The organism is Chryseobacterium sp. 14P4.3.2 (genome assembly GCF_057799275.1).
The window spans coordinates 288,357-346,027 of record NZ_JBYOKO010000001.1 but is presented as its reverse complement, the minus strand read 5'-3'; the positions used below and the strand labels follow the sequence as shown (position 1 = coordinate 346,027).

Annotated in this window: 57 protein-coding genes and 1 pseudogene (1 of these 58 only partly in view); 36 read left to right on the top strand and 22 right to left on the bottom strand. The window is 35.6% G+C overall.

The window, feature by feature from the left end; translation table 11 throughout:
- The 15 genes from AC27VX_RS01635 to AC27VX_RS01565 all read left to right on the top strand — a co-directional run.
- Positions 1-2,677 carry the 3' portion of a TAT-variant-translocated molybdopterin oxidoreductase gene (locus tag AC27VX_RS01635; RefSeq protein ID WP_488693540.1) on the top strand. It extends 386 nt beyond the left edge of the window, so only the last 2,677 of its 3,063 coding nucleotides appear in the window; its start codon lies off the left edge, out of view; it ends in the stop codon at positions 2,675-2,677.
- Between the two features lie 25 nt (positions 2,678-2,702).
- Entirely contained in the window at positions 2,703-4,100 is a 1,398-nt protein-coding gene (gene nrfD, locus AC27VX_RS01630; protein ID WP_236856859.1) for an NrfD/PsrC family molybdoenzyme membrane anchor subunit, read from the top strand.
- The gene (locus AC27VX_RS01625; protein ID WP_236856858.1) at positions 4,087-4,608 is read left to right on the top strand and encodes a DUF3341 domain-containing protein; all 522 of its coding nucleotides are present in this window, start codon (positions 4,087-4,089) and stop codon (positions 4,606-4,608) included. Before nrfD ends, AC27VX_RS01625 begins: the two co-directional genes overlap by 14 nt.
- Positions 4,601-5,293, top strand: coding sequence for a c-type cytochrome (locus tag AC27VX_RS01620; RefSeq protein ID WP_236856857.1), 693 nt, complete (start codon positions 4,601-4,603; stop codon positions 5,291-5,293). Before AC27VX_RS01625 ends, AC27VX_RS01620 begins: the two co-directional genes overlap by 8 nt.
- 8 nt (positions 5,294-5,301) lie before the next feature.
- The gene (locus AC27VX_RS01615) at positions 5,302-6,633 is read left to right on the top strand and encodes a quinol:cytochrome C oxidoreductase (RefSeq protein ID WP_236856856.1); all 1,332 of its coding nucleotides are present in this window, start codon (positions 5,302-5,304) and stop codon (positions 6,631-6,633) included.
- A gap of 143 nt (positions 6,634-6,776) precedes the next feature.
- On the top strand, positions 6,777-7,793 hold the full coding sequence (locus AC27VX_RS01610) for a hypothetical protein (RefSeq protein ID WP_488693537.1): 1,017 nt from the start codon (positions 6,777-6,779) through the stop codon (positions 7,791-7,793).
- Positions 7,794-7,843: 50 nt separating this feature from the next.
- Positions 7,844-9,046, top strand: a complete 1,203-nt coding sequence (locus tag AC27VX_RS01605) for a hypothetical protein (protein ID WP_236856854.1) — start codon at positions 7,844-7,846, stop codon at positions 9,044-9,046.
- Complete coding sequence (locus AC27VX_RS01600) at positions 9,047-9,583, top strand: adenine phosphoribosyltransferase (protein ID WP_236856853.1); 537 nt, start codon at positions 9,047-9,049, stop codon at positions 9,581-9,583. It begins immediately after the preceding gene.
- Between the two features lie 204 nt (positions 9,584-9,787).
- Positions 9,788-10,495 (top strand): tetratricopeptide repeat protein, encoded by a 708-nt coding sequence (locus AC27VX_RS01595; protein WP_236856852.1) that lies wholly within the window; start codon positions 9,788-9,790, stop codon positions 10,493-10,495.
- A 3-nt stretch (positions 10,496-10,498) separates the two neighbouring features.
- Positions 10,499-11,017, top strand: a complete 519-nt coding sequence (gene ribH / locus AC27VX_RS01590; RefSeq protein WP_034734563.1) for a 6,7-dimethyl-8-ribityllumazine synthase — start codon at positions 10,499-10,501, stop codon at positions 11,015-11,017.
- A gap of 303 nt (positions 11,018-11,320) precedes the next feature.
- On the top strand, positions 11,321-13,399 hold the full coding sequence (locus AC27VX_RS01585) for an LTA synthase family protein (RefSeq protein ID WP_236859544.1): 2,079 nt from the start codon (positions 11,321-11,323) through the stop codon (positions 13,397-13,399).
- Between the two features lie 78 nt (positions 13,400-13,477).
- Entirely contained in the window at positions 13,478-14,341 is an 864-nt protein-coding gene (gene ypfJ, locus AC27VX_RS01580) for a KPN_02809 family neutral zinc metallopeptidase (RefSeq protein WP_300684912.1), read from the top strand.
- A gap of 438 nt (positions 14,342-14,779) precedes the next feature.
- Positions 14,780-14,929, top strand: a complete 150-nt coding sequence (locus tag AC27VX_RS01575; protein WP_236856851.1) for a hypothetical protein — start codon at positions 14,780-14,782, stop codon at positions 14,927-14,929.
- Between the two features lie 591 nt (positions 14,930-15,520).
- The gene (locus AC27VX_RS01570; protein ID WP_488693532.1) at positions 15,521-16,090 is read left to right on the top strand and encodes a GNAT family N-acetyltransferase; all 570 of its coding nucleotides are present in this window, start codon (positions 15,521-15,523) and stop codon (positions 16,088-16,090) included.
- The gene (locus AC27VX_RS01565; protein WP_488693530.1) at positions 16,083-16,979 is read left to right on the top strand and encodes a helix-turn-helix transcriptional regulator; all 897 of its coding nucleotides are present in this window, start codon (positions 16,083-16,085) and stop codon (positions 16,977-16,979) included. Before AC27VX_RS01570 ends, AC27VX_RS01565 begins: the two co-directional genes overlap by 8 nt.
- A 179-nt stretch (positions 16,980-17,158) precedes the next feature.
- On the opposite strand, the gene AC27VX_RS01560 is transcribed toward AC27VX_RS01565, so the two are convergent.
- Genes AC27VX_RS01560 through AC27VX_RS01550 form a run of 3 tightly spaced genes read right to left on the bottom strand, consistent with a single transcriptional unit; the run spans position 17,159 to position 18,604 of the window.
- A complete protein-coding gene (locus AC27VX_RS01560) occupies positions 17,159-18,025 on the bottom strand; it encodes a response regulator transcription factor (protein ID WP_236856848.1) in 867 nt (288 codons plus the stop codon).
- 1 nt (position 18,026) lies between these two features.
- Positions 18,027-18,218: a hypothetical protein gene (locus AC27VX_RS01555; protein WP_488693528.1), complete on the bottom strand. Its 192-nt coding sequence runs from the start codon at positions 18,216-18,218 to the stop codon at positions 18,027-18,029.
- Positions 18,219-18,232: 14 nt separating this feature from the next.
- Complete coding sequence (locus tag AC27VX_RS01550; protein ID WP_488693526.1) at positions 18,233-18,604, bottom strand: hypothetical protein; 372 nt, start codon at positions 18,602-18,604, stop codon at positions 18,233-18,235.
- A 352-nt stretch (positions 18,605-18,956) separates the two neighbouring features.
- Here AC27VX_RS01550 and AC27VX_RS01545 point away from each other — a divergent pair, with 352 nt between their 5' ends.
- The 6 genes from AC27VX_RS01545 (at position 18,957) to AC27VX_RS01520 (ending at position 24,550) form a co-directional block, all read left to right on the top strand.
- Positions 18,957-19,217, top strand: a complete 261-nt coding sequence (locus AC27VX_RS01545) for a hypothetical protein (RefSeq protein WP_300684922.1) — start codon at positions 18,957-18,959, stop codon at positions 19,215-19,217.
- A gap of 15 nt (positions 19,218-19,232) precedes the next feature.
- Positions 19,233-19,376 (top strand): hypothetical protein, encoded by a 144-nt coding sequence (locus AC27VX_RS01540; RefSeq protein ID WP_488693524.1) that lies wholly within the window; start codon positions 19,233-19,235, stop codon positions 19,374-19,376.
- Between the two features lie 1,044 nt (positions 19,377-20,420).
- Positions 20,421-20,582 (top strand): hypothetical protein, encoded by a 162-nt coding sequence (locus AC27VX_RS01535; RefSeq protein WP_488693522.1) that lies wholly within the window; start codon positions 20,421-20,423, stop codon positions 20,580-20,582.
- A gap of 690 nt (positions 20,583-21,272) precedes the next feature.
- Positions 21,273-21,920 (top strand): hypothetical protein, encoded by a 648-nt coding sequence (locus AC27VX_RS01530; RefSeq protein ID WP_488693520.1) that lies wholly within the window; start codon positions 21,273-21,275, stop codon positions 21,918-21,920.
- A gap of 4 nt (positions 21,921-21,924) precedes the next feature.
- Complete coding sequence (locus AC27VX_RS01525) at positions 21,925-22,452, top strand: TlpA family protein disulfide reductase (RefSeq protein WP_488693518.1); 528 nt, start codon at positions 21,925-21,927, stop codon at positions 22,450-22,452.
- Positions 22,439-24,550 carry a peptidase domain-containing ABC transporter gene (locus tag AC27VX_RS01520; protein ID WP_488693516.1) on the top strand — a complete coding sequence of 704 codons (2,112 nt, stop codon included), beginning with the start codon at positions 22,439-22,441 and terminating at the stop codon, positions 24,548-24,550. The genes AC27VX_RS01525 and AC27VX_RS01520 overlap by 14 nt, the downstream gene beginning before the upstream one ends.
- 69 nt (positions 24,551-24,619) lie before the next feature.
- Here the strand turns inward: AC27VX_RS01520 and AC27VX_RS01515 are convergent, their stop codons facing one another.
- Both AC27VX_RS01515 and AC27VX_RS01510 read right to left on the bottom strand, forming a co-directional pair.
- Entirely contained in the window at positions 24,620-25,468 is an 849-nt protein-coding gene (locus AC27VX_RS01515) for a GLPGLI family protein (protein WP_488693514.1), read from the bottom strand.
- Between the two features lie 17 nt (positions 25,469-25,485).
- Positions 25,486-26,427: a GLPGLI family protein gene (locus AC27VX_RS01510; protein ID WP_488693512.1), complete on the bottom strand. Its 942-nt coding sequence runs from the start codon at positions 26,425-26,427 to the stop codon at positions 25,486-25,488.
- A gap of 214 nt (positions 26,428-26,641) precedes the next feature.
- Between AC27VX_RS01510 and AC27VX_RS01505 the strand changes: the two genes are divergently transcribed.
- The 5 genes from AC27VX_RS01505 to sufD all read left to right on the top strand — a co-directional run bounded on the left by AC27VX_RS01505 (position 26,642) and on the right by sufD (position 31,182).
- Positions 26,642-26,971, top strand: a complete 330-nt coding sequence (locus AC27VX_RS01505) for a HesB/IscA family protein (protein WP_027372006.1) — start codon at positions 26,642-26,644, stop codon at positions 26,969-26,971.
- Between the two features lie 84 nt (positions 26,972-27,055).
- The gene (gene sufB / locus AC27VX_RS01500; protein ID WP_236856838.1) at positions 27,056-28,504 is read left to right on the top strand and encodes a Fe-S cluster assembly protein SufB; all 1,449 of its coding nucleotides are present in this window, start codon (positions 27,056-27,058) and stop codon (positions 28,502-28,504) included.
- Between the two features lie 21 nt (positions 28,505-28,525).
- Positions 28,526-28,936, top strand: a complete 411-nt coding sequence (uraH, locus tag AC27VX_RS01495; RefSeq protein ID WP_236856837.1) for a hydroxyisourate hydrolase — start codon at positions 28,526-28,528, stop codon at positions 28,934-28,936.
- A gap of 29 nt (positions 28,937-28,965) precedes the next feature.
- Positions 28,966-29,709, top strand: a complete 744-nt coding sequence (sufC, locus tag AC27VX_RS01490; RefSeq protein ID WP_236856836.1) for a Fe-S cluster assembly ATPase SufC — start codon at positions 28,966-28,968, stop codon at positions 29,707-29,709.
- A gap of 165 nt (positions 29,710-29,874) precedes the next feature.
- On the top strand, positions 29,875-31,182 hold the full coding sequence (sufD, locus tag AC27VX_RS01485) for a Fe-S cluster assembly protein SufD (RefSeq protein WP_488693868.1): 1,308 nt from the start codon (positions 29,875-29,877) through the stop codon (positions 31,180-31,182).
- 70 nt (positions 31,183-31,252) lie between these two features.
- Here the strand turns inward: sufD and AC27VX_RS01480 are convergent, their stop codons facing one another.
- Both AC27VX_RS01480 and AC27VX_RS01475 read right to left on the bottom strand, forming a co-directional pair.
- Positions 31,253-32,161, bottom strand: coding sequence for a DUF3078 domain-containing protein (locus tag AC27VX_RS01480; RefSeq protein ID WP_236856835.1), 909 nt, complete (start codon positions 32,159-32,161; stop codon positions 31,253-31,255).
- 225 nt (positions 32,162-32,386) lie between these two features.
- On the bottom strand, positions 32,387-33,313 hold the full coding sequence (locus tag AC27VX_RS01475) for a DUF3078 domain-containing protein (protein ID WP_236856834.1): 927 nt from the start codon (positions 33,311-33,313) through the stop codon (positions 32,387-32,389).
- Between the two features lie 249 nt (positions 33,314-33,562).
- Between AC27VX_RS01475 and AC27VX_RS01470 the strand changes: the two genes are divergently transcribed.
- From AC27VX_RS01470 to AC27VX_RS01455, 4 genes are all read left to right on the top strand, one after another.
- Positions 33,563-34,330, top strand: a complete 768-nt coding sequence (locus AC27VX_RS01470) for a rhomboid family intramembrane serine protease (RefSeq protein WP_236856833.1) — start codon at positions 33,563-33,565, stop codon at positions 34,328-34,330.
- 34 nt (positions 34,331-34,364) lie between these two features.
- Positions 34,365-35,474 carry a DNA-processing protein DprA gene (dprA, locus tag AC27VX_RS01465; RefSeq protein ID WP_236856832.1) on the top strand — a complete coding sequence of 370 codons (1,110 nt, stop codon included), beginning with the start codon at positions 34,365-34,367 and terminating at the stop codon, positions 35,472-35,474.
- 190 nt (positions 35,475-35,664) lie between these two features.
- A complete protein-coding gene (gene gdhA / locus AC27VX_RS01460) occupies positions 35,665-37,023 on the top strand; it encodes an NADP-specific glutamate dehydrogenase (protein ID WP_300687920.1) in 1,359 nt (452 codons plus the stop codon).
- A 130-nt stretch (positions 37,024-37,153) separates the two neighbouring features.
- Positions 37,154-37,522: an iron chaperone gene (locus AC27VX_RS01455; RefSeq protein WP_236856830.1), complete on the top strand. Its 369-nt coding sequence runs from the start codon at positions 37,154-37,156 to the stop codon at positions 37,520-37,522.
- A gap of 44 nt (positions 37,523-37,566) precedes the next feature.
- On the opposite strand, the gene AC27VX_RS01450 is transcribed toward AC27VX_RS01455, so the two are convergent.
- The 3 genes from AC27VX_RS01450 to AC27VX_RS01440 all read right to left on the bottom strand — a co-directional run bounded on the left by AC27VX_RS01450 (position 37,567) and on the right by AC27VX_RS01440 (position 39,501).
- Complete coding sequence (locus tag AC27VX_RS01450; protein WP_236856829.1) at positions 37,567-37,845, bottom strand: hypothetical protein; 279 nt, start codon at positions 37,843-37,845, stop codon at positions 37,567-37,569.
- A gap of 195 nt (positions 37,846-38,040) precedes the next feature.
- Positions 38,041-38,529 (bottom strand): YkgJ family cysteine cluster protein, encoded by a 489-nt coding sequence (locus tag AC27VX_RS01445; protein WP_236856828.1) that lies wholly within the window; start codon positions 38,527-38,529, stop codon positions 38,041-38,043.
- Positions 38,530-39,501, bottom strand: coding sequence for an ion channel (locus AC27VX_RS01440; protein WP_488693506.1), 972 nt, complete (start codon positions 39,499-39,501; stop codon positions 38,530-38,532).
- 163 nt (positions 39,502-39,664) lie between these two features.
- On the opposite strand from AC27VX_RS01440, the gene AC27VX_RS01435 reads away from it, so the two are divergent.
- Positions 39,665-40,045 (top strand): group III truncated hemoglobin, encoded by a 381-nt coding sequence (locus AC27VX_RS01435; RefSeq protein ID WP_236856826.1) that lies wholly within the window; start codon positions 39,665-39,667, stop codon positions 40,043-40,045.
- A gap of 49 nt (positions 40,046-40,094) precedes the next feature.
- On the opposite strand, the gene AC27VX_RS01430 is transcribed toward AC27VX_RS01435, so the two are convergent.
- The 9 genes from AC27VX_RS01430 to hflX form a co-directional block, all read right to left on the bottom strand.
- A complete protein-coding gene (locus tag AC27VX_RS01430) occupies positions 40,095-41,165 on the bottom strand; it encodes a calcium:cation antiporter (RefSeq protein WP_236856825.1) in 1,071 nt (356 codons plus the stop codon).
- Positions 41,166-41,231: 66 nt separating this feature from the next.
- The gene (locus AC27VX_RS01425; protein WP_236856824.1) at positions 41,232-41,570 is read right to left on the bottom strand and encodes a DUF6122 family protein; all 339 of its coding nucleotides are present in this window, start codon (positions 41,568-41,570) and stop codon (positions 41,232-41,234) included.
- Between the two features lie 34 nt (positions 41,571-41,604).
- Entirely contained in the window at positions 41,605-42,846 is a 1,242-nt protein-coding gene (locus AC27VX_RS01420; RefSeq protein ID WP_488693503.1) for a hypothetical protein, read from the bottom strand.
- Positions 42,847-44,862, bottom strand: a complete 2,016-nt coding sequence (locus AC27VX_RS01415) for a hypothetical protein (protein ID WP_488693501.1) — start codon at positions 44,860-44,862, stop codon at positions 42,847-42,849. It lies immediately after the preceding gene.
- Positions 44,863-44,880: 18 nt separating this feature from the next.
- Complete coding sequence (locus AC27VX_RS01410; RefSeq protein ID WP_236856821.1) at positions 44,881-45,549, bottom strand: hypothetical protein; 669 nt, start codon at positions 45,547-45,549, stop codon at positions 44,881-44,883.
- A 135-nt stretch (positions 45,550-45,684) separates the two neighbouring features.
- A complete protein-coding gene (locus tag AC27VX_RS01405) occupies positions 45,685-46,404 on the bottom strand; it encodes a DNA alkylation repair protein (RefSeq protein WP_488693499.1) in 720 nt (239 codons plus the stop codon).
- Positions 46,405-46,428: 24 nt separating this feature from the next.
- On the bottom strand, positions 46,429-47,715 hold the full coding sequence (locus AC27VX_RS01400) for a cation:proton antiporter (RefSeq protein ID WP_236856819.1): 1,287 nt from the start codon (positions 47,713-47,715) through the stop codon (positions 46,429-46,431).
- A 28-nt stretch (positions 47,716-47,743) separates the two neighbouring features.
- Positions 47,744-48,370, bottom strand: a complete 627-nt coding sequence (locus AC27VX_RS01395) for a DUF4919 domain-containing protein (protein ID WP_488693497.1) — start codon at positions 48,368-48,370, stop codon at positions 47,744-47,746.
- Positions 48,370-49,593 carry a GTPase HflX gene (gene hflX, locus AC27VX_RS01390; RefSeq protein ID WP_236856817.1) on the bottom strand — a complete coding sequence of 408 codons (1,224 nt, stop codon included), beginning with the start codon at positions 49,591-49,593 and terminating at the stop codon, positions 48,370-48,372. The genes AC27VX_RS01395 and hflX overlap by 1 nt, the downstream gene beginning before the upstream one ends.
- Before the next feature lie 194 nt (positions 49,594-49,787).
- Between hflX and AC27VX_RS01385 the strand changes: the two genes are divergently transcribed.
- Together AC27VX_RS01385 and AC27VX_RS01380 are read left to right on the top strand one after the other, a co-directional pair.
- Positions 49,788-50,495 (top strand): LytR/AlgR family response regulator transcription factor, encoded by a 708-nt coding sequence (locus AC27VX_RS01385; protein ID WP_236856816.1) that lies wholly within the window; start codon positions 49,788-49,790, stop codon positions 50,493-50,495.
- Between the two features lie 158 nt (positions 50,496-50,653).
- Positions 50,654-50,842 carry a hypothetical protein gene (locus AC27VX_RS01380; RefSeq protein WP_236856815.1) on the top strand — a complete coding sequence of 63 codons (189 nt, stop codon included), beginning with the start codon at positions 50,654-50,656 and terminating at the stop codon, positions 50,840-50,842.
- A gap of 205 nt (positions 50,843-51,047) precedes the next feature.
- On the opposite strand, the gene AC27VX_RS01375 is transcribed toward AC27VX_RS01380, so the two are convergent.
- Positions 51,048-51,482: an META domain-containing protein gene (locus AC27VX_RS01375; protein ID WP_488693494.1), complete on the bottom strand. Its 435-nt coding sequence runs from the start codon at positions 51,480-51,482 to the stop codon at positions 51,048-51,050.
- A gap of 86 nt (positions 51,483-51,568) precedes the next feature.
- Between AC27VX_RS01375 and AC27VX_RS01370 the strand changes: the two genes are divergently transcribed.
- Positions 51,569-53,776, top strand: coding sequence for a S46 family peptidase (locus AC27VX_RS01370; RefSeq protein ID WP_236856813.1), 2,208 nt, complete (start codon positions 51,569-51,571; stop codon positions 53,774-53,776).
- A gap of 115 nt (positions 53,777-53,891) precedes the next feature.
- Here AC27VX_RS01370 and AC27VX_RS01365 read toward each other — a convergent pair whose 3' ends face one another.
- Positions 53,892-54,185 (bottom strand): hypothetical protein, encoded by a 294-nt coding sequence (locus AC27VX_RS01365; protein WP_488693492.1) that lies wholly within the window; start codon positions 54,183-54,185, stop codon positions 53,892-53,894.
- Positions 54,186-54,388: 203 nt separating this feature from the next.
- On the opposite strand from AC27VX_RS01365, the gene AC27VX_RS01360 reads away from it, so the two are divergent.
- Both AC27VX_RS01360 and AC27VX_RS01355 read left to right on the top strand, forming a co-directional pair.
- Positions 54,389-55,612: a spondin domain-containing protein gene (locus AC27VX_RS01360; RefSeq protein ID WP_488693490.1), complete on the top strand. Its 1,224-nt coding sequence runs from the start codon at positions 54,389-54,391 to the stop codon at positions 55,610-55,612.
- A 228-nt stretch (positions 55,613-55,840) separates the two neighbouring features.
- Positions 55,841-56,770 (top strand): MBL fold metallo-hydrolase, encoded by a 930-nt coding sequence (locus tag AC27VX_RS01355; protein ID WP_488693488.1) that lies wholly within the window; start codon positions 55,841-55,843, stop codon positions 56,768-56,770.
- Positions 56,771-56,810: 40 nt separating this feature from the next.
- Here AC27VX_RS01355 and AC27VX_RS01350 read toward each other — a convergent pair.
- Positions 56,811-57,488: pseudogene (locus tag AC27VX_RS01350) on the bottom strand (YifB family Mg chelatase-like AAA ATPase); the annotation flags it as partial.
- Between the last annotated feature and the right edge of the window lie 183 nt (positions 57,489-57,671).

Below are 57,671 nucleotides of genomic sequence, written 5' to 3'. Positions count from 1 at the left end.
TAAAACTAATGCAAGAGCCCAGGCAAGTGTACTTTCTCTTTACGACAATGATAAAGTAAAGCAGCCTAAACTGGACGGTAAAGACGAAACTTTCGACAAAGTAGACAGCTTCGTTCTTAAAGGTTTGGAAGAAGCTAAAGCGTCAGGCAAAAAGATTGTGGTTTTATCACACTCTTTTGCTTCACCAACTTTCAAGAAATTATTTGCTGAATTCAAAGCTAAATATCCTACAGCTGAATTAGTAACTTATGATGCTTTCCCTTATTCTGCAGGATTAGATGCTGCACAGGAGGTATTTGGACAAAGAGCACTCCCTGTTTATGACCTTAAAGGTTCTGAGCTTGTAGTGGCTTTCCACGCTGACTTCTTAGGAGATTATAACGCTTCAAGCTTAGAGTCTTCTTATGCATCAGCTAGAAAGCCGGGTCCAAACATGCTAAGACACATCCAGGTGGAGTCTAACATGTCATTAACAGGTGCTAACTCTGATACAAGACATCTATTAAAGCCAAGTGCTGTAAACAAAACTTTAGTTGAAGTTTATAATGTAGTTGTAGGAGGAGGAAATACTAACGATAAGATTGCTGCTGAAATAGCTAAAGAGCTTACCGCAAAAGGAAGCAAAGCTGTTGTTTTTGCTGATGGTTCTAAAGGAGCTCAGGTTTTAGCACACTTAATCAACAAGAAATTAGCTTCTGTTGCTTTCACAGGAAAAGCAAACTTCCTTAAAGAATTTGACAAGGCAAGATATCAGGAATTCTTAGGATGGGTAAATGGCGGACAGGTTGGCGTATTGATCGCAAACAATGTAGACCCTATCTACTCTCATCCAAAAGGTGAAGATTTCAAAAAATCTTTATCAAAGGTTCCTTATGTAATTGCTGTTGCTGATAAGAAAAATGAAATGTACAAAGCAGCGAAAGCTGTAATTCCGGTAGCAAACTGGTTAGAGTCTTGGGGAGATATCGAACCACAGACAGGAGTATATTCATTGATGCAGCCTACGATCCAGAAGATCTACAAATCAAGACAGATTGAAGAATCTCTATTAGTTTGGAAAAATGGTAAGAATAATGCTGCAAACAATTACTATGATTATTTAAAATCTAGTGCAGGTTCTATCTTAGGAGCTACTTCTTTCAACAAAGCATTATATAATGGTATCAATACATCCAATAATGCAACAACATTAGCGTATGCAGGTGGAGACGCAGGCCAGGCTATTGCTGAACTAGGAAACTTTAAAGCTTCTGAATTAGAATTAGTATTATACACTAAGACTTCAATGGGAGACGGAACTCAGGCAAACAACCCTTGGTTACAAGAGTTACCTGATCCATTGACAAGAATGTCTTGGGATAACTATTTAACGATTTCTCCTAAAGATGCAGAGAAGTTTGCAATTGATAACGATCTTAATGCAAGAATGCAGTTAGATGGTTCTATTGTAAACCTTACTGTAAACGGAGTAACAATAAAAGATGTTCCTGTATTCGTACAACCAGGTCAGGCAGAAGGATCAGTAGGTCTAGCGCTTGGTTATGGTAAGAAAGATTCAGGAGCTACTGCAGATACAGGGGTAAATGCTTATCCTTTATTTGATGGTTCTAACCTTGCTGTTTCAGGGGTGAAAATCGAGAAAACAGGAGAAGATCACGAATTTGCAGGTATCCAGCTTCAAAATACATTGATGGGCCGTTATGAGATTGCTAAGGAAGTTCCTTTAGCAGAATTCATCAACGTTGCTTTCGATGACGAACACAAAGGATGGAATAAGCCTTTGGAATACCACACAATCAGCGGAGCGCTTCCAGCAAGAAAAATTGACCTTTGGGACGCTTTCGATGATACAGATGGACCTCACTTCAACTTATCTATCGACTTGAACTCTTGTACAGGATGTGGAGCATGTATTATTGCTTGTCAGGCTGAGAACAACGTTCCTGTAGTAGGTAAAGAAGAGGTAAGAATGTCTAGAGATATGTATTGGTTAAGAATAGACCGTTATTATTCTTCAAGACAAAAGGTAGAAGTATACGAAGGATTGAAAGAAGGAATGGCTGTACCAGAATTATACGGTACTGCTTTCGGAGACGGAGGTGCATTAAACCACCCTGCAGATAATCCTGACGTTATCTTCCAACCGGTAATGTGTCAGCACTGTAACCATGCTCCTTGTGAAACTGTATGTCCGGTAGCGGCTACTTCACACGGTAAGCAAGGTCAAAACCATATGGCTTACAACAGATGTATCGGTACAAGATATTGTGCAAACAACTGTCCGTACAAAGTAAGACGTTTCAACTGGTTTACTTATAACCTAAATGACAAGTTCGATTTCAACATGAACAATGATTTAGGAAGAATGGTACTTAACCCAGATGTAGTTGTAAGAACTAGAGGGGTAATGGAGAAATGTTCAATGTGTATCCAAATGACTCAGAATACTATTCTTGAGGCTAAGAAAGAGGGAAGAAAAGTGAAGGATGGTGAATTCCAGACTGCTTGTTCTAAAGCTTGTTCTACCGGAGCAATGACATTTGGAGACATGAATGATAAAGAGTCTGAAATTAGAGAGCACTATGCTTCTAACAGAAGATATTATTTACTAGAGGAGATCGGAACAAAACCAAACGTGTTCTATCACACTAAAGTAAGAAACAGAGTAGAAAAATAAAGTTTAAATAATAAATAGGTAAAAAATGTCAGGACATTACGAAGCTCCGATAAGGGAACCTCTAATTATTGGTCACAAAACTTATCACGATATCACAGAAGATATTGCACGACCTATCGAAGAAAGAGCAGGTAAATTATGGTGGATCTCATTATATGCAGCCTTAATTCTTTTCATCTATGGATTCGGCTGTATCGCTTATACTATCGGGACAGGTATTGGAGCATGGGGGCTTAACAGAACTATTAACTGGGGTTGGGATATTACCAACTTCGTATGGTGGGTAGGTATCGGTCACGCCGGAACCTTAATCTCAGCAGTATTATTATTATTTAGACAGAGATGGAGAATGTCTGTAAACAGATCTGCAGAGGCGATGACGATCTTTGCGGTTGTACAGGCAGCAATCTTCCCTGTAATCCACATGGGTAGAGTTTGGGTTGGATACTGGGTATTCCCATTACCAAACCAATTCGGTTCTCTTTGGGGGAACTTCAACTCTCCTCTACTTTGGGACGTATTTGCAATCTCTACGTATTTCTCAGTATCAACTGTATTCTGGTTTATGGGATTAATCCCTGACTTTGCAATGATCAGAGATAGAGCGAAAACTCCTTGGACAAAGAAAATTTATACATTCCTTGCTTTCGGTTGGGGTGGTAAAGCAAAACACTGGCAAAGATTCGAAGAACTTTCTTTGGTTCTTGCAGGTTTAGCAACTCCACTTGTATTCTCGGTACACACTACCGTATCTTTTGACTTCGCGACTTCAGTAATTAAAGGATGGCACTCTACGATCTATCCTCCTTACTTCGTTGCTGGTGCAATCTTCTCAGGATTTGCAATGGTACAGACGCTATTGTTAGTTGCAAGAAAGGTATGTCACTTAGAAGAATACATTACAATGTATCATATCGAAATTATGAACATCGTAATCATCTTAACTGGTGGTATGGTAACTGTAGCTTATGCTACTGAATATTTCATCGGATGGTACTCAGGATCTAGATTTGAAGACTTTACATATCTTTCTCCAGGTGCTGCAGTAGGACCTTACTGGTGGGCTTTCTGGGCGTTGATTACTTGTAACTTGATTATTCCGGCTTCTTTCTGGTTCAAAAGACTTAGAACGAACATTATCTGGACTTTCATCGTTGCTTTGATCATCAACATCGGTATGTGGTTTGAGCGTTTTGATATCATCGTTATCAACCTTTCTAGAGACTACTTACCAGGATCATGGACAATGTTTAAGCCAACGATCATTGATGTGGGTGTATATTTAGGAACTATCGGATTCTTCTCTGTATTATTCTTATTATACGCAAGAACGTTCCCTGTAATTGCACAGGCTGAATTAAAATCGATTTTGAAAATCTCAGGTGAAACTTATAAAGCAAAAGAAGGAGATGAGCACCACTAAAATTGTATACGGACTTTATGCTGACGACGACGATTTAATGAACGGCGTTAAGGCATTCAACGATAAAGGAATCAAAATAAACGAAGTTTATACTCCGTTTCCGGTTCACGGGCTAGATAAAGCTTTAGGGTTAAAGAAAACCAGAATCTCTGATGCTGCTTTTCTATACGCTCTTTATGGTGTTACTATCGGTGCTACTTTAACCTGGTATGTAATGAACCATGACTGGCCTCAGAATATCGGTGGTAAACCAGCTTTTGACTGGGGACACAATATGCCGGCATTCGTAGTTCCAATGTTCGAATTAATGGTATTCTGTGCTGCTCACATGATGTCTTTAACTTTCCTAGTTAGAAACAAAATGTATCCAGGAGCTCCGGCTCAGAATCCAGATCCAAGAACTACTGATGATAAATTCATGATGGAATTTGTAACTGAAGATGTAGAATCTGTAAAGCAGTTGCTTATTGAAACTGGAGTTGAAGAAATAACTGTTAAAGATGCTTAAAATGAAAAAGAATGTATTAAAAATTACAGCAGTTTTAGGTTTAACTACAGTTTTGCTTAACTCTTGCGGACCAAAAGAAAATACACCGTTGGTATATTTCCCGGATATGTATTTTCCGGTAGCTTACGATCCATTGATGAAAGCTCAGGATGCTTATTCAGATCATGAAAATGAAATCCCGGCTTTCGTGAAAAATAATGGTGCAACAGGTCTTTCTCCGGTAGAAGGATCGGTTGCTCAGAATAAAGACGGAGTTTTTGAAGAAAGCTTATTACCTAAGAATGTTGACGAGTACAATGCAGGGTATGATGCTTCTAAAAAGATGACTGCTTCTCCTTTGAACCCAGCTAATGCAGCTAAGGATCTTGAAAGAGGAAAAGTATTGTTTGATCACACTTGTGCTGCATGTCACGGAACAGGAGGTGATGGACAAGGACCTATCGTACAAAGTGGAGCATTCTCTGGGGTACCTAATTATGCTGACAGAGAAATTACTGTAGGATCTGTTCATTATGTATTAACAAACGGTAGAAATGCAATGGGATCTTATGCGGGACAATTGAACGCAGGAGATAGATGGAGAGTAGCAATGTATGTGATGAGTGCCTTCAAAAAAGGAGCAGCACCGGCAGCAGCTACAGCGGCGGCACCAGCAACTGAAACGACTACCGAAACTAAAAAATAAGAAAAGAAATGTATAGTTTTTCACCAAAATTAAAATCAACTTCTATAATACTTCTTGTTGTAGGTTTAGTTCTGTTTGGTATTGGCTTCTTTATGAATAAAGGACTTTCTACTGAGAAAATAGAACAAATGATGGAAGCTGTTCATGCTTCTGGTCATACTGCTCCTACACACTCAAGTGAAATGGTTGGGCCACAGGATCACGCTGCTCACCTAGAGCATACTGAACTTCAGGTTCACAACCAGCCGTTGGCATCACTACACTTTGTGGCTGTCTTTTTCTTTGGAGTAAGTTGTGCTGTACTGTTTTTCTACTGTATTCAGCACGCAGCTCACGCAGGGTGGCCAATTATCATTACAAGAGTAATGGAAGCTATTGCTTCATTTATTCCTTATGGAGGAGCTATCTTGATTATCATGATGATCTTGAATATCACTCACAATGGTCACTTATTCCACTGGATGGACCCCGAGTTGACAAACCCGGATTCTCCTCATTTTGATGTGATCTTATTCGAAAAGAAAAAATTCTTAAATATTCCTTTCTATGCAATAAGAACTTTAATCTATGTGATTGGTGCTTCTTTCTTTGCTTGGAAATTAAAGGCTCAGTCTAAAAAAGTAGACGAAACTAAATCTAAAGTTGAGTATCAAATGCTTTACAGATGGGCAGTGGGATATATTGCATTCTTCGGATTTGCTTCTGCTGCTTGGGCTTGGGACTGGTTGATGTCTATTGACCCTCACTGGTATTCTACAATGTATATCTGGTATTCAATGGTTAGCTGTCTTTCAAGTGGTATTGCTGTTATTATTTTATTAAGTGTTTATCTTAAGAAAAATGGTTTCTTACCACAGTTCAATGATAATCACTTACACGATTTAGGAGTATTCCTTTTCGCTACAAGTATGCTTTGGACATATACATGGTTTGCTCAGTTCATGCTTTACTGGTATGCAAACGTTCCTGAAGAGGTTAATTACTTCTTCGGAAGATTCCAGCACTACTCTCCTACTTTCTTACCAATGCTGATCGTAAACTTCTTATTACCACTATTGGTATTAGTAAGCAGCAGCATCAAGAGAAACTATAAAGTAGTAACAGTAATGGCGGTTGTAGTTATCTTAGGACACCTTTTAGACTACTTCAACATGGTAATGCCGGGAACGGTAGGACCATACTGGAAAACTCCTGAAGTATTCTTGTTAGTATTAGGTTCTGTTCTATTCGTAGCTGGATTGTTTATGTTTACTGTACTTTCAGCTCTATCTAAACTGAAGCTGATTCCTACAGGAAACCCATTCTTACACGAATCTGAAATTTATGAGTATCCTTTCTAAGGACTTGTAACAAAATAAAACTATAAAAGACTGATTGTTAAACAATCAGTCTTTTTTTATGCCCAAAAGCGATTGATTCATACTTTTTCATTTATTAAGTGTAACAGAAAGCTGGTCAATATTACCCAAAAACCAATACTATTATGAAAAAATTTCATCTGCTCTACTTACTATTTACCCTGCTTTCTATTTTTACCCATGCTCAGACCATTACTTTTGTTTCTGAAAAAACGGGTACTCCACTTCCTAAAGTTTCTGTATTGGGAAAAAATGGAAATATACTTGCCTTCTCTGACATTAATGGTAAAATAGACAAGCAAACTTTAACTCCTGACCAGGAAAAATTTCAGCTGGTCTATAATAATTTTCCGGTTGCCACACTCTCCTATTCAGACCTGGATCAACCAGTAATTAAAATTAATGATCAGGTAAAAGAAATTGAAACGGTAGTCATCAAAAATAACAAGCTTGCAAAATATATTTTTATAAAAGGTAATTTCAATTCTTATGTTACCGTAAACAATAAGCTGAATGCTTATGCTGACGGAATAATTACGTACGTTTTTGATAATAAGACTAAAAAACTGAAAAGCAGTTATGTGGAACAATACCGGGCCTACAGACTAACAGATCCCCAAAAAGAAAAAAAGCAGGTTGCAAGTTGGGACTATGGCAATTCATTGGATATTCCAAATATGAAAAAAGTGGGAAATCCAGATGAATATAGAAAGAAAAACATAAAGATCAGAGAACTTAAAGGAGCTTCTAAAGATGAAATTGAAGTTACCGGAGAATATCTGCAGCAAAAAGAATTTGCAATTTTTGGATTCCGGTTTTTTGATTTGAAAGGAATTCAGAATATCGCTTTTGAAAAAAATTCACAAAAAACACTTAAAGACTTGCTAGAATTCAATGAGCTGCTTTATCTTAAACTAAAACATAAAAGCGAAGAAAAATTCAATCAAATTATTAATTATCAGAACTTTTATACGACAGAAATCAGCTTTGGTAATGAGAATAATCTTGACGGAGTAAAATTCAATAAAGATTACAGCAATTACACAACTCACTATTGGAAAGAGCCATCCTTCCCAAATATGCAGACTATTTTCAGCAGCTTTTTCAAGGATGATCTTAAAGAACAACAAAACAAAAAATAAAATCCACTATTAATAAAGGTTTTATTAAATTTGCAACAAACCAAATAAAAATGAAAAAGTTTTCTTTTCTACTTGTTTTCAGTCTGTTGCTTTTTATGGCATGTAAGAAAGATCATGTAGATGCTACGAATACTAAAACACTACAGTCTAGTATCAATGATATGACTGCCAGTTTATCAACCATTAAGCAGATTAAGTTTAATGAAGCTCTTTATATCCTTAAGACATTTGGTGTAGAAGCTGACGGTGATGTGAATGAGCTAAAAGCACTGGGACAGCTGATCAATGGAAAAAAAGTTCCTGAGATTTTGGCCCTGGCTGACGAAGTTGCACAGAAAAACGGAATAGAATGGGCCAGTACTGCCCCACCATCACTCGGAGAAATGAATATCTTTGGGGATGATAAAGCTAAAGAAAGCGATCCTAACGATGTAAAAGCAGGCTCATTGAGCATTGTAACAACACCTACAGGTAATGATGGTGCAGGAGCTCCTACCGCCATTCAGGTTGTTCCAAGACTTGTAGATGCGGCAGGAAACCCAGTATCCTTTACCGGAGCAGGTCTGGAAGCTACATTGGAGGTTTTCAGCAACGGAGTTCGACTTGCTACTGCTAAAAATCTAATGCAGGATAATAACTTTAAAGGATTCAACTTAAAGTTCTCTTCCATCCCTGCATCAAAAGTAGTAGATAACAAAATTGATATCACAGTTTCTGTAAAGACAACTGCCAAAACTTTCAAAATGTCAAAAATAGGACTTGATGTTAACGCAGCTGCCCTGAAAGTTCCTGCAGTCCCTAAAACGGATACTACAGCTATAGATCAGCAGCCAAGTGCCGTTATAGACCCTAATAACCCTACAGCAACTCCCCCAACAACTACTGATCCTGCTACAGCGGCCCCGGCAGCTCCCGCAGCGCCAAAACAACCGACTGCAGATCCTAAAAATACAGTCAGTAAGTTTTTGAACAGCGTAAGCTCTCAAAATCTGAAAGCAGCCTATGAAACATCCAACAATCCAAGCTGGGGAAGCTATGAGTCTTTCTCAAATCCAACGTCAGGATTTGGATCAGTAAAAAATGTTAGCGTAAAAAATATTACTACCAATGGAACCAATCCTAATGGAGCAAGTGTAAATGCTACTTATGACGTAACTGATAAAAGTGGTAAAACAACCTCTTTAAAGGTAACATTCGGGCTTAAAAACGTAAACGGAGACTGGAAAATTTCCAGCTATAAAATCAATCCATAAATGGCTTCAGCAGAACTGATCAAAAAACTAGAAAGCACAATAGAAAATGTTCCTGATTTTCCTATTCCGGGTATACAATTCAAGGATATTTCACCTATATTTCTAGATCCTAAACTCTACGAAGAAGTCATTGCAGATCTTGTAACCTTCAGTAAGGGAAAAGTAGATGCTGTCTGCGGGATAGAAAGCCGCGGATATCTTTTCGGAATTGCCATTGCTGTAGCTTTGGAAGTTCCTTTCATTTTAATTAGAAAGGCCGGAAAACTTCCTCCCCCAATAATTTCTGAAAGCTATGATCTGGAATATGGAAGTGCCGTTATAGAAACCCGCGAAGGACAGATAAAGCCCGGACAAAGGATTCTTATCCACGATGATCTTCTTGCAACAGGAGGAACTACAGAAGCAGCCGCCAAATTGGTAGAAAAACAAGGAGCTACAGTTTCCCAATTCAGTTTCCTGATTGGATTAACGGGCCTAAATGGAGATGAGAAGCTGAAGAAATTTGAGGCAGAAGTCTATCATATTTTAGAATATTAAGAAATACACCAATATATTCTCCGGCTCCGCTCAGCGTGACAGTCACTGCGAAACAACCCGTTTCAGAAATGTCATACTAAGCAGAGCCGAAGTCTTTTTAGTATAAAAAAAAGCAAATTCTCAACATTTACATAATAATACCAATAAAGTATTTTGTAAATCATTCAGAAACAATTAAATTTGCATTTCAATTTTTAAAAACTTATGGCAAAATTGGGAAAGAGTGCTCAGAATGAGCAAGAAGGTAAAGAAACAGTTGAGTTCTTTAAAGACCTTGACAGAGAAGCTTTAAACACTGAGAGATTCATTGAAAAATATTCAAAACCGTTAGGTCTTGTATTTGGAGTTTTACTTTTAGGAGTTTTAGGATTTTTCGCTTACAAACAATTTGTAGTGGCTCCTCAAAACACTGAAGCTGTAAAAAGTTTCCTTGCTGCTCAAAAAAACCTTGCAGAAGGCAAAGATAAAGAAGCATTGGGCGGTAAATCAGCTGCTAACCCAGGTTTTGTAGGAACATATAACGAATATTCTTCTACCGAAATAGGTAAACTTTCTTCTTACAATGCTGGTTTATTGAAATTCAAAGAAGGAAAATTTCAGGAAGCTTACGATCTTTTAGATAAGTTTTCTTCAAAAAACAAAACTTTAATGGCAATGAAGTATGGTGCTATGGCAGATGCAAAGTCAGGACTTAATAAGAATGACGAAGCTCTTTCTTTATTAGACCAGGCATCTACAGCTTCTGATGATCCTTATACTACTTATTTTTTCACTAGAAAAGCAGGTATTGTAGCTTTAGGATTAAACAAGAAAACAGACGCTAAAAAATACTTCTCTGCAATTGACGAGAAATATCAGGACTACGACAACGGAATGTCTGATTCTTACATTGAAATGACTAAATATTATTAAAAAATGGCAACAGTTAATCTTTCCGATTACAAGCCACTTCATATAACTAATGCCGAAGATTTTTCTATCGGCATTGTTTTTTCTGAGTGGAATGACTTTGTAACGTACAATCTTCGTGATGCAGCCTTGGAAATCCTTGAAAAAGAAGGTGTAAAACCTGAAAACATCAAGCTTTTCCCTGTTCCCGGAGCTTTTGAATTGAACTATGCAAGCATGCAGCTTTGCAAAGAGAGAAAATATGATGCAGTAATCTCTATAGGCTGTGTAATCCGTGGAGAAACTCCTCATTTTGACTATGTATGTTCTGCAGTAGCACAGGGAATAAAAGACTGCAATATCATGACAGATACTCCCACAATCTTCTGTGTTTTAACAGATGATACCAAAGAGCAGTCTATTGCAAGAAGCGGAGGTGACCTTGGAAACAAAGGTGTTGAAGCTGCGGTAACAGCTTTAAGAATGATTGATTTCAAAAAGAAATTATCTGATAAAAAAGGGAATATCGGTTTCGGTCACTCTTAATTTTTGATCAATCCAAACAATCATATATAGGCTGTCTCACAAATGAGATAGCTTTTTTATTTTAGCTACCACTACATTCATCCTTTTTTACAGTCTTTATAGCCAGAAAAGAAGTAACTTTATTCTTCATTTTACTTTTTATCACAGTGTTTTTAAAATTTCAATTCATTAAATAAGTTCCAGTTTCCATTTAACTTTTAAAGATTCATAAAATCTTATAACAAAGCTTATGTTTTCATTTTTTTATGTAAAAAGTTGTACACAAAAACTATCTTTGTGAAAACCAATATAGACAGTAAATACATGTTTTTAAGAAAAATAAAACCTTTCCTATATTTAGGAGTTTTCTATCTTGTTATTTCGTTGATAATAAGAACAGTATTCTTTTTTCATCCTATTACTACCGCTAGTTTTGGATTTTTTGAGGTCGTAAAGGTACTGTTGGTAGGTCTTGTGAATGATATTTTCGTTTTCATACTTGCCAGCTCTATTCTCGCCCTGTACTTCCTGTTCCTTTCCAATTCAAAATATAAAAATCCTTATGGATACATTATTTTTGGAGCTTTAGCACTATTCTTTCTCTATATATGGCTTATTCCTAATAATATTTTCAAACAATACGGTGGCTCTGTAACGGAAGTAGCCCTCGCTTTTGTAGGAATAAAAACACTTTTCTTCGGACTGATGCTTTTCCTGCCCACCCAAAGACTCAAAATCCGTAATGTACTATATTTTACTACCTTGCTATTATACGTCCTTGTGATTATTTTCAATGGCGTGAGTGAATATTTCTTTTATAATGAATTCGGGGTACGCTATAATTTCATTGCCGTAGATTATCTGATCTATACCAATGAAGTAATAGGGAATATCATGGAAAGCTACCCTGTTATTCCTTTATTTTCAGGAATAATGATTGTAACGCTTACTATTACCTGGTTTATTTATAAGAAAACAAAAGATGAATTGCTGGAATTACCTGATTTTAAGCAAAAGATGGTGCTGCTGGTATCATTTGTTGTTCTTTGCTTTATCAGTACACTGACCTTGCCATCGTTAATGCAAATTAAATCTGACAATGTTTTTGCTGATGAAATTGAAGCCAATGGGCTCCCTAAATTTTATTGGGCTTTCACTCATAATGAACTGGATTATTTTCAGTTTTATTCACAGCTTAATCAGCAGCAGGCTGAAAAGAACTTCCTAAGCCAATATCCACAGCATACATTATCAAGAAATATTGTTGCTGAACAGCCGGAAGTAAAGAAAAATGTAGTATTGATCTCTATTGAAAGTCTTTCAGCAGACTTTATGGAACATTATGGAAATACCCAGAAGATTACTCCGTTCCTGGATAGTTTAGCAGATAAATCATTACTATTTACCAACCTTTATGCTACAGGAAACAGAACTGTACGCGGACTGGAAGCATTAACGCTGTGTATTCCTCCTACAGCCGGAGAAAGTATTATCAAAAGAAATGACAATAAAAATAAATTCACAACAGGAAATGTCTTCAAATCCAAAGGATATGATGTAAAATTCCTGTATGGCGGATACAGTTATTTTGACAATATGCAGGACTTTTTCGCAGGCAATGGTTATGGAATTGTAGACAGAAACAACTTTAAACCTGAAGAAATTACGTTTGCCAATGTATGGGGAGTTGCTGACGAAGATATGGCAAGAAAGGCTATTCAGGTGATGAATGCTGAAGCAAAATCGGGGAAACCTTTCTTCAATCACTGGATGACTGTTTCCAATCACAGACCGTTCACCTATCCGGATGGAAGAATTGATATCCCGGGAACATCAAAATCACGTGAAGGAGGGGTAAAGTATACAGACTACTCTCTTAAGCTGTTCTTTGAAATGGCTAAAAAACAGGAGTGGTATAAAAATACAGTCTTTGTAATCATTGCAGACCACTGTGCATCCAGCGCCGGAAAAACAGAACTTCCGATGGATAAATACAGAATTCCTGCTTTAGTTTTTTCAGAAGGTTTTATTCAGCCTCAGAAGTTTGATAAACTTATGTCTCAGATAGACCTTATGCCTACTGTTTTCGGATTATTGAATTTCAGCTATCAGTCTAAATTTTTAGGTCAGGATGTCTTTACAAAAGAATTCCAGCCTAAAGCTTATATTGCAACTTATCAGGATCTTGGTTTTGTAAAGGATAACCGTCTTACGATCATCTCGCCGGTAAAAAAGACAAAACAGTATTCTCTGGAGCTGGAAAAAAGCACTCTTGCCCCTGAATTTAAATTGTATTACAACGAGAAGCTATTAAAAAATACAGATCAAAAGCTGGTAGATGATGCTATTTCAGCCTATCAGTCAACATCATACTGGCTGAAAACAAAACAACTTAACAAATAAAGATTTAAATATTTTAAAATGAAGATATACATAAATTTTCACTTAAAATATTTAAATTAACCAATAAAAATAATTGATATGAAATGGACAGACGACAGAGGCGGAAACGTTGATGACCGCCGTGGTTCAGGTGGTGGCAGCGGTGGTATGATTGTAGGTGGGGGGCTCGGCACTTTGATTATAGCCGCAATAGTCTTCTTTTTGGGAGGTGATCCTTCCGGTATTCTGAACTCGGGGAGTATGCCAGCTTCCGGAAATTCCGCTGAAACCAGAGAACTTACTGTAGAAGAAAAAAATATAGGGGAAATGGTCAAAATGATGGCAGCATGGAATACCCAGACCTGGAACCAGATCTTTACAGAAAATGGAATGAAATATAGCGACCCTGAAATCGTTCTTTTTAAAAGCACAACAAATTCTGCATGTGGTACTGCCCAGGCAGCCATGGGCCCATTCTACTGTCCTGCTGATCAAAAGATATATATGGATATGAGCTTCTTCAATGAGCTTCAGCAAAGATTTGGCGCCAAAGTCACTGAATTTACGGTAGCATATGTTCTTGCTCATGAAATGGGACATCACATACAGACCCTGCTCGGTACCACTCAAAAAGTGGATGCCTTAAGGAGAAGCGGCAGATATTCCGAAGCACAAATGAATCAGGTATCAGTAGCTACAGAGCTTCAGGCAGATTTTTATGCGGGAGTGTGGGCCAAAAGAACAGATGATACCAAACATATTCTGGAACCAGGAGATATTCAGTCTGCAATAGATGCAGCACAAGCTGTAGGAGACGATAATATTCAGAAAAGATCACAAGGATATGTTAATCAGGAAAGCTTTACTCATGGATCCTCAGCACAACGTAAGGAGTGGTTTATGAAAGGGTATAACACCGGAGACATCAGACAAGGAGATACTTTCAATCAGCTTTTGAAATAAATAAATATCATCAAAATAGAAAACCCCTGAGGAATATTCCTCAGGGGTTTTCTATTAATTTGCTGTCATCAGTAAACAATTTTTTATGTACAACAATGTGTACACTAGAAAATAGTACAATATATTAAAGTATTTTGGGTCCTAATTTTTTAAATTTAGTTATAATCAGTATATTTTTTTTCGAATTTTCCAATTTTCACAAAAAAAACATTCCTTGACTTTTACCTGAAAATTACCATAAAAATGCACATTTTCATGCAAAATTCAAATATTTTTATTTATAATTTTGAAATATTCAACGTTGAAAAGTATTGATAATATTGAACTTATGATTGCAACATAGGCTCGATAACAATACGAAAGTCTATGCCAGTTGAACTGGTAAAAAATTTATTAACTAAAAATTTCAAAACAATGAAAACATTAAATGTTACGCAAATGGAAAATTTGCATGGTAATGGCCGTTGGTCAGATTGTATGGTCGCAGGCTATAGTTCGGTTGGAGGAATTGCCCTGAATGTTGTAGGGTCCTTTTTCACAGGAGGGGCTGCTGCTATATTTGTTGGTGCTTCTCTTGGATGCCTTTAAATTCAGTAAAAATTAATCGAATTATGAAAAAGAAAATATTTTGGTGTACATTACTTATTATAGGGTTTTTAATAACTTTTTATCTGGAAAGAAAATTTCAATCTAAATACTCCTTTGGTTATTATTATATCTATATTTTTCTTGTACTTACTCCAGTAATACAAAGCCTTTTCCCAAATTTAAGAAAATATGGGCTGGGACGTTTTTTCAATAATAAATAAAATTTGATTAATAATAGAGAGGTGTAAAAGCCTCTCTTATCTAAATATTTTCAATTCTTTTTTATCGTACAATAATTAAAAGCTTGCGATAATTAGTATGAGAAGCGAGAAGGAAAACCTCAGTAAAACCCGGGATTATTAGCTCTAAGGATAATGCAAATGTATAATTTCATTTGAAAGAAACATTTTTTATAAAGCAAAAACTTTCACATCAGGATTTTCATTCGCTTAATATTACCAAAAATTGAAATAAGTGATGCTAAACTTAACCTGAGTCTAATTTTATTCAAAAAAAATATAAACAACTGAATAACAGTTATTAACGATTTTTCAGTTCCATTTTATTTCATATTTTAGGGAAAACAAACAAATGAGAAAAGCTACTTATCTTGACCGGAAACATATCGTTGATATATTGTGTCAATCATTCATCGATGTCCTCATTCCTAATTCCATCAACTTTGTAGTTAAAAAATCCGGTAACCGATCAAAAAGGCTGAAAGCCCTTATGGAATTTCAATTTGATTTGTCTATGATGGATGGTAATGCATTCTTAAGTGATGATGGCAAAGGATGTATTCTTTATCTTGACAAAACAAAGTTTAGTTTTAGAAAACTGCTGCTCGAAATTAAATTATTATTTACCTGTATAGGCTTAGAAAATATGTTTAAAGTCCTAAAGAGAGAGAAACTTTTAAAAAATTTTCATCCTGAAGAAGAATTTATCCATCTCTGGCTTATGGCTGTCATTCCACAAGAACAGGGAAAAGGAATCGGAAGCCAGCTTTTAAAAGAATCACTTGAAATTTATAATAACCAGCTTATTTATATAGAAACAACAACTCCTGAAAACCGAGCCTTCTATACACGAAACGGCTTTATTATCTTCCATGAAACATTTGAATTAGATTATCCTCTTTATTTTTTAAAATATGTTTAATACTGAAATTTGTTTTAGCACATTTATTTATATCATCATATTCATATTGATGATCATTGTGGTGTGCATCCAACTGATTTTCAAATGGAATACTCGGGATGTAAATTACTATCTTAAATTTTTAGGAATCCTTTTATCAGGGTTGCTTTATAATATCGTTGAAGGGCTTCTTCCTGATAAGAATTTTGAAATTAATCTTGTCTCACAGAATATCTTCGCATGGATTGTCGGATTGGCTGTAGTGTTTCACTATTTTGTTTTTATAAAAAATGAGTATAATTTAACTTTTAAAGGCAAGCTATCTTTACAATTAATTGGAATATTTACTCTGCTGTCTTTTATCATCTTATTTATCCTTCCCTATACCATTACTGGCTCATTAGAAACTTCGAGAACTTATTTTCTAGGTTTCTTTTTGGCATTATTGTCATTTGCTGCTATACTCGTAATACACAAACAATATATAAAAATAATAAACCGGAAAAACATCCTATTCAAGATCTATGATTTTAATGGAATACTAGCCTTCTTAGCATTATTATCTCTTCCTGTTACGATATTAATATTTGGTGATAACCAATGGATAGAACAGACTTTTTTCAGTCTCGGGTTTTTTGTTTTAACCGTTGACCACTTCTTTTACGGTTTACGTAGGAAAGAAATGAAAAAAGATATCTCTTTTGAAACCCTTACTATAAGAGAAACCCAAATACTAAATATACTTCTCAAAGATCCTAATTTGAAATATGCTGAATTAAGTAAAGCATTGAACATTTCTGAAGGAGCCCTTTCGTCTCACCTGTCTAATATTTATAAGAAGCTAGGTATAAAAAGTAAAGATGAAATTAGAAAAATAAGCGAGTTCTATAAAAACACACTGGATGTCTAACAGAACCTTTAATTTGCAAAAATCTAATAATCAAATCTTAAAACCCTTAGGGATTACCTTTAGAAATTTAAGGATAAAATCTTTTGAAACTTTTCCTCATCAATATAAGTTAAAAAACACATTTTTATCTTTTGTATGTGCAAGCTATAAAAAATAAATGCCAGTGATCAGCTAAAGCCCTAAAGATTCTTTTCATTAATTCTTTTTATTAGTTCTTTTTTACTTTTAACATCTACTTTCTTATATATATTGGATAAATGAGTTGATACAGTTTTCTCTGAAATATTAAGTTTAGTACTTATCTCTGCATATTTAATTTTCTCATCATTTATAATCAAGTTCAAAATTTCTGATTCCCTATCAGTAAGATCATATGAATAAACTTGTTGTATAGAATTTTTGTATAAAAAATATTCTATACAGATAAAAAAATACCCCAAAGTAAATAGAGTTTGTTCAACTGTCTGATCATCTCCTAATAATAGCATAGTAATAGGCACTGAAACAACACTAATAATACCGGTTAATCCCGCTAAAGAATGAAATTCCTCATACTTATTTTTAAATCCAAAATAGTAACTAAATTGACTTTTGTAAATAATATATAATAGCAAAAAAATCAATAAAACTGGGAATACTAGAAATATTCTACGTGAAATCTGTAGGTTATCAGTAATAGTATATGGAATTATAAAACCTACTACCAGATTTACTGATAGAAAAATAATTATATAATTAAACTTTAAATAACTCCTGAATGTCAAATTATAATATAAGGAAAGATAATAGGCATAATATGCAATTGTTACTAAACCAATCGTATACGCAATAATATTTTGGGAAAGAATATTTATTTTAAGGTTTTTATCAGGAAATAATCCTGAACTAATATTATTCAATAAAACAGACAATGTTAAAAGGAAAAACTTATAATTAAAATTTTTATTGCCTTTAGTCTTTAAAATCCCTACGAATACAATCACCAAAATAAATAGCAACGTACATATATATATAAATGTGACAAATTTTATCTCTGAGCCAAACATCTTATTTCAAGTATTTTATTAAAAAATAGAAGTCAAACCCAAAATCTTCAACATGATAAATCTCAAAGCCTAGTTTCTCATAAAAAGGGATATTAATTAATGTAGAAGTTTCTAAACAAATAGCATCTGTCTTACCTATATAATAACTTATTATTTGTTTTAAAAAATCGCTTCCCAATCCCTGCCCTTGCACTGTACATTCAACTCCTATAAACCAAAGATGTAAAAATCTATATTCTTGGGAAGATACTTATTTGTTAGATTCTCTTTTTTAAATACTTTGCCAACATTGTTTACACCAACAACAGTAAAAACTAATTTGATATCTAAACATATAGAGTAGAGAGTCATTTTCTTTGCTTTTAAAGGATCTAAAATGATACAACACGCATTATTTTGATCATTTACCCAGACCCATCCATATCTTTTAGCCTTATTGATAGAATAATCCATAAGTCGTAATATTAATGACATGTCATGCTTCCTCTTAAGAATATAATTAACAGATTTATTATTGATAAAAGCCCTGGCTAAAATTGATTTTAGGTGAAACCTCTCTGTCTCATTTAAATTTTTCATATTCTAGTGATGTATAAAGTAAAAAATTACATATTTAGTATCTTTCAAGAAAAAAAATACAAATACAAAATACTGACTAACAATATATTATACGCCATTATTTAAAGTTCTAAATTACATATATATTCTAATAATCTAAAAGAAAATCTAATCTTTTTTTCTCACTCTTGGACATTATCAGAATTTAAGAATGATTGCTAAAATGTAATAAATTACTGATTATCAAATGTTGAAAAAACCTGAGATAAACCCTGAGATAATCTAAGTGCTTTTTAAGTGCTTTTTTTTCCACAAAACTTGATTCAACCTCTTATGTTTGCTTCAGGTAAAAACACAAATGTTTATTTTTTGTATGTGCACAATACAAAGTATAAATATCGCTGATCAGCAAAAAACCCATGCCAGGGATTGTATGGCAAATAATTATTTATTAACTTATAAATTCAAAAAGATGAAAACATTAAATGTTTCGCAAATGGAAAATTTGCAAGGTGGCAGCATCCATCAGTGTAATATAACAGCTATTGTTGCTGGCGGAGTTGGTGCACTTATTCCTGCTATTGGTGTGGGTGCAGCAATTTGGGGTCTCGGTTGCTATCTTTATTCAATGTAATAATATATATATATTATGAAAAAGTTAGAGAATAAAAATATGGAGATCATCAAAGGAGGAAAACCGAAAGATTGTTGGAATACAGCAGTTGTTACAACTTTAATCAATCCTATTTTCGGTTATAACCTAGCGTGGTCGTGCTGGGTAGCATCTTGGTAATGTAAATTTTAATATTATGGCAGTTTCATTAATTAAAGAAAAAAGGAATTTAATAATTCTTGTATACATTCCTATTTTATACATGGCATATAACATGTCAGTATTATCTTTCAAGGCTTATACATTTTTTTTTATTGTAGGAATGTCATGTGTTTTAGCTATACATGTTAGTAAGAATACCAAATTTAAAGACATTCTGTTTTCACTTATTTGTGGGATTTCATTGTTTTTGGTTGGTTTTTTACTGTATGAAATGTAATTTTCATATTATATTTCTAGATTTTTATCGCCCTTTTAAACGGAAATAAAGTTTTACTTTTTAAATTAATATGATATTAACCAGAGAGGTGTAAAAACCTCTCTCTTAATATCAAAATACTCTGATTTACAGCACAACTTGGCTCTTCGCAATTCCGAAAAAATTACATTTTAAACTTTTTAATAAAAACACAAAAATAAAATTCATATTATATATGAGAAAGAATATTCATATCCTATAACTCGCATTTTGCTCAATTATGAGCATTTATTTATTATTTATCAGGAAACCTATTGAAACAGACAGGATTATCAGTTATTCTCTTTTTTTGCTTGTAGAGATATTAGGGTATAACAAATAACTGAAAAATAAGTTTTATTCCGAAAATTTATTTTTTAATATATCATTTTTAAACATTTTTGCCTGCTGAATTAACAGTTTGAAAAACTTTAAAATAAAAGAGCGTTCCAATTCTTTTTTTATAGTTTATGCTGCATCACGAATGTATACTTCATATACAAAACACACATAATCAACAACTTAAAAATCCTTATTTCCTACCCTTAGTAATTTAAGGATCAATTTAAGGGTAAAATCTTTTGAAACTTTTATCCGGCAACATAAGTTTGCTACAGATAAAACACAAATGTTTATTTTTTGTATGTGTACAGTACAAAGTATAAATAGGCTGATCAGCAAAAAGCCCATGTCAGGGTATGTATGACAAACAAATTATTTAACAACTACAAAAATTCAAAAAAATGAAAAAGTTAAACGTTTCGCAAATGGAAAATTTGCAAGGTAATGGAAAAGGAAGAGACTGCGCACTCATGAGTGCAGCAACACTTGTTGCTGGCGGGATAGGTGCTTTTATGGGCCCAGCAGGTGCTGCAATGGGATTGTGGACAGGAGCTATCGGTGCTATTTCAATGGGTTGTTTTTCATAATAACTTAAAATATACAAAATGAATAAGAAGGTATTAAGATATATTATATTTACTTTAATGGTTATTATTTCATTAGTGGTAGTAGTAAACTATTTTTATCCCTTTATAGATGAAGCAAAAAATAAGTATATCACAGTACTGGTTATATTTACAGGTATGCTTTTAACATTCTTAAATTACAAAAAAAATGACCAAACTAAATTTTGAACAATTAGAAAACATTCATGGACATGGAGTCGGAACCCCGTGTTACTTCTCATCAATGATGGCCGTAGGAGGTCTAATGACAATGAATTTTGCGCTCGCACATATAGGTTCCGCCCTATTTTATGGTTGTGTACGATATTTATAAGAAGAGTATTTTTCATCTAAAAAAGAAACTCAGATTGATATTTTTTTAGAGATCATAGAGCTCAACAGTATAAAAGAATCTGTTCAAAGTGATCTTTGAAAGAGATTGAATGTCATGCAATTGAAAAGTTTGCAAGGTTTCACAATTCGTTAAAAAAAATTGGACATTCATATTACCGGAAATATGATCGTAAATAAATAGATGAGCTGTTAAATAGAAGGTGTAAAAGCCTCTCTTTTTAAGTTAAGATCATATTGTTTACAAAACGTTCCATCTCTTCGCAATTATGCTGAATTAAATTTTTAATAAAAACACAGAAAATAAAATTTCTATTATTTATGATGAAAAATTTCTTCCTTTTCATAGGGATTGTCGTGTGCTATTGTTTGCTCACCTATCTCGATAAAACTTACATTACCACCAGCTCCAAAATATTTGACTTTCTCGCTAAGGACTATCCCAATGAGATGGTGCAGGACTATATGGATAATCAGAAAAAATGGTGGTGGCTTAGCTACACATTACTCCCATTTCTTATTGGAATAAAAGTTTTATTGGTGGCTTTCTGCCTCAATTTCATTAAGGTTCTGGATTTACCAGGTTTAGAGAACATACAATTTTCACAATTAATAAGTCTCGTTTTAATAGCAGAATATGTTTTTATTATAGCAGGAATCTACAAGTTTGTCAATTTCTATTGGATTGATACAGAATATACCATGGAAACCCTTCAAACCTACTATCCGATCTCTTTATTAAACATTAAAGAATATATTTCTACAGAAAAGTGGCTTGCTTATCCTTTACAATTGGCCAATCTGTTTGAGCTATTTTACTGGGGAATTCTTGCGTGGGGAATTTGGGAGCTTTCAGAACAAAAAATCAGTTTCCTAAAATCTTTAGCCTTAACAAGTCTAACCTATGGTATGGCTCTCCTGTTCTGGGCAGGGGTCGTTTCGTTTTTTATTTTAAATGCACAATATTAAAAGGATGAAGAAAAAAAAAATTTTAAAAGTACTAGCAGCTGTTATTCCCGTTTTGGCAATAGGACTGGTCGTCTATTTATTTTTAAATTTTCAGGAAAAAAAACAAAAAGCAGAGGCCCTGAAAGACATTCCCTCATTTCATCTTTCAACTATTGATGGAAACACTTTTACACAGGAAAATCTGGCACATGGTCAAACTAAAATCATTATATATTTCAGCCCCGGTTGTCATTTTTGCCATGCAGAGGCAAAAGAGTTATCTAAAAATAAACATACAGCTAAAGATATACAATGGATTTGGGTCGCCAGTGAACCTTTGAACGAGATTAAAGAGTTTGCTGCAAAATATAAGCTTGATCAACAGACTGATATTTTCTGGTGTCATGATGAAATGGCAATTCTTTATCAAAAATTAGCAATCAGTAGTGTTCCTTATTTCCTGATATATGATAAGAAGAATCATCTTATTAAAAGAAATCCAGGAGCTATAAAATTAGATAAACTCATAAACAGTTTTGATGAAAGAAAATAAACACATAAAAAAAACATTCTCCCTTCAAAAAGATTTAACAGATTGCGGTATTGGATGCCTGCAATCCTTAGTGCGATATTATGAAGGAGACATCTCACTGGAAATGCTCCGTGAAAAAAGCGGAACAGGTAAAACAGGAACTACACTTCTTGGGCTACATCAATGTGCCAATTCAATTGGCTTTTACGCACAGGGATGTGAGGCCGATACACAGGCATTAATAGAACACTCAGAACCCGCTATTTTACATACCGTTATCGATCAAAAATTTGAACATTATGTTATATGCTATTCTTATGATTCTACTGGAAATAATAAATTTCTTATCGGAGATCCTGCCAAAGGATTAGAATACTGGACGAGAGAATATCTGGAAAAAGTATGGCAGTCCAGAACCTGCCTCACCTTAAAACCCAATGATCAATTCCAGAAAAAGCAGAAAATTCAGAAAGATAAAAAAGCATGGTTTAGAAGCCTTATCAAAGAAGATCAGGAATCTATTTATTATATTATTATATTAGGATTCATTTTTACTCTATTAGGAATGTCCATGTCTGTTTTTTCACAAAAATTAATAGATGACATTTTACCTGAGAAAAAAATACAACTTCTTATATTAAGTATCTCTTTTCTTGGATTCCTGCTTCTGGCAAGAGTTATTATTCAGGCATTAAAAGAATTATATACCATAAGGCAGAACAAAGCTTTTAATGAACGAATCAATAAAAAATTTTATTCATCTTTACTCTATCTTCCGAAAGTATTTTTTGACAGCAGAAAAATTGGAGATTTTGTAGCAAGACTTAATGATACGCAGAGAATACAGGCTGTTATAAAACAATTAATAACCAATACAGCAGTAGATATTTTAGGCGTTCTCATTGCAATAAGCTTCCTTTTCTTCTATTCATGGAAAATTGCCTTAGTCTGTATTATTATTTCACCTGTTATTTTTTATATCATTTTTAGTTTCAATAAAAAAATTATTGTATCCCAAAGAAACATGATGCAGTCTTACAGTATCAATGAGGCTAATTATATAGATAGCATCAGAGGTATAGAAGTTATCAAAGGATTTTCTAAGCAGCAATTGTTTATAAAAAAAAATGAAACCATATTCGGATTTTTTCAGACAAAAATTTTTGAGTTGGGAAAGCTTAATTTAACCATCTCTCTTTATTCAGGATTGGTTTTAATTATTTTTCTATTACTTATTCTTAGCTATTCTTCTTACCATGTTTTAAACGGTGAAATAAAGCTTGGAGAATTAATGGCTATTATCGGAATTTCTGGCTCATTACTTACTTCAACTACTAATTTAGCATTAGTAATGATTCCGATACAGGAAGCAAAAGTAGCCTTTGACAGAATGTTTGAGTATTCTTCCCTGGAAAAAGAAAAGATAGAGGGGGGCAATATAACAGATATCCAATCTATTGATGTTAAAAATATTGACTTCAGATTTAATGGAAGAAAACGGTTACTGAATGGAGTTTCTTTTTCTTTACAAAAAGGCTCCATAACCGGCCTACTTGGAGAAAGCGGCAGTGGTAAAACAACATTAACTGAAGTTTTACAGAAGAATTATCTGCCTGAAAATGGCAAAATTATTATCAATGATAGTATAGATTTAAATGATATTTCCATAAACAGCTGGCGTAATATGATCGGTATTGTTCCACAAAACATCCAGTTATTCAATGGTACTATTTTAGAAAATATCATTCTTGATGAGAAGGTAAATGATGAGAAGTTAGAGAAATTGGGTATTCTGGGTTTTGACACATTTATTAATTCTTTGCCACAGGGCTTTTTAACATTAGCGGGAGAGGAGGGTATTAATTTATCCGGAGGCCAAAAACAATTAATAGGATGGATGAGAACGTTGTATCATGATCCCCTGTTTTTGATCTTAGACGAGCCTACCTCTTCTTTAGATAAAGACAACAGAAGATTTATTTACAAATTGATACAAAAATTAAAATCTGAAAAAGTCATTTTCATTGTCAGTCATTATCAGGAAGAATTAAAAGAAATTTCTGATAAAATACTGATACTGGATCAAACCTTTGTTTCAGAATTGAATTTTCAGCTATAAAGTACAGTATATTACAATTATAAAGAGGTGATTATAAGTAAACCCCGGAAAATTTTCCGGGGTTTACATTTATTGTAGTTCAATCGGGTTAGAATTTTTCTTAGCATCCTCTTTTACTCTCTCCTCCATTCTTTTTCTCATATCGGCAGGATTCTGATTTCCGCCACTGGCTCCTCTTCCACCTCCTATTCTCATTGGAGCAGAAACACCTCCCCCGCTTTGGCTCATGAATGACATTGGATCAGTTTTAAACTTATTCTGTTGCTTTAAAAAATCTGTTCTTTTTACTTTAAGCGTATTTCCAAATTGGTTTAATGTCGGAAGCTCAGCAATTTTAAAGTTCTTCATCAGATCAAAAGAATAATCTCCTTTATCATCTTCCACTTTTACAACAAGCCCCGGAAGCCCTCCGAATTTGTAAGGCCCATCCTGATAAGGAAGATCAGTCGTAAACCATGCAGTCCATTTTCTTCCTGCAAAATCCGTTTCAGCTTTCTGAACTTTATACTCTCCTATCTTTCTTGTCTCAGAAGAAATCTTCCAGTTTATTGGCCGGTCTTCTTCATAAGAATAAATATCTCTCCCTATTCTGTCTTTAAAATACGTTTTTTGATTCTTCTTATCTTTTTCAACAGTATAGTTGATGTTGGTTCTTAATCCTTCCATCTGATCTCTGTTGATGCTTCCTCTTCCTCCGCCTCCCTGAAATGCTTTTTGCATAATGGAGTCTCTCTTAATTCTGTTTTCAGAGTAGAAAACTGATTTTTCCGGAGAAATATCCAAATAGGCATTTTCTGTTTTGATATCCGTTTTATTTTCAGCATCCGGTTTCATGGTAACCTGATATACAAACCTGTTCGTTTGGGCGGAAATATTCTGTATAAAAATCGCAAGGGCGATAATTCCTATTTTTTTCATTTCTATTTTTTCTTTATTTAATTCAACTCAATCGGATTCTGGCTTATACCAGCTTTCATAGAACCGCCTCCCATGGTTGGACTTCCTCCCATCGGAATCCCTTCGCCACCCATTCCTCTGTACATTCCGCCACCGGAACGGCCTCCGCCTCTCATGCCTCCGCCTCCATTCATTCCTCCCTTATGTCTTCCTCCTCCCTGATTCATCATTTCAGCAGCATTTCCATTTCCAGAAGCAGTTTTCCTGTTTTTACCAAATTCCATTTCCAGAGCAGCTTTATCACCATGGAAATTAACTCTTGTACTTTGCTTCACATCAGAACTGATGGGTTCTTCAAATGCATTTTTTAGCACTATCTTTTTTACAAGATCAAATTTATAATCCCCGTTATCATCTTCCAGTTTAACGATCAGTCCAGGTAATCCGGAAAACTTATAGGGCCCGTCAGAAACTGCAATATCTTTCGTAAACCAGGCTGTCCAGGTTCGACCTCCAAAATTTGTAACTGCTTTTTGAGCAGCATATCCATTTTGTTTCTCGATATCTTTTGTAATTTCCCAACGGATGGGTCTGTCCTCCTGATAATAAATCTGTTTGCCCGCTGCACGGTCATAAAAATATATTTTTTGCTCAGGAATATTTTTGATGATAAAATATTCAAAAAAGGTGGGTTCATTATATTTCTTTCCCTCCAGTTTTGAAAATTCTTTCTCTTCTTTCTTATTATTTTCTTTTACTTCAGATTTAAAAGAGGTAAAAATAGAATCTCTCACCAGCTTATTTTCACTGATAAATAAGGAACGGTCATTTTTAACATCCAGGAAAGTCCGTTCACTTTTCATGGTCACCAAATTGATTGAATCCGGGTTGACCAAAGTTTCATAAATATATCTCGTAGTCTGTCCATAGGACATCACTGCTAGAAACAATACAAAAAAGCCAAGTAATTTTTGTTTCATTGCTTATTTTCTTTATAGATTAAAAAGATCATTTAAGGTTAAATCAAACCCAAAGATTCTCAGGTTGATGAGAGTAAAATTACACAATTCCGGAACGCATCTCGTTTTTAAAATTTCCTATTAAGATCAGAATCATTAAAATAGATAGCTTCGATTTGAGATTGCGGAAATTAGTTTGTACTTTTGCATCATTAAATCATTCTAAATAAATACAATGATAAAAGTATCAGACTATGCAAAGGAGAAAGCCATTCAGTTAATGACTGAAGATGGTTTTAACCCTGCTGAAGATTATATAAGAGTGGGAGTGAAAAGCGGCGGATGCTCTGGTTTAGAGTATGTTTTAAAGTTTGACAACCAAAAAACAGACACAGATCAGATTTTTGAAGATAATAACATTAAAATTATTATAGATAAAAAATCCATCCTTTATTTAGCAGGAACGACTCTTGAGTACTCAGGAGGATTGAACGGAAAAGGGTTTGTTTTTAATAACCCGAATGCATCCCGAACTTGTGGATGTGGAGAATCATTTAGTCTTTAGAGAAAAGACATTAGATACTAGAGAACAGACCTCAGGCTTAATTCTGAAATCTGAAATCTAAAATCTGAAATCTAAAAAATAATAATGAGTAAATATACTGAAGACGATTTAAGGGTCGATCTAGAAAATAAAAAATACGAATTCGGTTGGGAAACGAAGATAGATTATGAAGACTTCCCAATTGGTTTAAATGAGGATATCATCCGTGCCATCTCTGCTAAAAAAGAAGAGCCGGAATGGATGACTGAATGGCGTTTGGAATCTTTCAAAATCTGGCAGAAAATGGTGGAGCCTGACTGGGCTAATATCAAATATGAAAAACCAGATTTCCAGGCAATCCGTTACTACGCGGCTCCCAAGGTAAAACCTGAATTGGCCAGCCTTGATGAAGTAGATCCTGAGTTATTGAAAACTTTCGCAAAGCTAGGGATTAACATCGAAGAGCAGAAAAGACTTTCAGGAGTTGCTGTAGATATCGTAATGGACTCAATTTCTGTGAAAACAACTTTCCAGGATACACTGGCGGAAAAAGGAGTTATTTTCTGTTCAATTTCTGAGGCGATTAAAAATCACCCTGATCTGGTAAGAAAATATCTTGGAAAAGTAGTTCCAAGAGGGGATAACTTTTATGCAGCTTTAAATTCTGCAGTATTCTCTGACGGAAGTTTCTGCTACATTCCTAAGGGCGTAAGATGTCCGATGGAACTTTCCACTTACTTCCGTATCAACCAGGCGGGAACAGGGCAGTTTGAAAGAACACTTCTTGTGGCAGACGAAGGAAGCTATGTTTCTTACCTTGAAGGATGTACAGCACCATCAAGAGATGAAAACCAGCTTCATGCAGCTGTAGTAGAGCTTATTGCATTAGATGATGCAGAGATCAAATATTCAACGGTTCAGAACTGGTACCCAGGTAATGAAGAAGGAAAAGGAGGTGTATTCAACTTTGTAACGAAAAGAGGACTTTGCGAAAGAAATGCAAAAATCTCATGGACACAGGTGGAAACAGGATCTGCTGTAACATGGAAATACCCTTCTTGTATCTTGAAAGGTGATGGATCTATCGGAGAGTTCTACTCTATCGCGGTAACCAACAACCACCAATATGCAGATACCGGTACAAAAATGATCCACATTGGGAAAAATACCAAATCTACGATCATTTCAAAAGGTATTTCAGCAGGAAAATCCCAAAATTCATACAGAGGTCTGGTAAAAGTAATGCCTTCTGCAAAAGGAGCGAGAAACTTCTCCCAATGTGACTCTCTGTTAATGGGTAACGAATGTGGAGCCCACACGTTCCCTTATATTGAGATCAAAGATCCTACTGCACAATTGGAGCACGAGGCAACTACTTCAAAAATTGGAGAAGATCAGATTTTCTACTGCAACCAGAGAGGAATTGATACAGAAAGAGCAATTGCCCTTATTGTAAACGGATTCAGTAAAGAGGTTTTAAATAAACTTCCAATGGAATTTGCAATAGAAGCTCAGAAGTTATTGGAAATTTCATTAGAAGGATCAGTTGGATAGTCAATTGATAAAATATTCTCTATGAAAAAATTCTTACTGGCCTTTTTTGGATTAATTTTTCTGAGCTTTTCAGCTCAGGAAAAGACAGGATTTCAACTTTCAAGTCATATTCTTGATATTTCACAGGGACAACCTGCCGGAAGGGTAGAAATAGAACTGGAAAAATATAATGAAACTACTCAAAAGTGGGTTTCTATAGGTAAAAAGCAAACTGATAATAATGGCAGGGTTTCAGATTTTTTACCTTATCAAAAAGCCGGTAATAATGGGAAATACAAGCTTGTATTTTTCATAGAAGATTATTACAAACATAAAAATATAGAAAGCTTCTATCCATCAATTGAGGTAATATTCCGGATAAAAGACAACGAGCATTATCATGTTCCGATTACTTTATCACCTTTCGGATATTCCACATATAGGGGAAGCTAAACAATTATAAAAAGAAAAAGTTAGCAAGAATGTTACAAATTAAAGACCTTCACGCCAAAATTGAAGATGGCGCAGAAATATTAAAAGGGATTAATCTTGAAATAAAACCAGGTGAAGTTCACGCTATCATGGGGCCAAACGGAGCTGGTAAATCTACCCTTTCTTCTGTAATCGCTGGAAAAGAGGATTACGAAGTGACTGGCGGAGAGATTCTTTTCGAAGGAGAAAACATCATTGAGGACGCTCCTGAAGACAGAGCTCATAAAGGGATCTTCCTTTCTTTCCAGTATCCAGTGGAAATTCCGGGAGTTTCTGTAACGAACTTTATCAAAGCTGCTTTAAATGAAACAAGAAAAGCAAACGGATTAGGAGAAATGCCGGCAAAAGAGATGCTTGCAATGATCCGTGACAAATCTGAAAAATTAGGAATCAAGAAAGATTTCCTTTCAAGATCATTGAACGAGGGATTCTCAGGAGGTGAAAAGAAAAGAAATGAGATCTTCCAGATGATGATGCTTAATCCTAAGTTGGCAATTCTTGATGAAACAGATTCAGGATTAGATATTGATGCATTAAGAATCGTTGCAGATGGTGTAAACCACTTTAAAAATGAAGGAAATGCAGTTCTTTTGATTACCCACTATCAGAGATTGCTTAACTATATTCAACCTGACTTCGTTCACGTTTTAGCAGATGGAAAAATCATCAAAACAGGTGACAAATCTTTAGCGTTAGAACTTGAAGAGAAAGGTTACGACTGGCTGCTTAACTAAGGAGAAAATCGATTATTTCGGAGATTAAAATTTTCGCCGTCATTCTATGAAGAATAGTAAAACATAGAATCTCTATTGTTAAAAATTGATTCAGTTTTCCTCGGAATGACAATATTTTAGTTCAAATAAAAAGAAAAAATGGTGCAAACCACAGATATACCAGTAATGGCATTAAAAGAACAAATTATAGAGAACCATAATGAATTTTTGGAGAGTCTTCGTCACAGATTTCTGGATGATGATAGAAAAGCAGCTCTTCAAAGGTTTGAAAGCCTTGGTTTTCCAACAAAAAAAGACGAAGAATATAAATATACCAATCTAAAGGAGATCTCGGAAAAAAGCTACAACTTCTTCCCGAAAGAAAGCCACAATCTTACGAAAGAGCAGTTTGATGAACTGCATCTGGGAGAGGAGAATTTTGATTGGATTGTTTTCATAAACGGTAAGCTTCACAAAGAGCTATCAAAAGTTTCAATTGAAAATGTAGAGTTCCTTTCATTCAACTATGCATTGAATGATGATAAGCATAAAGAAGTTTTTGAAAAATATTTCAACAGCATTGCTGTTCAGGATCAGGCTTTCACGAACTTAAACCTTGCTTACTGTAAATACGGTTTCTTTTTGAAGGTTCCTAAAAATGTAGTGATTGAAAAGCCGATCCACATTTTCTATATTTCTCAAAATCAGGAAGAAAACACCTTCTACAATACAAGAAACTTATTGATCGTAGAAGAAGGAGCAAAAGTAGAAGTCATTGAAAGCCATCACAATTTTGACAGTACTTATGTATTGACAAACTCGGTGACGGAAATCTTCACCTCTCCAAATGCAAAAGCAGACTGGCATAAACTTCAGAATGATAATAATACATCATATCTTATTGACAGCACTTTTGCCAAGCAGGAGAGAGATAGCTTAACAACTGTAAACACGTTCTCTTTCGGAGGTAAACTGGTAAGAAATAACCTGGATTTTATCCATAATGGTTCAAACATTAATTCTTTTATGAACGGAATTACCATTATTGGAAAAGATCAGCTGGTAGACCACCATACAGCTGTTCACCATAAATTCCCTAACTGTGAAAGTTATCAGAACTACAAAGGTATTTTTGACGGGAATGCACACGGAGTTTTCAACGGAAAAGTTTTTGTTGATAAAATTGCTCAGAAAACAAATGCTTATCAGCAGAACAACAATGTATTGCTGAGCGAAGGAGCCAGTATTGACACAAAACCTCAGTTGGAGATCTTTGCTGATGACGTAAAATGTTCTCACGGATGTACAGTAGGCCAGCTGAATGAAGATGCCTTGTTCTATCTGAGAGCAAGAGGAATCTCTAAAAAAGAAGCTCAGGCATTGCTTTTATATGCTTTTGCAAATGACGCTATGCAAAATATCGACATAGAGCCTCTAAAAGAAAAAATTTCAAAGCTATTGGCTGAGAAACTGCAAGTAGATATAGAATTTTAAGATTTATATATTTGATAATAAAAAAGCACTTTCTTTTGGAAAGTGCTTTTTATTATGTTTTTTTTCCGGCTTATTTCTTTAACCAGTTTTGATTGTCTTTGTTCTCAGAACGTTTCTTTCCATTGTCAATATTATAGGCAAAGCCGACTCCCAATGTCTGTTTCAGCTGAGTTTTCCAAATCTGATTATGGTCATAGAGTAGGTCCAGTGTAATATTGGAAGAAATATACTTATTGATTTTCATATTTAAGATAGCACCGTAGGCAAGAACCAATCTATCCGGATGATCCAGATAATTTGAAAATACAGACGCTGTATTGGTCAGGTTAATATTTTCCATGATTTTGATCTTATACATAGCCGTTCCCAGAAAACCGAACTGGAAAAGAGAAGAATCACCATCATTTTTAAGACCATAGGTTCCCGCTGTCTGAAGATCCTTATCCAGAACAAAAGTCCACCTTGCGTTAGCCGGACGTAAAGTCACTGTCAAATTATCATTAGGTCGGTAAGTAACACCAGCACCTACATTTAGATATCCCGGAGCAAAGAAATTGGAGATCTTTTTTGCATCAGGATTATTACCATCCTCATATCCTGGCGCAAACTGAGTCTGAAGACCCATTCCAGCTGAGATATACCAATTTTTAGCAAATTCTCTACCATAGTTGGTCGAAAGATTGATAACATCCTGGGTTTTTCTTACACCAGTACCCTGGGTATTATTTTGCCCATAGCCCATAATAATAATATTTTCCCAAAGATCTTTACCTCTTTCATAAGTAAGGTTGTAATTGACACCGGCAAGCCATCCTACGTTGTTGGCTCCCCCTCCTACCCAATTTGAAAAGGCAGCCTGGTTAAGCATTAATGTATTTTGTCCCTGAATAGACCATGCTTTTATGGTATCTGTTTTAGTTTCCTGTGCAGTGGCTAACGCCCCCAAGAGAACAGGAGCGATTAATAAAAGTTTTTTCATATTTAACGATTTATTACAAATGTATAAATAATAATTCACCCTCAAATAAAATTCACCATAAATTGAATTTAACACATATAAAATAAACCTGATAACACAATGACATTAAAATACTTATACATTTATACAAACACCAACAACGTAATCCAACTAAAAAAAACACTCCATTAAAACAAAAAAGCACTCCATTTCGGAAGTGCTTCTCTTTTAAATTCTATATCTGATTTATTTCTTAATCCACCATTGGCTGTCTTTACGTTCAGAACGTTTTACACCATTCGCCAATGTATAGGCAAAACCAACTCCCAGCGTTTGTTTTAACTGAGTTTTTTCAATCTGGTTATGATCATACAATAAATCAAGTGTTATATTGGATGAAATATATTTATTGACTTTAAGGTTTAAGATAGCACCGTAGGCAAGAACCAATCTATCCGGATGATCCAGATAATTTGAAAAGACAGATGCGGTATTCATCAGGTAAATATCCTGCATAATTTTCAATTTATAAGCTGCTGTTCCCAGAAAACCGAACTGCAGTAAAGAGGTATCGCCATCACTTTTCAGACCATAGCTACCTGCCAGCTGAAGGCTTTTATCCAGCACAAAGGTCCATCTGGCGTTGGTAGGACGTAAGGTAACAGTAAGATCATCATTTGGTCTGTAGGTAATACCCATACCGACATTCAGATAACCCGGAGCCATAAAACTTGAGATTTTCTTTGCTTCAGGGTTGTTCCCATCCTCATATCCCGGAGCGAACTGAGACTGAAAGCCAACCCCCGTAGAGAAATACCAGCTCTTCAAAAATTTCCGCCCGTAGTTGGTTGATACATTGATTACATCCTGGGTTTTTCTTATTCCCTGTCCTTTGGTATCGTTCTGTCCGTAGCCCATCACAATAATATTCTCCCAGAGGTCTTTGTCTTTTTCATATGTCAGGTTGTAATTGATACCGGCAAGCCATCCTACGTTGTTGGCTCCTCCTCCTACCCAATTCGAAAAGGCTGCCTGATTGATCATTAAGGTGTTTTTCCCCAGTACCGACCAATATTTTATGGTGTCTACTACTACGGAATCTTTTTTTAATTCTTGTTGGGCACTTACATACATCCCCGTAAAAAAGGAAAGAATCAATAAAAACTTCTTCATTACTCTAAATAATTTTCAATGCAAAAATATTAATATAATTTTTTTTAAAGGTAAATTTACCTTTAAAGAGTATATTTTTCTCTGATTTTAAGTACTAAATAATATGATATCATAATAAAATCAGTGCCAAAATAATAAGTTTAAACGTTAAAATTGATACTTTTTGTCTTAAAATCAGTTCAGTAGGGAAAATTCATCGACAAATTTTCCGAAATTTATCATTGGCTTTTGATTTGACGTAGAACCTTCATGTTTAAAAATGTAATTTCCAAAAGAGCGATTATATACCCCCTGCTGATGCTTTCTGCAATGTGGCTCGGGTATTTTTTACAAACTCTGGGCTTTTTTGCAAGTTGCTTTGGAGCCATTATTCCTCTGCTCCCAGAAGGGTTGCTTGGTATTATAACATCTCCCCTTTTACACGGAAATATTGATCATATTATAGGTAACTCCATTCCAATTGCTGCTCTCATGTTTCTGCTTTATCAATTCTACCCTGTGGTGGCCAATAAGGTTTTTATTATTGGCTGGCTGGCTACCGGACTTTTGGTTTGGCTACTTCCTCCTGTTGATATCCTTACCGGTGAATATATGTATACCTGTACCATTGGTGCGAGTGGTGTAGTATATGTTCTTGCTTTTTTCCTTTTCTTCAGTGGGGTATTCAAATGGAACACAAAACTTCTTACCATATCCATGTTAGTTGTTCTCTATTATGGAAGTTTGATTTGGGGAATGCTTCCTGAGGAGCTATTTTATAATATGGAAGAGCCAAGTAAAATTTCATGGCAGGCACACCTCTCCGGAGCTGTAGTAGGCAGTATTATAGCTTTTGCGTTTAAAAATGTTGGAGAGAAAAAGAAAAAATATATTTGGGAATTCCCTAATTATTATAGTGAAAAAGACGATAAACTGTGGCAGGAATATAAGGAAAATCACCCTGAAGATTTCTTAGAACTTCCTTACAAAAAAAGAGATGATATCTGGGATCATTTGGATGAATTAAGGAAAAAGTAAAGACTTATTTCATTACATTTGAAAAAAAACACACATGATCTCCGAAGAATACCTATACGCAATAGCTCTCCGCGAGTGCAGCCAGATTGGTGACATCAATTTCCATAAACTTGTCCGTACTTTTGGAAGTGCCCAGGAAGCATGGAAGAGTGCAAAGAAAGAATATAAAAAACTGGAGGGAATGGGCCCCAAAACCGTTTCAGATATCGGAAATCAGGATTATTTGAAATTCGCAGAAGAAGAACTGAAATTTTGCGAAAAGAATAATATCATTGTCAGATTGAGATATCTGAACGAAATCCCACAACTTCTTAAAGAATGCGCCGACGCTCCGGCCGTACTCTACCAAAAAGGACATCTTGATGATTCACTGCAAAAAGTAAGCATTGTGGGTACGAGAAATATGACGGTGTATGGTAAAAAGTTTATTGAAGACTTTTTTGAAACCTCCCAGTCTTATCACTATATATCGGTAAGCGGTCTGGCACTCGGAATAGACAAAGAAGTCCATGAGCAGTCCATCCGAAATGGAAAACCTACAATAGCCGTTCTTGCTCATGGTTTTCAGTTTTTATATCCGGCAAAAAACAGAAACCTTTCAGAAAAGATTCTTCAGGAAGGAGGGGCATTACTTACGGAGTTCAGCTCTTCCAGAAAACCTGATCGGGAAAATTTTATTCAGCGAAACAGAATTGTGGCGGGAATCTCTCCTGCAACTATAGTAGTGGAAACCGGTTTTGGTGGCGGATCTGTAAGTACGGCAGCCTTTGCCAATGACTATAATCGGGATGTTTTTGCTCTTCCCGGGAAAATTACTGATCCTTACAGCCAAGGTTGTAATCAGTTGATTTTCCATAATAAAGCAACCGCTATTTCAACCATAAAAGATCTTCTCAGCACCCTTGGCTTTAACAAAGATCAGGGAAAAATAGAAGAGCTTTTCCCACATAGTGAAACTATAATACAATTAACTGAAAATCAAAATATAATATATCAGTTTATAAAAGAAAATCCACGAATTTCTCTGGACGATCTTGCCCACACAATTTCAATTCCTTCCCACAAAATATTACCGATTATTTTAGAATTAGAACTTTTCGGGAAAGTAAAATCATTTTCCGGGAGGCAATTTATTGCAATTTAAGAATTAATGATTTCTTAATATTGCATTATTTCACAGATAACATTTCATTTTTAACAAAATTTGCACACTAATTATCAATTTAATAATATTATGACACATTTTTATTTAATTTTCAACAATGTTAAAATAGAGTATTGTGAATCTTGAAAAAAAAATTAAATTTGTTGACAATAATATTCAACCTTAATATATGGAACAATATAATATTGACCAGAAAATCCAAGAGTTTATTGCAAAAATTGAAGCAAAAAATCCTAACGAACCGGAGTTCTTACAGGCTGTAAAAGAAGTTGCCGTAACTGTAATTCCATTCATTGCTACCAAAAAAGAATATACCGGAATGAAGCTGCTTGAAAGAATGGCTGAAGCTGAAAGAATTATTATTTTCAGAGTTCCATGGGTTGATGATAAAGGAGAGATTCAGGTTAACAGAGGGTTTAGAATTCAAATGAACTCTGCTATTGGTCCTTACAAAGGAGGAATCCGCTTCCATCCTACTGTAAACTTATCTGTTCTTAAGTTCCTAGCTTTCGAGCAGGTATTCAAAAACTCTTTAACAACGCTTCCAATGGGAGGAGGTAAAGGAGGTTCAGATTTTGATCCACAAGGAAAATCTGATATGGAAGTAATGCGTTTCTGCCAGGCTTTCATGACAGAACTATGCAAGCATATTGGTCCTGAAACGGATGTACCTGCAGGAGATATTGGTGTAGGAGCAAGAGAGATCGGATACCTTTTCGGACAATATAAGAAAATCAGAAACGAATTTACCGGAGTTCTTACAGGAAAAGGACTTGCTTACGGAGGTTCATTGATCCGTCCTGAAGCTACAGGATACGGTGTTGTATATTTCGCTGAGCAGATGCTTAAAACGATTGGTGAGAACTTCCAAGGAAAAACAGTAACAGTATCAGGCTTCGGAAACGTGGCTTGGGGAGTTATCAAAAAAGCAACTGAGCTTGGGGCAAAAGTTGTAACCCTTTCTGGTCCTGATGGATACATCTATGACAAAGATGGTATCAGCGGAGAAAAGATTGATTATTTATTAGAACTTAGAGCCTCAGGAAACAACAGAGCTGAGGACTATGCTAAAAAATATCCATCTGCTGAATTCCATGCAGGAAAACGTCCTTGGGAAGTGAAGTGTGATGTAGCATTCCCATCTGCGACGCAGAACGAATTAGATTTAGATGATGCAAGAAAATTAGTTGAAAACGGATGTGTGTGTGTAACTGAAGCTGCAAATATGCCTTCTACACTAGATGCAATCAACTATTTCTTAGACAATAAAGTATTATTCTCTCCTGGTAAAGCTTCCAATGCTGGAGGTGTTGCAACATCAGGATTAGAGATGACTCAAAACTCTATCCGTCTTAACTGGACTTCTGAAGAGGTAGACGCAAGATTAAAGGAAATCATGATTGGTATCCATAAAGCTTGTAGAGACTACGGAAAAGACGAAGACGGTTATGTAAACTACGTAAAGGGCGCAAATATTGCCGGCTTCGTAAAAGTAGCAGAAGCAATGTTGGCTCAAGGAGTTGTGTAACAAAAAATAACAAAGGTTGGGAAAAACTCCCGACCTTTTTTCATACAGCCTGTTCCCGGGATAATGGGAAAAAAGTAAAAAGTGAAAGGAGAAAGTGCTGCATATTGCAGCACTTTTTTTTTTTATGAGTATGAAAAATACTTTTTCCAATATTAATGAGTATATCCTTCTGTTTCCAATAGAGGTACAGAAAAAACTTACTGAATTGCGCGAATTCATTCATTCTATACATCCGCAACTGGAAGAATATATTGGATATCAGATGCCTGCTTTTAGATATACAGGAAAACCTTTGATTTATTTTGCAGGATACAAAAAACATATCGGCTTTTATCCCGGAGCGGAAGGAATCAAGAATTTTGAAAAAAATTTTGAAGAAAGAAAATACAAATACTCTAAAGGTGCAGTACAGTTTCCAATGGACGAGGACTTTCCTTTAGATCTGGTTGATGAAATTGTACAATTCAGGATAAAAGAAATTGACCAAAAAAAATCCTGAAATACAAGATTTCAGGACTCCGACTAGCGTCTATTACGGTACTATCACTTTTTCTTTTTAGATTTCTTTTCTTCTTTTGCAGCATCAGCAGGCTTTGCAGCTTCTATTGTGGCAGCCGGACTTGCTGCCGTATCTACTGTAGTTGTATTTCTCTGCGGTTTGTTGGGATCCGAAGTATTGTTTGTCTTCGAAACCGGTTGCCGTGTTTGGTTTGTCGATGGATTATTTGCAGGGTTTTCTGCTGGTTTCGTTTGTTCTGTCTGTGCTGACACCGCGACTATTCCTGCTAATGTAAACGCTGCCGTTAAAAATAACTTTTTCATGATGTAATATTTTAAATGATTGTTTAACTAAAACGAGAGGTCATTTAAAAAATTATGCATAACTATTCTATTTAACGAACTTTATAAATATTTAAGAGGATTTTACAAAAAATAATTTAGACAGAAAAAAATCAAATAAAAGAAAAAGTCTTCCTTATCTATAAAATCTGGCTTTTAAAATAGCCTGAAAGAGATCTATTTCCCTACATTCTTCATCATTCGTTCTACAAATTCAAAAGCTGCAGGACAGATCACTGTATTTTTAAGCATCAAATTATTAATCTGATAGATCTTCTTACGATCAGTATGAGGATATTCTCTACAGGCTTTGGGCCTTACTTCATAGATAGAGCAGGTATTATCGGTATTCAGGAAAAAGCAAGGCAAATTTTGGAGTACTTTATCATTATCTTCATCTACTCTTAAAAATTTGGCTTCGAAATCAGCCTGCTTCATTCGAAGATGTTTAGCAATTCGTTCAATATCTTTCTCAGTATAGAGCGGACCTGTTGTCTTACAGCAGTTAGCACATTGTAAACAGTCTATTTTTTCAAAAACTTCTTCATGGGTTTCCTGCACTGCATAATCAAGATTCTTCGGTGGTTTCTTTTTCAGTCCGTCCAGAAATTTTTTATGATCTTTTTGTTTTTGTAAAGCCTGTTTTTTATAAAAATCTAAATTCATTTATTCTTTATTTCTCACCCAAGGTGGTAACTCTTCTTTTTGATAGTCATTAATTTTATCCAGATCCAAAACGGTGGTTAGATTATCTTTATTGGGATAGTACATCGGAACAAACCTGGCCCCGTAAATAATTTCTCCCGTCACATAAGACGACCTCTGAACAACGGTATTTGAAAAGACTTCGTCAAATGCGCGAACCTGAACAATGAGCTCAAAATCCGTATTTTTAAAATCATCCTCAGAAAACCCGTAAAATGGTGAATTTTCATCAATTTTATGAACAACAGTCCAATTAAGTGCCAAGGTATTAATCTTACCCAGATGGGTTTCCAGTCTGTAGAAGTTACTTTTGGCAGCACCATTTTCTATCACTTCAATGGCTGCTGAGAGAATAACATCAGCATCAGTAAGCGCATTATTTTTATAAGGAGCCAGCCTAAACATCAATGCTGAAGCCCCATGAAAAGGCGCAATAACTGCTATATCAGAAAACCTCAGATAAGCTCTCGGTCTCGAAAATCTCCCGTAAAAAAGACCGGTAGCAATTGCAAAGGTAAGCAATCCTAAAAAAGCTTCAAAAGTAGCAACCAGGCTTGCCAAAAATCCTACCGGAGCAATTCTCCCATATCCAACAGTGGTAAACGTCTGGGAACTGAAGAAAAACACATCAATAAACTCATTAAGCGGATCACTTTTATCAATTCCCGTCAAATGCCCTACTCCAATAAGATAATAGATCAGAGCAAAAAGAATATTGATCAGAATGTAGGCAATTACCAGATAGGAAATAAACTGAAATGAAGATAGATTCAGCATAGTATGATACCAGCTGAGCCTGTTGAAGACATTCACTCCTCTTCGCTGAACATTCGGAAGGCCGTCTTTATTGATGAATCTTCCGGATGCACTGCTTCCGAATCCGCTGTTTTCAGAATTTATCTGACGGATTTTTTTTCTGAATCCTCGTGTCATAATGATCTCATTTGTTTGTGAACAGTTTAGCCTACGATAGCAAATTCTCTCTTCCGTGGATTTGCTTTTTTCTGTTTCCTTTGCAAAGATAAAATATTGTTTTCATGAATTTTATCAATTGAATCATTTGATTTTTAATTTGAATTTGAAGTACATTTGAAGTATGAAAAAACTCGAATCAAGAGAAGACATTGAGTACCTTGTCAACTCATTTTATGCAAAAGTTGTAAAGGATGAGACTATTGGATTCTTTTTTAATGATATTGCTAAAGTAGATTGGGACAAACATCTTCCTAAAATGTATTCTTTCTGGGAATCTATTCTTTTTGGACAAATGACTTATAAAGGAAATCCTATGGGAGTACATTTTCCCATCAATGAAATAGAAGCAATGGAACAGAAACACTTCGATAAGTGGCTGGAACTCTGGAGAACCGCTATTGAAGAAAATTTTGCAGGAGAAAATGCAGATATGGCTATTTACAAATCTGAGAATATTGCAAAATTAATGGCTTTCAAAATGGAACTGGCCAGAAGACTTTAACATCTACCCTATTCATGTTTATTTTTTTGATCTTGTCTTTTTACGTTTCTTAAGGAACGATGACAGTGAAAATATAGGCTGCTAAATTCACCAGAAGAACGGTTCCGTAAAGGACATTTGTTTTTCCTCTGCTCAGTGACAGCATTACAATAAATACGGACAGAGAAAGAAGAATCACATCTTTTTTATCTAATCCCAGCACCAATGGGATATCATACAAAATACATACAGCTGAAACCGCAGGGATTGTAAGCCCGATACTTGCCAGCGCTGAACCTAATGCGAGGTTTAAGCTGGATTGGATCTGATTGCTTCTTGCAGCCCGTATAGCAGCCACTCCTTCCGGAAGAAGAACAACAGCCGCAATGATTACTCCCACCAGGGATTTGGGAGCTCCCACGCTCTGCACCATCCCTTCAATTGTATTGGACAGTCCTTTTGCCATAAGAACTACTATTACCAGGCAGATTACCAGAAAGCCAAAACTGATAAGGGTTTTAGTGAGTGATGGAATATAATGTTCTTCCGGATGCTCATCCGGAACGATGAAATAACTTCTGTGACGTACCGTCTGCACCATCAGAAAAATCCCATAGATGACAAGACATGCAATTGATATAAAGATAAGCTGCGCTTCGTTATAAAAAGGGCCGTTAACGCTTGATGTGAAATTGGGAAGAACAAGGGTAAGTACCAGAATAGAAACAATACTTACAAGATAAGTGGTAGCGGAAGTTCTAGCAAAAAACTGCTCGTGATATTTAACACCACCCACTAGAATACAGATTCCCAAAATCCCGTTGAGAATAAGCATTACAGCGGCAAAAACCGTGTCTCTGGCCAGCGTGATCGCCTGATCTCCGCCGGCAACCATCAGTGAGATGATTAACGCGACTTCTATGATTGTAATACAAAGAGCCAGGATAATAGTTCCGAAAGGCTCTCCTACTTTATGAGCCACCACTTCCGCATGATGCACTGCCGATAAAACGCTTCCAATGAGTAAAATACCAGCGATGATATCGTAAATAACCCCTGCTCCCATCAACCCTGAAAAGTAGTATCCTACCGCAAGGAGAGGAAAAATATAAGTATAGTGTAAAAATTCTTTTGGCTTCATATAGTGACTACAAAATACAAAAAATCTATAATATTTTCATTATCAAAAGAAAATATTAATGTTATTTTAATGAGGCCAGAAGTTAAAGTCCTGAAAATCCGTCAACATATGAAAAAGGAGCCCAATTCCTATAATTCTGATATTACCCTTAAAGAACAGCATTAAAAAGTACACCGCAATAGCATAATAAGAATGCAGAAAATGAAAACCAACACTCCCTCTCGACGGATCAAAAATAGGATTGGCAAAAAGATGGTCCAGATCTACAAGCATTGTTGCCAATAGAATAAGATACACTTTCTTCCAATTTTGAGGATAGAAAATAAGTGCAATAAAGACCGGAAAAACAAAATGCAAAAAATAGTGCGTGATTGTTTTAAGCAGCATAACTTCTGACGGAGCCATTAATACGTATTCATTTTTAAGGATTAAATAATTTTTACCATCTTAAAAGCAAGGGCAGCTCCCCTTTTTTCGCTTTTATTATCAACGAGTGATCCCTTGTTTTATTTCTATACAAGAGATAATCAATGTCTGAAAGAATTCTTTTTTCTTCTCCGCTTAGCATTTTCAGTGAAGAAAGCAATAAAGCAATGTTTCTGATAAAAATATAATTTTCTTTGGTTTCAGATGACAGAGATATTGATTTTTTCGTAGACTGTATAACAGCGCCCACCTCATTTTTGATGACAGTATTGGGTTGAAAAGGAATAGCTGTAAACTCATTCTTTTCATTCACCCATTTTTTAGCCTGAAAATATTCCCATGTTTTTTCAGGAGCCAGACTCTGAAGAGCAATGATATAATCAGGCTGAATAATCTTTTGAACCGATTTTTTTTCAATTTCATTAAAGTTATCATCATACCCATAGCTGATAATGGTATCATTGACCTGTTCAAGATCTACACGTGCCTTAACGTAATTGATATGCGAAGAATCTGCATTACCTTTATTGAAAAACCGGGTGTATTTTTTTATATTATCCGCATCCAGCTCCATTTCCAGAAAATGGGTTCCGTTTTGAAACCTTGAAACAAAAGCGTTTGAAATCTCAGGTTTTGAATTGTTCTTGATTTTAATTTCATCGTCTTTGAGCTCAATAGAAAAATTCTGAAATTTTTGTCCTGAAATAAAAGAAACACTTCCTAAAGTCCCATCAATAAAAAGTTCTGCATCCCTGTCATATTTTCCGGGAGCTACAAAAAGCTGCTGACCTATTGATTCAAAAGCTTTATCTGAAGTCCCCACAATAAAGTGTCCTTTTTCAACTCTGAGATAAATCTGATCTTTCTGAAAATGACCTTTCCCTTTATCGGTAAATTGACGGGATTTCAAAAATGTGATAAACTTCTGCTGGTCTTTCAGCTCCATAATGGCATACCACTCTGAAAATCCGGAATCTTTAATATGGAATATCTGCAAAAAATCCGGAATTCTGATTCCTGAATCTTTGAGAGAAGCTGAATGTTTATCATTGGTCTTACCTCCCGACCAATGAGAAGGATGCGTCACCAAACTGAATATATATTGCCTCGTTAATTTTTTTACATCAACCAAAACTACCACATCTGCGCTTTCAGGTATATACCGCAGGTTTTTATCTTTATGGAAAAACACAAAGTATATGGCAGCAGCAACGAATGACAGAATTAACGGGGCAATAATTTTCTTTTTGCTCATTTATAATATCTGAGGTTTCTTTTCTGACTCTTTGTTTTTAAAAATCTCGTTAAACAGATCGAAGAAATACATCAGGCTATTTTCAGAGGAACCTTTGATATTATAATTCATTTCAGTCTGAATGCTTTCCCCTTTTACCTCTGTCTTATAATACATTTCTCCTATGTTTTTTCTTAGAAAATCAAAAGTCTTTCTCTGTGAAGGGCTCTTGAATTCCTTATCCAGACCAGCCAGAAGCTTCTGCAGATCCAACCTTCCGGATAAAGGATATTTGGAAGAGTCTTTTGCCCATTTTTTTGATGCATCAGACTGAGCGGCAGGCAGAATATTTTCCGTAGAGCTCATCAGATAAACGATGCCGTCTTTTACTGTAAAGAATAACTGATCAAGATATCCGTCTGATTTCTCGTCCTTGAATACATAAAAATCTCCTTTTTTCGAGAATTTCTTAGCTAGTTTTTTATTTGTAGTCAACAGGTTAAAGATCCGTTTCCAGTATCCTTCATTCTCCGTTGCAAAAGCAAAAGTAAAGTTCGGAACTGCAATATCTTTCGTTTTCTTTACCTCTTTTTCGTTGAAGTCAGCATCATATTCATAATCTGTGTAGTCTACTTTCCTGGATTTCAATTCGTTTAATACAAAAATACCGTTGCCCGGAGCTATTTTAGCGATGGATTCTTCATCCAGAACGATTTTCATGGTTTCCATGATCAGCTCCATCTCTTTTTTATATTCACTTTCTCCTGAATCCTGAAGAAGGCTGTACATCAGGTCAAAAGATTTTCCTCCATTGACATTAACAGCATAGTACCCAATGCTTTTGTCATTGATAAGCTCCAGCAGTTTTTTATTTTTCTTTCCTTTATAAATAGAAGATATATTTTTCTGAATTTCAGCATTTTTGTGCTGATAATTATTCACAAGTCTTACTTTATCTTTATCAAAATACAGATTGTAAGCAGTCCTGGAATTGTACATATTCTGAAAGACCTGTCCAAAGTCATAGCGCTTCATCATTTTGCCATAGATTCCATCGTTAACTATTCTTCCATAGTCTGTATAAATAAAAACATCAGAATCAGCATCTCTGAAGGTCTGCATTTCTTTAGAAGCCTCAATATTCAGATTTGAATTGAAATACACATCAAAATGTGCTTCCGCCTCTTTTTTAACGATCTTGAAATTTTCCCTGCGGATAGAATCCTGCTCTTTTTGGTAGGCTTTATCAGCTTCCGCTTCATCATAGTCTGCCCCTTCTTCTTGCTGTTCAGGACTTTCCGGCTGTTCTTTTTCTTTAGGGTACTGATGATGTTTTTGCAGGTATTTGATATCCTTCTGGATTCTTGCTATTTCCAGATTGTTATCTTTAATGCTTTCTTTAAGGTATTTAACATCTTCCTTCAGGCTCTTTATTTCTTCTTTATAATCAAAAGGCTTGTCCGGCTCTTCAGCATAAGTACTGTCTGAGGTATCTATAGCAACGCTATCTATTGCTACAGCAGCAGCACTGTCCACAACAGCTTCTTCTTTCCACAGATCTTTATAAGGTTTCGTATAGCTTATGAAGCTAAGAACAGCTCGGCTTTCGTTCCATGCAACAAAGACATCGTCATCTATATCAACGTAAGAATACTTGTTTTTTTTAGAAATTTCCAATCCTTTTTTCTTGACAGAATTGATGAATTCCTGAAACTTTTCTTTGTTATCAATGATAAAATGAGTGTTATACGTCTTAATGGAGTCATTAAAGCTTGCATAGTGATACTGAACAGCATCGTATTTGATTCCTGTCTTAGAATAGTCAGTCCAGGAGAGCTTTTCTTTACTCTTTTTGCTCAGCTCGTGCAACAAAGGATTCAGTTTCTCCCAGTTTATTTTATTATTGAGCTGCTTCCCGTTGACTTCCATATAAAATACGGCATCATTGGGGATTTTCATGCTATTTTGGGCAAAAACCAGAGTAAAGCCAAACAGTAATAAAATCGTTTTTTGTGTTTTTAATAAGATAGATTTCATGATTATAGAGGTAGAAATTTATTGAAAAAGGATTGTATTTTGTATTTGTTTTTTTTGAAGGATTACATCCAGAACATCAGCCTCCAGCTTGAGTGCTTTTTTGTTCGGGGAAAGCAGATAGGCGTTATTTGTCTGGGATTTCACTGTGTTTTCAAACTGCATAATGGAAGTATATTTGGCATCATTAAAGACTTCCCTGTCTGCTTTGCTCATCTTGTCGTAATCTGCTTTAAAGGTACTGACTTTGTTTCTGGTCAGTAATTTTTTCTCAAGGTTTTGACTGTAGACTTGCGTAGGGACCATTTTGCCTAATATATTCTGAGCTTTAAGCTTTTCTAATCCGGCATTGATATTTTCGATCTTTTTGAAATTACAGCTCAGTTTGAGGATATAATTATCAAAATCCATGGAAGTTTTTACATTGCTGATCCCCGGAGTTCCTTTGAAAATCTGAGCAGCTTCATTGATTTTATTTTCAATTTCGGATTTTTTTGGAACTTTTTTACCATTTATGGTTTCCATTTTAGAAATCGATGCCAGCCTTGTTTTACTTTTACTGGCATTGAGAATAATAGTGTACTCTCCTGTGCCGTCCGCCTTTAGATTCACCTTATCTAAAATATCGAAACAACTCGTCAGAAGCAATAAGGGAATAAAAAGCAGGAATAATTTAATAAGATTTTTCATGATTGGGTTTAAAACGACAAAATTACTCAATTCCGTCTTTAAATCCTTACAATCTTTGATTTTCTGAACATAAATAGCGGTTTTCAGGTACTTTTTGAGGATAGAAAATGATACTGCTATTGTATTTTATGTTTTTTAAATATGCCCCTTCAGATAATCCTGACGAAGATCTTCATCCAGTTTTTCAATGGCATACCGTAAACAGGTTCTCGGCATTTCCTTATAATACAGATTCAGGTAGCTGATTAATTCTGCTTCATTTTTATTCCCCATTTCTCTTAGCAGCCAGCCGTTTGCCTTATGCATAAGATCATGCGGATGCTTCAGGTTTCTTGTCACGAATTCCTTTGTAAGGTCAAATGAGCCTTTTTTCACATAATGCATAGTTCCTACAACAGCCATTCTTTTATGCCACATCTCTTCAGACTCTGAAAGTTCTCTCAGAAGATGTTCTTTCTGGTTTTCAAAAGCATATCTACCCAGAATTTTGTAGCAGCTTGAATCTACAAGATCCCAGTTATTGACATTAGGAAGGTGATTCAGATAAAATGCCACTACCTCTTCTTTTACATTTTTATCTTTTGTTTTTTCAAACTTAGAAATCAGCATAAAAAGTGCGGTCAGCCTATGTTCATGATATTTTGAAGAAACCAGTATACTAAGCTCCTCTAAGCTTATTTTCGAATAATATTCTTTCGCTACAGACCGCTGGTCCGGAACCTTTACACCCAGAAACAAATCACCTTCACCATATTCTCCTTTTCCGGTTTTGAAGAATCTTGGAAAGAATTCGGCCTTTTCAGGAATGGATAAAACAGCTAAGGCTTCTTCTATTTCTTTGACTATACTTTTCATTGGAAACTGCTGTCAATTTTGCAATTAAACTTTTTCTTCCAGAACGCTATTTTCCTGCTCCTCCTCTTCTATTGCAATCTTTTTGGGATTGGCCACTTTAGCAATGGTAAGCCCCTGTACAATAATTGAGAATACTACTACACAATAGGTTATACTTAAAATAATTTCACTGTATTCACTTTTGGGAATAGACATTGCCAAAGCAATGGAAACCCCTCCCCGGATTCCTCCCCAGACCAATACTTTTACCGTTTGCGGACTAAAGCTCCTCCTTAGAGAGGTAAACTTGGTAGGCCCCCAAATAGAAATAAATCTTGCCAGCAGAACAACAATGATCGCCAATACACCCGGAATCATATAATGCTTCAGATCTTTAATCATCAAAAGTTCAAATCCGATGAACAGGAACAAAACGGCATTCAGAATTTCATCAATAAGTTCCCAGAATTTGATAAGATAATCCTGAGTAACGGATTTCATTTTGAAACTCCTGTTAAAGTTCCCCATAAACAATCCTGCTGCCACCATGGTCAATGGGCCTGAAATATGCATTTGTCTGGCGATAAGATAACCTCCCATCACTACGGAAAGCGTTACCAGTACAGAGATAATATAGTCATCCACTTCACGCATAAGCCTTGAAGTAACCCATCCAAGCAAAACCCCAAGCAAAAGCCCCCCACCGGCTTCTTTAAGCAAAAGCAATCCGATTGTTTCAACTCCCAGATCTACTTCCTTCCCTACCGCAAGCTGTAAGATCACAGTAAATACCACAACCGCCATACCATCATTGAAAAGGGACTCTCCGGCCACTTTCGTTTCCAGAGACTTTGATACGTTAGCCTGTTTCAGTACGCTTAAAACCGCTACCGGATCGGTAGGAGAAATTAATGCTCCAAATACAAGACAGTAGATAAAAGGAAGCTGTACACCTACATATGGTAATAAATAAAACATTCCGAACCCTACTACAAAGGTGGAAATGACAACTCCCACCGTGGAAAAAATCACTACAGGCCTGAACTGTTCCTTGAGATCATTAATGTTAATATGAATTCCTCCAGCAAAAAGCAGAAAATTAAGCATAGCGCCCATCAAAACTTCCGTAAAGTCGATACCGTTCATAAGGTTGTGAAGATGTCCGAAAGTTCTCGGAAGAACCGTTTCCCCAAACATCACAAGAAAAATAGAAACCACAATGGCAATTACCATGATCCCAATGGTACTTGGAAGTTTTAAAAATCTGTAATTAAGATAGGCGAATATAGATGCTAATACGATTAATGCTGAAAATGAATAATATAACTCCACTAAGTGTTTTTTTTAAAAGATTAATTAGTTAGTCTAAATAAAGTATTTTGATATAAGTTTGCCGGCCCTCTTTTTCCCAGATATCATACATCCCGTCTTTAGCAACTTTTGAATTTCTGGTATAATCCTGTCCTATATTCAGGATATTCAGCAGAATATATTCGTCACCCACAGAATTAACGAGATAAGCTGTTTTCTCAGATTTACCGTCTCCTGAGCTCTTTATTCCGTCTGTAAGGGAACGGAACTGATTGAGATGGTGTATGAAATTATTCCCATCTTTCATTGAATCATAGGCCCTTAGAAGGATCAGAAGGATATCCAGATTGGTAGGATCTTTATCATACAATGTTTTCCCCTGTTTGATACATTCTTCAAAGCGACCTTGCTTAAAAGCCTCTGCCAGACTTTTGAAATCATCTCCGGTAGTTAACACCTTCCCGCTTCGAAAGTTTCTCCCATAGTACAGATATTGTGATTCTATACTGTCTAAAGACTTTGGATAGCCTTTATATTTGAAAATAAGTTTCTCGTAATTGTATGGAGAATCAGGATTTTTGAGGCTTTTCTCAATAGCTTTTAAATCAACTTTTGATTTCTGGCTGAAGCCAAAAACCGAAAATATAATGAATAAAAGGAAAAAATGATATTTCATTAATTGTTGCTTTCTTCTTCGTCGTTATCGAAATATTCGAAAAGGAAATCATTGTACGGAAATCTTGAAATATGAATCTTCATTACTTCATCATAGATCATTTTTTTCATTTCCGGAAAGTTTTCCTTCGTCAAAGCGGAGATGAAAACGGTTGGATGTTTAGATTTTGCCATCCATGTTCTTTTCCACTCATCCAAAGAAACATTTCTGCGGGTTGAAGGAGTAAGATCATCGTCGTCTTTTTTATCATAGCTGAAATCATCAATCTTATTAAAAACCATAATCATTGGTTTCTGATGAGCATTGATTTCCATTAAAATATGATTTACAGATTCTATGTGATCTTCAAAACTTTCGTGCGAAATATCCACAACGTGAATCAAAAGATCTGCTTCACGAACTTCATCCAGAGTAGATTTGAATGACTCCACCAGCTGAGTTGGTAATTTTCTGATAAACCCTACCGTATCAGTAAGCAGAAATGGTAAATTACCAATTACTACTTTTCTTACTGTGGTATCTAGTGTTGCAAATAATTTATTTTCCGCGAAAACCTCAGATTTCGAAATAGAATTCATCAGGGTAGATTTCCCTACATTGGTATATCCTACCAGCGCTGCACGCACTACCTTTCCACGGTTATTACGTTGTGTAGCCATCTGCCTGTCAATCGTCTTCAGTTTCTCTTTCAATAAAGATATTCTGTCACGGATAATACGACGGTCAGTCTCAATTTCCGTTTCACCGGGACCTCTCATTCCGATTCCCCCTTTCTGGCGCTCCAAGTGAGTCCACATCCTGGTCAATCGAGGCAAAAGATATTGATATTGTGCCAATTCCACCTGAGTTCTTGCATAAGAAGTCTGTGCTCTTTGGGCAAAAATGTCAAGAATAAGATTCGTTCTGTCCAAAATTTTCACCTCCATTTCCCTTTCCAGGTTTTTAAGCTGCGAAGGAGAGAGTTCATCATCGAAAATGACTGTTCCGATCCCGTTTTCTTTTACATATTCTTTTATCTCAATTGCCTTTCCGCTTCCAATAAAGGTTTTAGAATCCGGCTGAGTTAATTTTTGAGTGAAACGCTTTTCTATAGTTGCGCCTGCTGTGAAAGCTAAAAATTCCAGTTCATCCAAATACTCCGTCAATTTTTCTTCATCCTGATTTTGTGTAATAACACCTACCAGGACAGCTTTCTCATAATTATGTTCTTTCTTTTCTAACATTAAGTTCTATCTATGTTTATGATTTTTACAAGTTAATATTTTTCCGAAAAAAAACAAAATCAATTTTTATATAATAACATATTTTAATATAAATTTAAGTTTGCATCCGCAGAATTTGGTGAAAAAGCAGTAACTTTAATTAATATTTCTCTAGTTTTTAGACATTTACGTTAAAAATTAATATCCGGACAATCATGATTACCCATATTAAATGTATGATTATTGATAATGATGAACTGGACAGGCTGGTTCTTCAGCATTATATCAGGCAGTATGAAAACATACAGATTGTCGGCTCTTTTGATTCGGCAGAAAAAGCAATTCCCTATCTCGACTCCTCTATTGATCTTCTGATCACAGAAACCCATTTAAAAGGAATGAGCGGACTGGAATTCCGCCAACTGGCTCAAAAGATTCCTGCCTGTATTTTTGTAAGTTCCCATCCGGAGCTGGCAGCCAGTGTTTTCGAGACCGATACGTTGGATTTTATTACCAAACCTTTACTATCAGAGCGTTTTCATCTTTCTATGCAGCGGCTTTTTAATTTTTTTGAAATCAAAGAAAAGTGCAAATGTTATGATGCTATGGTAGGTGAAAACTGTATCAACATCAAAGAGGGCGGCAATATTCTTCAACTTAAAATGAAAGATATCCTATACCTGGAAGCTCTAAAAGATTATACAAGAATCATAACTCTTGAAAAAAATCACTGTATTTTAAATTCTCTCGGAAATCTCCTCCAAAAGAATTTTTTTGACACTTTTGTAAGGATACACAGAAGTTATGCTGTTCCCCGCCACCTTATCCGTGGAAAAAGCTGTCATGAAATAGAACTGGCACATAAGATCAGACTTCCCATCGGCAGAGCTTACAAGGATAACCTATCGTTCTTTCACCCTTAAAACAAACTCATTGCGACCGGATTCACAAAATGCTATTGGTCTATTATTTCTGCCGTTGGTCTATTTTCTTATTATCTGATCTGGATAGGTGGTAATTTAGTCTTCCCAAAATTCCCTCTTAATTAAGTTCGTTATCAATGAATTATAAACTGTCAGCCATGGAAAAAACATTTATTTTTTATACCATTCCCCGCTCTTCTGACTTCATCCTCTATGCTCAATCAGCAAGTTCAGCAGCAGAAACAGATATATCGCGAGATATTGCCCTCATTTACTGCAGTGTAGGGAAAGCCAATAAAAGCTTCTCCAATATGGCAGGCTTCGATGAGATCAGAAAAAAACAATAAGACAGGCAGATCACAACATTATAAATTCTAGGAACACAAAGACGACATTTACCGGATTTCTCAATACTATAAATCCGGAGGAAATAAAAAACTAATCACTCTAAAAACTGATAACCAACTAAAAGCTGATAACCCAACTAGATTTTTCAAACAAAAAGAAGTCCGCGACACCGCGGACTTTTAGTATAGTATTATAATATTGCTTTTAATCCCAATCTGCTGCTACAAACTTCATTGTATTTCCTTTACCATCTGATAAGGTAAGAAAATGTCCTTCTACCAAATAGGATGTCATGGTTTCAAATTTCTTCAGAAAAGATGTTTCCAGCTTCATATCCTGACACGCCATCGTTGTACTGATGCCTGAAGATATTTTTACCTTACCTCCTTTTTTAAACTCCGAAATAAAAGACATTCTGTTACATCCCATGTAAGCACTTCCCTGAATTTTACCATCAACAATACTGGATGTCAAATTGATTTCAGCTTTCTTGGCGATCAGCTGATCTTTAGAAAAGCCATCGAAAGTGATCAGCATCCACTGTCTTTGTAGGTTAGGATTTTTACCCGGTATTGTGGAACAATTCACAACCACTCCTAATAACAAAACCGTAAAAAGTGATAATAGTATTTTTTTCATGTGAATTATCATCCCATTTTCATACCAATCCGGGACAGAATCTCGTAAAAATTAGTAAATTAGCGACACAAAAATTATTTTATAAAATGAAAAGACTATTTCTACTATTCACTTTCTTACTGGGCTTTGCTCAGATGAGGGCGGATGAGGGGATGTGGCTGCTTATGCTCATCAAAAGACTTAACGGTGTTGATATGCAAAAAGAGGGCCTACATCTGACGCCTGAAGAAATTTATTCTGTAAACAATTCAAGCTTAAAGGATGCTATCGTAAGTTTCGGTGGTTTCTGTACAGGTGAAATTGTTTCTGATAAAGGACTTATATTTACCAACCACCACTGTGGTTATGGTGCTGTTGCCGCTGCTTCTACTCCGGAAAAAGACTATTTAAAGAATGGTTTCTGGGCAATGAAACAGAAAGACGAATTCAATGCAAAGGATCTTTATGTAAGATTTTTAGTGAGAATGGATGATGCTACAAAAAGAATCACTTCCAAACTGAACGATAATATGACCGGAGCAGAGAGAAAAGCTGTGATTGACGCTGAAACTAAAGCGATCCAAACAGAAAACTCTGCAAATGGAAAATATACTGTAGTAGTAAGAGATTTCTTTAACGGAAATGAGTTCTATTATTTCGTATACCAGGATTATAAAGATATCAGATTGGTAGGTGCTCCACCTTCATCATTAGGAAAATTCGGAGGAGATACAGACAACTGGGAATGGCCAAGACATACTGCTGACTTTACGGTTTTCAGAGTATACGCTGATGCTGCAGGAAACCCTGCTGAATATTCTCCAAGCAACACTCCTTTGAAGCCTAAGCATTTCCTGCCGGTTTCTCTTAAAGGAATTAAGCCTGGTGATTTCTCTATGATCTTAGGATATCCCGGTAGAACAAACCGTTACCTTACTTCTTACGGAATTGAGCAAATGGTAAGCAAAGATTACCCGGCATGGGTTGAAGCTTCCAAATTAGCTATGGACGTAATGAAGAAATATATGGATAAGGATAAAGCTACTCAGCTTAATTATGCTTCTCAATATGCTTCTGTAGCCAACTACTGGAAGAACAGACAAGGAACGATTGATGCGGTAGAGAAAAACGGAACGATTGCTGATAAGCAAAAAACCGAAGACATCTTCAGAAAATGGTCTATGATGTCTGGAAATGAATCTTATGACGGTATTTTGGAAGACATCCAGGCTTATTATAAGCAGGTTTCTGAAAGAAATGTTGAAAGAAACTATGCTTCTCAATTCTCAAAAAATGCAAAATACATGTCTCTTGCTATGCAGGTAGGATCTGCTCTTAAGGCTTATGCTGCTCAGGATATGCAGGGAAGATTGGCTATGAAAGCTAAAACTGAAGCTGCCATTAAAGCGGCTTATGAAAATATCAATACTAGTTTGGAAGGAGAAATGCTTACTTCTATGGTAAACCTGTACCAAACAAAAGTAACCAATAAAGAAATTGCTTCTGCTACTATTTTAGGACTGGATGCTAAAACAGTTTCTAATCTGGCCTACTCTTCAATTTTTGCAAACAAAACTTCTGCAACAAACTTCTTACTGAATCCAGATCCATTGAAGCTTGATGCTGATCCACTTTGGAAAGCTGCTAACGGAATTGTTGCTGACCAAAAAATGAGCACCGAAAGATACGTTCAGGTAGATGACAATTTTGCAAAAAAGAACCGTCTGTTCTTAGCAGGATTAATGAAGGCAATGCCTGAGAAGAAATTCTATCCTGATGCTAACTCTACAATGAGATTAACTTATGGTACTGTAGATAAGCTTCCTATCAGAAATGACAGAAACTATTTCGGTATTACGGATAACTATTATACTGACATGACTGGTCTTGTTGGAAAATACAAGAAAGGTGATGAAGAGTTTGACCTTCCTCAACGAGTGATCGATCTTTATAACCTTAAGGATTTCGGACAGTATGCTGATGCTGCTGGTTATATGCCGGTAAACTTCCTTTCTAACAATGATATTACAGGTGGGAACTCTGGTTCTCCGGTAATTGATGGAGATGGAAACCTTATTGGTATCGCATTCGATGGAAACAGCGAAGCATTAAGCGGTGATATCGTATTCGAGCCTGAGTTTCAGAAAACAATCAACGTAGACGTTCGTTTCGTTCTTTGGACAATCGATAAATATGCGGGTGCAAGAAGAATAGTTGATGAATTAAAGCTTGTAAGAGATGCCAATACTCCGGCTGATACAAAATCTAAAAATTCAGGAACTACTGTAACTCCCAAGAAAATAAAGAAAAAATAATCTTTTTTGATCTATTTTTGAAACCGTGAAATTTACTTTCACGGTTTTTTTATTTTGAAGATTAAAATGACTCGGGTGATTCTGGAAGGGACAAATGGAATATAAAGATTCTTCATCACACTTGTAATTCCACTTCCAAATGCTGACTTCCACCTCCATTGGTAAAGGTGATAAAACCTTTATAATGGCTTACTTTTACCCCTAGATCATTCATTATCTCTTTAAAATAGCCTGTCCTTTTTTCACCGTAAGGAGTCTCATCTCTCTGCCAAGAAAATTGAGCTGCCTTTCCTGTTTGATTTTCAAATATTAATGTTCCGAACCTATTTATAAGTCCTAAAGATCTGATATCTATGACAGCACTTTCATTAGCTGAAAAATCTTTAGTTAATACCCTAAAATTATTCATTGAATGTTCTTTGCTTTGGGATTAATTAAAATCACAGAGAAATTATTTTCCTTTAACTTACTACAAATATCTTCCTGTACTGCGACAAAACCTGACGCATCTTTTATTCAGTAAGAAATTATTTTTATCTTTTTTGTCAGGATTAAAAAAAGGGCTCGACTATACTTTTAATAATCAATAATAATTATTAAAAATTTATTCTTATGAAAAAGACCTTTTTTAAAATCGTGGCTCCAGCGGCCGGTATTCTTGCTGCATTGGTACTTGCATCATGTGATAATTCGGAAAACAATATGATGGATACGCCATCTCAAAGGACAATTACTTTTGAAAATATAGTTACCCCAAAAGATTTTGTACAAAGCGGAAACTTCCAGGGAACAGGAACTGCTCCGGTTATTCTGCCAGGACAGTCTGTTTCTATTAAGTTCAGTGCAGGAAAAACACAGGCTTTGATGTTTGCAACGATGTATGGAGCGTCCAAAGACTGGTTTTTCGCTTCTCAACATCCTGGAATTAAACTTTTTGACATGAATGGAAATGCCATCACCGGAGATGTCTCTTCAAGTGTATTATTATGGGACAACGGAACGAAAGACAACATGACAGGGCAGCCGGAAAGTAAACCCATCATGCAGGTTTCTAATGTAAATGCCTCCCAGCTGATGAAACTAAACCTTGCTTATAATGATGTAACCTCTGAGTTTACACTGACCATTACCAATACCTCAGGCGGAACAGCCAATGAAACTCCTTTTTCACCCGGAGTATGGGCCGTTTCTAATTACAATGGATCTCAGCTGCTAAACAGTGCTCCATTTTTTACTCCTAATGCTCTTTCAAATCCTGAAATTACAGATATTGCCCAAATGGGAAATATTGATAAAATGAAGTTGAAGTTAAATGCCAATACTGGAATTATGACAGGTCTTTCTCCTGCAATTGTTGTTGTTTACCGCGGGGATAAAAATCCAATTTATGAATTGGGGAAAAGTGACAGCGGAATGGGACTAAAAGAGATTGCTCAGTCTGGAAATGTAACAAAACTTCAAAACAGTCTGAAAGCTTTATCCAATGTAAAAGCAGTATATATTGCCGGAAACGCACCAGTGACACCAGGAAATAAGGTTATGGCTGCTTTCACTGCAGACCCGGGGGATAAAATTGCTTATGCAACCATGTTTGGTTTTTCAAATGACTGGTTCTACGCCAATGAACAAAGTATCGAAGCCAATGCTAAAGGAGATCTTACTTCAAAAACTACACTATTTGATTCGGGAACCGGGATTGATCAGTATCCTGGAGCCGGAAATCATCAGGCATTGTTCGGGGGGACTCCACAGCCTGAAAACATGAACATTTCTAAAGTAGGGAGCCAATATCCGGTTCCTGCGGTGCAGAATGTGATCAAAGTAACTGTGAATTAATTTAATATTTTGCTGGATCACACCGCTCAGGCAATATGTCCGGGCGGTGTTTTTAATAGTTAACTTATATTCCGAGATATTTTAGCAAAAAAAAGCAATTTAAAAACATAAATACCAACCTCTTAAAAGTTTAAAACACAGAGTTAACTTATCAATTTCTCAGTTGAGAATCAATGATATCAGAATATTATTTAAATTTGCAAAAACAAAATACGCCTCATTTTTAATATGGACCAAAAACTGAGAGATCATGGATTTATACATATTCCATGCAATGAACTGGATATTTTTATACTTTCTGACGGCTATTTTGGTATAGGTTATCATCAGCCGATTTTAGCACCCGGAATCCCTCAAAGTCTTGTAAAAAATGAACTCCGTAATCTTTATTTATCGGAGTCTTATTATGAAGCACCTATTAACGTAATGCTTGTCAAAAAAGATGAACGTATCATTTTAGTAGATACCGGAGAGGGATTTTATGATGAAAAGCATGCAGGGCAGCTATTATATAGTCTTGCAGCGGCAGGATTTACCCCTGAGTCTATAACGGATGTTCTGATTACCCATGCTCACAGAGACCATATAGGAGGAATCCTTTCTAAGAACGGTGATTTTGTATTCCCTAATGCACATTACTACATTTCGCGCCAGGAATTTGAATTCTGGATGACTGATACACCAGATTTTCAAAAAAGTAAAAATCCTGAAGGCGGGAAACCCAGTATTCCTCTGGTCAGAAAAATCCTTTCTTCTATTGATAATCTACTTACAAAATTTGAAATGGGAGACAAGCTTTTCTCATGTATTCAAACACAGCCTGCTCCAGGGCATACTCCAGGGCATATTATATATACGGTGTATAATGGAAACCTGTCACTCACCAATGTGGTAGATATCTTTCATTCTCCTTTACTTATTGCGAAGCCGGACTGGGGAACGCAATGGGATATAGACTTTGAAACAGGAATTGAAACCCGTAAGAAAGTTCTGGAAACTTGTTACAAAAACAGAACACTTATCTGCTCTGCTCACCTTCCATGGCCGGGTATAGGGTATATAAATAAGGTAAATGATGAGTTTCAATGGGTTCCTAAAGCCTACAACAATCCATTTTTTATCAATCTTAAATTAGACCCAGAAATAAACGGGGTATAAAATACGACCTAACCTATTTGCTATAAAAAAGAGGTCCACATTATCCATTCCAAAACTCTCTGTCCAAGCTTCTGTATTGTATGGCTTCAGAAATATGTTGGGAAAGAATATTTTCTGAGCTATCCAGATCAGCAATGGTTCTGGCAACTTTAAGAATTCTATCGTAGGCTCTTGCGGAAAGATTCAGTTTTTCCATAGCTATCTTTATAAGATTAAAAGAACTTTCGTCCAGCTCACAAAAAGCTTCAATTTCCCTAGGACCAATCTGAGCATTACTACTGATGTTAAGGTTTTTATAACGTTCATTCTGAATTTCTCTTGCCTTCAAAACACGTTCACGCACATCTTTGCTTTTTTCACCTTTCCTTTTTTCGGAGAGCTGTTCAAATTCCACTTTCTGAACTTCAATATGAATATCTATTCTATCCAGAAGCGGTCCGGAAAGCTTATTCATGTACCGTTGCATTTCATATACTGAAGAGGTATTGCTGGGATCATCCGGAAAAAAACCACTTGGACTCGGATTCATTGAGGCTACCAGCATGAAGCTTGCAGGATAATTTACGGTAAAACGCGCTCTTGAAATGGTCACCTCGCGGTCTTCTAAAGGCTGACGCATTACTTCCAATACGGTTCGTTTAAATTCCGGCATTTCATCCAGAAACAGGACTCCGTTGTGGGCAAGAGAAATTTCTCCAGGCTGCGGATAGCTTCCTCCATGTCAATTACAAAAGAAAATGCTATTGGCTTACGAGTGGCAGAGTGATTACAACAGTAATCACCCGCATAAATCGTTAAATGGACTTAGTCCATGGCTCTATACGAAAGAAGTTTTAGTGTATTAGAGTATATTTTATATTTATTAACTGTTTGAAAAACGGGAAGTCTTCAATCTGATATT

Coding starts and splice junctions, on each gene's coding strand:
- AC27VX_RS01620 (WP_236856857.1), top strand. CDS start 4,601: ATGCTTAAAATGAAAAAGAATGTATTAAAAATTACAGCAGTTTTAGGT.
- AC27VX_RS01455 (WP_236856830.1), top strand. CDS start 37,154: ATGAAAAATACTTTTTCCAATATTAATGAGTATATCCTTCTGTTTCCA.
- AC27VX_RS01610 (WP_488693537.1), top strand. CDS start 6,777: ATGAAAAAATTTCATCTGCTCTACTTACTATTTACCCTGCTTTCTATT.
- sufB (WP_236856838.1), top strand. CDS start 27,056: ATGAGTAAATATACTGAAGACGATTTAAGGGTCGATCTAGAAAATAAA.
- AC27VX_RS01625 (WP_236856858.1), top strand. CDS start 4,087: ATGAGCACCACTAAAATTGTATACGGACTTTATGCTGACGACGACGAT.
- AC27VX_RS01560 (WP_236856848.1), bottom strand. CDS start 18,025: ATGTTTGGCTCAGAGATAAAATTTGTCACATTTATATATATATGTACG.
- AC27VX_RS01615 (WP_236856856.1), top strand. CDS start 5,302: ATGTATAGTTTTTCACCAAAATTAAAATCAACTTCTATAATACTTCTT.
- AC27VX_RS01360 (WP_488693490.1), top strand. CDS start 54,389: ATGAAAAAGACCTTTTTTAAAATCGTGGCTCCAGCGGCCGGTATTCTT.
- AC27VX_RS01570 (WP_488693532.1), top strand. CDS start 15,521: ATGAGAAAAGCTACTTATCTTGACCGGAAACATATCGTTGATATATTG.
- AC27VX_RS01440 (WP_488693506.1), bottom strand. CDS start 39,501: ATGACACGAGGATTCAGAAAAAAAATCCGTCAGATAAATTCTGAAAAC.
- AC27VX_RS01430 (WP_236856825.1), bottom strand. CDS start 41,165: ATGAAGCCAAAAGAATTTTTACACTATACTTATATTTTTCCTCTCCTT.
- AC27VX_RS01600 (WP_236856853.1), top strand. CDS start 9,047: ATGGCTTCAGCAGAACTGATCAAAAAACTAGAAAGCACAATAGAAAAT.
- AC27VX_RS01415 (WP_488693501.1), bottom strand. CDS start 44,862: ATGAAATCTATCTTATTAAAAACACAAAAAACGATTTTATTACTGTTT.
- AC27VX_RS01355 (WP_488693488.1), top strand. CDS start 55,841: ATGGACCAAAAACTGAGAGATCATGGATTTATACATATTCCATGCAAT.
- AC27VX_RS01405 (WP_488693499.1), bottom strand. CDS start 46,404: ATGAAAAGTATAGTCAAAGAAATAGAAGAAGCCTTAGCTGTTTTATCC.
- AC27VX_RS01380 (WP_236856815.1), top strand. CDS start 50,654: ATGGAAAAAACATTTATTTTTTATACCATTCCCCGCTCTTCTGACTTC.
- sufC (WP_236856836.1), top strand. CDS start 28,966: ATGTTACAAATTAAAGACCTTCACGCCAAAATTGAAGATGGCGCAGAA.
- AC27VX_RS01525 (WP_488693518.1), top strand. CDS start 21,925: ATGAAGAAAAAAAAAATTTTAAAAGTACTAGCAGCTGTTATTCCCGTT.
- AC27VX_RS01545 (WP_300684922.1), top strand. CDS start 18,957: ATGTGCACAATACAAAGTATAAATATCGCTGATCAGCAAAAAACCCAT.
- AC27VX_RS01395 (WP_488693497.1), bottom strand. CDS start 48,370: ATGAAATATCATTTTTTCCTTTTATTCATTATATTTTCGGTTTTTGGC.
- AC27VX_RS01535 (WP_488693522.1), top strand. CDS start 20,421: ATGGAAAATTTGCAAGGTAATGGAAAAGGAAGAGACTGCGCACTCATG.
- AC27VX_RS01550 (WP_488693526.1), bottom strand. CDS start 18,604: ATGAAAAATTTAAATGAGACAGAGAGGTTTCACCTAAAATCAATTTTA.
- AC27VX_RS01575 (WP_236856851.1), top strand. CDS start 14,780: ATGGAAAATTTGCATGGTAATGGCCGTTGGTCAGATTGTATGGTCGCA.
- AC27VX_RS01585 (WP_236859544.1), top strand. CDS start 11,321: ATGTTTTTAAGAAAAATAAAACCTTTCCTATATTTAGGAGTTTTCTAT.
- ribH (WP_034734563.1), top strand. CDS start 10,499: ATGGCAACAGTTAATCTTTCCGATTACAAGCCACTTCATATAACTAAT.
- nrfD (WP_236856859.1), top strand. CDS start 2,703: ATGTCAGGACATTACGAAGCTCCGATAAGGGAACCTCTAATTATTGGT.
- AC27VX_RS01385 (WP_236856816.1), top strand. CDS start 49,788: ATGATTACCCATATTAAATGTATGATTATTGATAATGATGAACTGGAC.
- dprA (WP_236856832.1), top strand. CDS start 34,365: ATGATCTCCGAAGAATACCTATACGCAATAGCTCTCCGCGAGTGCAGC.
- AC27VX_RS01510 (WP_488693512.1), bottom strand. CDS start 26,427: ATGAAACAAAAATTACTTGGCTTTTTTGTATTGTTTCTAGCAGTGATG.
- AC27VX_RS01445 (WP_236856828.1), bottom strand. CDS start 38,529: ATGAATTTAGATTTTTATAAAAAACAGGCTTTACAAAAACAAAAAGAT.
- uraH (WP_236856837.1), top strand. CDS start 28,526: ATGAAAAAATTCTTACTGGCCTTTTTTGGATTAATTTTTCTGAGCTTT.
- AC27VX_RS01435 (WP_236856826.1), top strand. CDS start 39,665: ATGAAAAAACTCGAATCAAGAGAAGACATTGAGTACCTTGTCAACTCA.
- AC27VX_RS01565 (WP_488693530.1), top strand. CDS start 16,083: ATGTTTAATACTGAAATTTGTTTTAGCACATTTATTTATATCATCATA.
- AC27VX_RS01470 (WP_236856833.1), top strand. CDS start 33,563: ATGTTTAAAAATGTAATTTCCAAAAGAGCGATTATATACCCCCTGCTG.
- AC27VX_RS01515 (WP_488693514.1), bottom strand. CDS start 25,468: ATGAAAAAAATAGGAATTATCGCCCTTGCGATTTTTATACAGAATATT.
- AC27VX_RS01605 (WP_236856854.1), top strand. CDS start 7,844: ATGAAAAAGTTTTCTTTTCTACTTGTTTTCAGTCTGTTGCTTTTTATG.
- AC27VX_RS01370 (WP_236856813.1), top strand. CDS start 51,569: ATGAAAAGACTATTTCTACTATTCACTTTCTTACTGGGCTTTGCTCAG.
- AC27VX_RS01595 (WP_236856852.1), top strand. CDS start 9,788: ATGGCAAAATTGGGAAAGAGTGCTCAGAATGAGCAAGAAGGTAAAGAA.
- AC27VX_RS01520 (WP_488693516.1), top strand. CDS start 22,439: ATGAAAGAAAATAAACACATAAAAAAAACATTCTCCCTTCAAAAAGAT.
- AC27VX_RS01530 (WP_488693520.1), top strand. CDS start 21,273: ATGATGAAAAATTTCTTCCTTTTCATAGGGATTGTCGTGTGCTATTGT.
- AC27VX_RS01375 (WP_488693494.1), bottom strand. CDS start 51,482: ATGAAAAAAATACTATTATCACTTTTTACGGTTTTGTTATTAGGAGTG.
- ypfJ (WP_300684912.1), top strand. CDS start 13,478: ATGAAATGGACAGACGACAGAGGCGGAAACGTTGATGACCGCCGTGGT.
- AC27VX_RS01505 (WP_027372006.1), top strand. CDS start 26,642: ATGATAAAAGTATCAGACTATGCAAAGGAGAAAGCCATTCAGTTAATG.
- gdhA (WP_300687920.1), top strand. CDS start 35,665: ATGGAACAATATAATATTGACCAGAAAATCCAAGAGTTTATTGCAAAA.
- AC27VX_RS01420 (WP_488693503.1), bottom strand. CDS start 42,846: ATGAGCAAAAAGAAAATTATTGCCCCGTTAATTCTGTCATTCGTTGCT.
- AC27VX_RS01540 (WP_488693524.1), top strand. CDS start 19,233: ATGAAAAAGTTAGAGAATAAAAATATGGAGATCATCAAAGGAGGAAAA.
- AC27VX_RS01410 (WP_236856821.1), bottom strand. CDS start 45,549: ATGAAAAATCTTATTAAATTATTCCTGCTTTTTATTCCCTTATTGCTT.
- AC27VX_RS01475 (WP_236856834.1), bottom strand. CDS start 33,313: ATGAAGAAGTTTTTATTGATTCTTTCCTTTTTTACGGGGATGTATGTA.
- hflX (WP_236856817.1), bottom strand. CDS start 49,593: ATGTTAGAAAAGAAAGAACATAATTATGAGAAAGCTGTCCTGGTAGGT.
- AC27VX_RS01480 (WP_236856835.1), bottom strand. CDS start 32,161: ATGAAAAAACTTTTATTAATCGCTCCTGTTCTCTTGGGGGCGTTAGCC.
- AC27VX_RS01450 (WP_236856829.1), bottom strand. CDS start 37,845: ATGAAAAAGTTATTTTTAACGGCAGCGTTTACATTAGCAGGAATAGTC.
- sufD (WP_488693868.1), top strand. CDS start 29,875: ATGGCATTAAAAGAACAAATTATAGAGAACCATAATGAATTTTTGGAG.
- AC27VX_RS01365 (WP_488693492.1), bottom strand. CDS start 54,185: ATGAATAATTTTAGGGTATTAACTAAAGATTTTTCAGCTAATGAAAGT.
- AC27VX_RS01425 (WP_236856824.1), bottom strand. CDS start 41,570: ATGGCTCCGTCAGAAGTTATGCTGCTTAAAACAATCACGCACTATTTT.